Raw genomic sequence first — 55016 nt, 5'->3', positions numbered from 1 at the left:
TCGGTCCCCGACCTCACCGCGGTCCTCAGCGAGATGCCCGACGTCGCCGGCGTCACCGTGGGGTCGGACCACGGTGACGACAGCGAATGATCGGCTAGGGGGCCTGGGTCTGCGGGCGGTAGCCCTCGTCCTCGCCGCCGGGCGCCTCCGCCTCGGCGTTCGGGGGGTCGGTCTTGCTGGGGGCGTGCTCGTCGGCGAAGTCGTCGTCGGTCTCCTGCGGCGCTCCCGCCTCGGCGCGGCGGTCGGCGAGCGGCTTGTCCTCGTCCCGTTTCTCGGTCATGCGCTTCCCCTACTCCGGGGCGCCGCGAATAAACGCCTAGGGTGAAGGCATGTTGTACGGGCGGGACGAGGAACTGGCCGCGATCGACCGGCTTCTCGGCCAGGTCCGCGGAGGGCACGGCAGGACGCTGGTACTGCGCGGTGAAGCCGGCATAGGCAAGACCGCCCTGCTCGACCACGCCGTTGCGGAAGCATCCGACATGCGGGTGCTGCGCGGTACGGGCGTCGAGTACGAGAGCGGGATGCCGTACGCCGGTCTCCACATGCTCGTGGGCGGACATCTCGACCGCGTCGACGCGCTACCCGAGGCGCAGGCCGGTGCATTGCGCGCCGCGTTCAACATGGGCGCCCGCCAGGAAACCGGCGGCGGCGACCGGTTCCTCGTGGGCCTCGCCGTCCTCACCCTCTTGGCGGACCTCGCCGAAGAGAAGCCGCTGCTGTGCGCGGTGGACGACGCGCAGTGGCTGGACGGCCCGTCCGTCGAAGCGCTGCTGTTCGCCGCGCGCCGATTGGAGGCCGAACCCATCGGCGTGCTCTTCGCCGCCCGCGACATGGACGCGCCGGAGTTCCCCGCGCCGGGCCTGCCCGAGCTGCGGGTGCGCGGGCTCGGCAAGGCCGCGGCCACCGAACTGCTCGCCCGGCACGCCGCCGAGCTGCCCCGGCACGTCCACCACGAGGTCCTCGCCGCGGCGATGGGCAACCCGCTCGCGCTCCTCGAACTGCCCGGGCTCCGGACGCAGGCGCACGACGCGTCCTCGGCCTACGAGCGGATCCACCGGTCGTTCGCCGAGAAGATCGCCGCGCTGCCGGAGCCGTCGCGGACGCTGGTCCTGCTGGTCGCGGCGGACGATCTCGGCGCGACCGGCGTCGTCGTGGACGCGGCGGGCCGGCTCGGCGCGTCCGTCGGCGACCTGGAGCCCGCCGAACGCCGCGGCCTGCTGCGCTCCACCGCGGACGGACGGCTGGAGGTGCGGCACCCGCTGGTCCGCAGCGCCGCCTACGGCGAGGCGCCGTTGGGCCTGCGCCTCGCCGCGCACCGCGCGCTCGCCGACGCCTACCGGGAGCGCGGCGACGGCTGCCACCACGCCTGGCACCTGGCGCGGTCGGCGGTCGGCCCGGACGAGGACGTCGCCGCCGTCCTGGAGTCGACCGCCGACGCCGAGCGCGACACCGGCGGCGACGCGTCCGCCGCCGCGATGTACGAGACCGCCGCCGCGCTCAGCCCCGCCCCGGCCGCGCGCGGCCGCCGGCTGGAGGCCGCCGCCCGCGCCTACGCGTTCGCCGGGCTCGCCGACAAGGCCGTCGAGCTGGCCGCCCGCGCCGAACCGGACCTGCCGGACCCGGTCGCCCGCGCCGGCCTGACGCTGATCCGGGCGTCCCTCGCCGACGAGCAGGACCGGACGAAGGAGGCGTACCGGATGTTCGCCGAGACGGCCGCCTCCGTCGCCGACCTCGAGCCCCACACGTCCGGGTACCTGTTCTTCCAGGCGGCGGGCGCCGCCGCCAACGCCGGCGACTTCGCCTCCGTGGCGGCCATCGCCGCGCGCGGCGCCGAGCTGGACCTGCCGAACGCCTCCCATCTGCACGCCCTGACCCGGGTGTTCGCCGGGCAGAATCCGCTCGCCGCGTCCGGTGACGTGACCGCGGGAGTCGCCGCGCTGCGCGAGCTGACGGACGGCATGAACGCCTGCTACAGCCCGCGCGACCGGATCCGCCTCGGGATGTGGCACATCCTGCTCGGCGACCTGGAGGGCGCCGCGGAGACCGCCGCCGAGCTGGAGCGCCGGTACCGCGCGCAGGGCGCGATCGGGCTGCTGGCGCAGGTGCTGATGATCCGCTCGCGGGCGCTGCTGATGCTCGGCCACCACCGGGACGCGCGCACCGCCGCCGCCGAGGGCATGCGGATCGCGGCCGACACCGGGCAGCACCGCATCCGCGTCTACCTCGCCACCGTCCTCGCGCTGCTCGCCGCCATCGAGGGGGACGAGGAGCGCTGCGCCGAGCTGACCGAGGAGGCGCTGGCCCGCGGCGTCCCGCCGAGCAGCGTCCACGCGGCGGCGGCGCGCAGCCTGCTCGACCTCGGCCTCGGCCGCCACGAGGCCGCGCTGTCGCGGCTGTCGGACGTGGTCGCCGGGCCGTCCCGGCAGGGCGCGATCGCGAGCCTGCCCGACCTGGTCGAGGCCGCGGTCCGCGCGGGCCGCCCGGAGCTCGGCCGGGAGGCCGCCGACTGGTACGCGGGCTGGGCCCGGCAGATCGGGCGGCCGTGGGCGGAGGCGATCGCGCTGCGCTGCACCGCCCTCCTCGCCGCCGCCGCCGACGACGCCGCCGACGACGCGGCGGACGCGGCGTTCGCGCGGGCCGTCGAGCTGCACCGGGAGGGCGGCACCCCGTTCGAGCGGGCCCGCACCGAGCTGCTCTACGGGGAGTGGCTGCGCAGGTCGAGGCGGCGCAACGACGCCCGCGCCCAGTTCCACTCGGCGCTGGAGGCGTTCGAGCGGCTCGGCGCGGCGCCGTGGGCGGACCGCGTCCGCACCGAGCTGCGCGCCGCGGGCGAGAGCCTGGCCGGCGGCGCGGACGCGGGCCGCGACGACCTCGCCGCCCTGCTCACCCCGCAGGAACTCCAGGTCGTCCGGCTCGCCGCCGCCGGCCTCAGCAACCGGGAGATCGGCGCGCAGCTGTTCCTCAGCCCCCGCACCGTCGGCTACCACCTCTACAAGGCGTATCCGAAGCTCGGCGTGGCCGCGCGGGGCGAGCTGGCCCGGCTCGACCTCACCTGAGCATGCGGGCGGGCGTGACCTCCTGCGAGTGGAGGACGACGTCGAGCAGGGCGCCGGGGGAGGACCCGGGCATTCTGTGGTCGGCGTCGTCCTCCGGCCGGTAGCCGGGGCCGATCACCCGGATGGGCGCCGGGGCCGCCAGCCAGTCCGCTATCTCCGCCGGGTGCGGTCCGCGCAGGTCGAGCAGGTAGTGCGGCGGCCCGGCCTGGCCGAGGACGGCGTCGCCGAACGCGGCGGGCGGCGGCGGGACACGGACGCCGCCGTGCACCGCGCCGTGATCGAACGTCAGGCCGACCGCCAGGTAGCCGTCGCCGAGCTGCTTGCGCAGGTGGCCGCCGGTGTTCGTACGCACGGACGGCCCGCTGGTCACGCCCTCGCCGCTCGCGGCGTGCGCGATGCCGCCCCAGTAGACGACCTTGGACCGCGTCCGGTCGTGCCACCAGAGCAGGTTCGCGGACATCCGCCGCTCGCTGAACGGGATGATCTCCTCGGGCGGGAGGGCGTGGAACCGGTGGAAGTCCAGGATCGCCTGCGCCGCATGGAGCGCCTCGCCCGCGCCGTCAAGCTCGCCGTCGAGCTCGCGGACCAGCGCATGCGCCTGCCGGGCGCGGTCGATGGACGGCTGCTTGTCGGGCTCGCGCCGGACCCGTCCGACGTGCTCGTCGATGTCGCCGTCCGGCCGCAGCGGCGCGTAGAGCCGCTCGATCTCCGCGGCCTTTCCGGGCGCCGCCCGCCGGACGTGATCGATGACCGCGTCGTAGGCGGCCGCCCGCACCGTGGTGAAGTTCAGGCCGAACACCCGGACCGGATCGTCCGGATGGCGCTCGTTGAACGCCCGGATCCAGACCAGCGCGTCCAGGACCTCCTCGGTCCGCCAGGGCAGCCACGCGTCGGACAGCAGGGCGCGCGGGTCGCCCGCGCCCGTCCGGACGTAGGCGTCGAAGCGCAGGCCGTTCGTCCAGTCCTCCTCCAGGGCGAGCGTCCTGAACCCGAGCTCCTCGACCAGGAACCGCAGGACGCGGTGCTGCAGCACGAACATCTCGTGAGCGCCCCGCGTCGCGGCCCCCAGGCCCGCCACCCGCGCGCCGCCCGCCGCGTCCCGCAGCGGCTCCAGATCGCCGAGCGGCCCGTCCGCCGAAGCGGCGGCGACCGGCCGCGCGGCCTGCGCGATCCAGCTCGTGACCGCGTCTTCCCTGTTCATGGGGTCCCCTCTCGTCGCCTTCGACGCTAGGAGACCGGTCACCGGCCGGGCATCCGTCACCCGACCGGTCCCTGCGGCCGATGCCCGCGTCAGGCGCGCAGCGAGCCCGCGATCTGGCGGGTCGTGACGTTGATGCGGTTCCAGGAGTTGATCGCGCCGATGGCGATGACGAGGTACGCCAGGGCCTGCTCGTCGTAGTGGTCGGCGGCGTCGTCCCAGACCTCGTCGGGGACGCCCGCCGGGTTGTCGGCGATGCGGGTGGCGGCCTCGGTGAGGGCGAGCGCGGCGCGTTCCTCGTCGGTGAAGTACGGGGCCTCCCGCCAGGTGGCGACCGACCAGAGGCGCTCGTCGGTCTCGCCGGCCTTCTTGGCGTCGTAGGCGTGCATGTCGGCGCAGAAGCCGCAGCCGTTGATCTGGCTGGCGCGGAGTTTGACCAGTTCGAGCGTGGTCTGCGGGACGCCGCTGCGGTGCAGGACGGCCTCCAGGTTAAGCAGCGCCTTGTAGGCGTCGGCGGCGACCGTGCTGAGGTTCTCGATGCGTGCCTTCATGACTTCTCCCTTTTCGAGATGGGGGATATCCAGTTTTTGGACGGGCCGACACCGGGACCGGGGCCCGGGGCCGGATGATCAGTTGCGCGCGTACCAGGCGCGGATGGTCTCGCCCACGCGCGGCGCGCTGCGCTCGGCCGCCGCCCGCACGTCGGCGAGCGTCTGGGCCGCCAGCTCCCGGCGCCAGGCCAGTTCCGCCTTGCGCATGGCGGTGCTGACGGCGCACGGGCGCCGCAGCGCGGACTCGGGCGTGTCGGCGCCCGCGCCCCGGCGGCGGATCTCGGTGCACTGGAAGGCGTCCTCCGGGCCCTCGATCGCCGCCACGACCTCCATCATCGTGATCTTCTCCAGCGGGCGGGCGAGCCGGAAGCCGCCGCGCGCGCCGGGCGTCGAGGTCGCGAGGCCCGCCTTGACCAGCGCCTGGAGCTGCTTGTTCAGGTAGGGCGGGGGAAGTTCGAAGCCGGCCGCGAGCCGTGCCGTCGGCACGGGCCGGTCCTCGCCCATCCAGTCGAGCAGCAGCAGGCAGTGCGCCGCCCACTCGACCCCCTCGCTGATCCGCATAACCTGGATATTACACGTCTAGATTAGATCCGTCCAGCGCCTGCACCAGCCGCGCCGGGTCGTCGCCGTCCAGGACGATCCCGAACACCTCGGCCAGCGTGCCCGGCACCTGCTCGGGCGCGAGCGCCCGCTCGCTCGACTCGCCGGACGGACGCCTCGTGGTCAGCGTCGTCCCGTCCAGCACGTGCAGCGCCTCCGGGGAGAACCGCTGGACATAGGGACGGGCCGTGAACGGCGAGCGCGGGCTGGTGGAGACGTAGTGGTTCAGCACGTCGAAGTCGATGCGGAACGCCTCGTCCAGGGCGAAGGTGTGCCGCTGGATCCAGCCGTCCGGGCCGCGCTGGTGCATCTCCCACAGGTGCGTGTTCGGCTGCCACGCGGTGGTGACGCGCCCGGGGCGGAGCCGGAAACCCCAGCCGTCCTGGTCGGCCTCCTGATCGCCGGGGATCTCCAGCGGCTCCAGCGGCCCGGCGCCGAACCCGACGTCGCACAGCAGCGCGGGCTCCTCCGCAGGCTGCCCGGGCGTGCGGACGTGCAGCAGCGCGTGCGTGGCCGGGAGCAGCTTCGCCGCGCCCATGGACACCCGGCCGGTCAGCGCGACGACCTCGAAGCCGATCTTCTCCAGCACCGCCGCGAACAGCCGGTTGTGCTCGAAGCAGTACCCGCCGCGCGGCCGGTCGACGAGCTTGCCCTGCACGGTCGCCAGGTCCAGCGTGATCGGCCGGCCGAGGATGATCTCCAGGTTCTCGAACGGGATGGCCGTGACGTGCGCCCGGTGCAGCGCCCGCAAGGTCGCGGCGTCCGGCCGCGGTTCGCCGTCGTAGCCGATCCGCTTCAGGTAGGCGGGCAGGTCGAGCAACTCGCTCTGCCAGCCGAACCCGAGGTCCTCGCTCATGGTGTCCCCTCCGTACGCCCGGCCCGCCGGCCGTGCTCGAATTCGCTCTCGAACAGGGCAACGCCGATCGCCGCCGTGATCCTCCCGGCGGCGCGGTCCACGTCGCCGCGCTCGGCGGCCGGCAGCGGCGCCCCGGCCGCCGCGCGGAGCGCAGCCGCCTCGCCGAGCAGCCGGGCCGCCGCCGCGTGCTCGCCCGCGAGCGCCTGCGCCCCCGCCAGCCCTTCGAGCGCGAGCGCGACGGCGCGCCGGTCGCCGGTGGCGCGCGCGCCGGCGAGACCGTCGAGGTGCAGGGCGCGCGCGGCCTCGGCGTCCCCGCGCAGTTCCGCGATGTAGCCGAGCTGGACGTGCAGGAACGCGATCCCGGCCGTCCCGCCGATCCCGTGCAGCCAGCCGAGGGAGGCGCGCAGGTGCCGTTCGGCGGCGCCGAGGTCGCCGCGCGCCCGGGCCACCAGGCCGAGGCCGGCCTCGGCGAATTCCTCGGCGGACCGCGCGGCCTGCCGGGTGGCGGTCCGCAGCGCCCGCTCGTGCAGGTCCCGGGCCTCGTCGAGGGCGCCGGTCAGCAGCGCGAGGCGGCCGAGCCCGGCGGTGCGGAACGCCACCTCGGGCCACATCCCGAGGTCCTCGGCGAGCCGGAGGCCGGCGCGGTGGTGGCCGGCGGCCGTCGCGTAGTCGCCGGTGACCTCGGCGTGGCGGCTGAGCGCGTCGGTCGCCTCGAGCCGTCCCCACGCGTCGCCCAGCGCGGTGAAGAGGTCCATGCTCTCGGCGCCGTCGCGCCTCATGGATTCCAGGCCGCCGTGCACGACGGCGAACTTGGCGCGGGTCGCCAGCGCGGCTGCCGTGTACCAGGAATCGGCGCGCGCGCGGAACACGGTGAGGGCGTGCTCCACACGGGCCTGGTTCGCGGCGATGTCGCCATAGGCCCAGTGGACGTGGCTGAGGAACCACTCGGCTCGCGCATAGGCGAAGGTGTCCTGATCCTCGTAGCGTTCAAGGGCGCTAACGCGCAGGCGCTCGGAATCGGTGGTCTCGCCGGACAGCATGGTGAAACCCGCGAGCCACGTCTCGGCCTCTACGCGTCCGGGCGCCGCGGGATCGGAATCCGCCAGCGCTTCCTTGAAAGCGGACCGCGCCTCACCGAACCGCCCGCGCAGGTACCAGTACCAGCCCAGCGCGTTCACCAGCGGCAGGCCACCGCCCTCGCCGAGAGCGGCGGTCAAGTTGGCGCCCTCCTGGTCGAGCCGCTCCAGCCATTCGTGCTGCTCGGGCCCGCGCAACCGGCCGGCCGCCTCCCGCGCCAAGCCGGTGTAGTACCGGACGTGGAGCCGCCGCAGGCCGGCCTCCTCGCCGGCCTCGCGCAGCCGGTCCAGCCCGTACGCGGCGACCGACTCCAGCAGGCGGTAGCGGCCGTCCCGCGTCCGCACGACGAGGGAGCGGTCGACGAGCCGCGCCAGGACACCGGCATCGGCGCCGCACACCTCCTCGGCGGCTGCGAGCGTGCAGCCGCCCGCGTGGACGGCGAGGCGCCGCAGCACGGCCCGCTCGTCCTCGCCGAGCAGCTCCCAGCTCCAGTCGATCACCGCGCGCAGCGTCCGCTGCCGCGCCGGGCCGCCGCGCCGGCCGCCCGCCAGCACGCCGAACCGGTCGTCCAGCCGCGCCGCCAGCTCCCGCACCCCGAACGCCCGCACGCGCGTCGCCGCCAGCTCCAGCGCGAGCGGGACGCCGTCCAGCCGCCGGCAGATCGACGCGACCCACGGCGCGGACGCCTCGTCCAGCGCGAACCCCGGGTCCGCCGCCGCGGCGCGCGCCGCGAACAGCCGGACCGCGCCGGACTCCGCCGGCGCGTCCGAGGCCGTGGACGGTCCGGGCAGGTCCAGCGGCGGGACGACCATCAGCCGCTCGCCGGGCAGGCCCAGCGGCTCGCGCGAGGTCGCGAGGATCCGCAGGCCCGGGGCCGCGGCGAGCAGCCGCCCGGCCAGCTCGGCGACCTGCTCGACCACGTGCTCGCAGTTGTCGGCGACCAGCAGCGCCCGCCGGCCGCGCAGCGCCTCGCCGACCCGCTCCACCGGGTCCGCCGCCTGCCGCCCGGCCGCGGCGGCGGCGTCCGGCGCGGCCTCGTCGCGCAGGCCGAGGACGTGCCCGACCTGCCGGGCCGCCTCGGCCGCCGTCGCCGGCCGTCCCGCCGCCAGCTCGACGAACCAGACGCCGTCGGGATGGACGGCGGCCGAACGGGCTGCCGCCTCCAGCGCCAGCCGCGTCTTCCCGACGCCTCCGGTCCCGGTGAGGGTCACCAGGCGGTGCGCGGCCAGCAGCGCGCGGGCCCGCTCGACCTCCCGCTCGCGCCCGATCAGCTCGCCGAGCGCGGCGGGCAGCCGGGGAGCCGTGCGCGGACGCTCGGCCTCGGACGGGTCCTGTTCGAGCATCGACAGGTACAGCTCGGTCAGCTCCGGGCCGGGATCGACGCCGAGCTCGTCGGCCAGGCGTTCGCGCAGGTCGTGGTAGCCGGCCAGCGCCTCGCCCTGCCGCCCGGACCGGTACAGGGCGCGCAGGTGCACCGCGCGCAGCCGCTCCCTGAGCGGGTGCAGCGCGACCGGCGCGGCCAGATCCGCCGCGACCGCCGCGTGCTCGCCGAGGTCGAGGCGCGTCTCTGCGTGCTCCTCGAGCGCGTTCAACCGGCGCTCCTCCAGGCCCGCGGCCACTGCCTCGGCGAACGGGGCGTCGGTAAACCCGGCGAACGCCGGGCCCCGCCACAGCGCCAGCGCGGAGCCGAGGAGGTGCGCCTTGGCGACCGGGTCGGCGGCCTGCCCCGCCCGGACGAGCAGGGCCGCGAACTCGCCCGCGTCCACGGCGCCTCCGGGCACGTCGAGCGTGTAGCCGGGCGGACGGGAGACGACCAGGCCCCGGCCGCCGGGTTCGGCCCCCTCCAGCACCCTCCGCAATTGCGAGACACGGGCCTGGAGCGTTCCCACCGGGTTGCGGGGCGGCCGGTCGCCCCACAGCGCGTCGACCAGCCGGTCCACCGGAACGGCCCGCCCCGGCTCCGTGAGCAACGCCGCCAGCAGCGTCCTCACCTTGACCTCGGGCACCCGCACCGGCGTCCCGCCGGACGTCCATACCGCGAGAGGACCCAACACCCCGAAGCGCACGCCGCCAGCGTAACCACCGCTACGGACGGACCCGCAGCCGTTCCGTAGCGCGCGAAGCCACCGTGAAGGCCGTACAACACGCTTTCTAGGAGGAGCACATGAAATCCCCGGTCACCGTCATCGGCCTAGGCCCCATGGGTGCGACCATGGCGCGGACGTTCCTCGCCAATGGGCACCCGACCACGGTGTGGAACCGCACGCCGTCCAAGGCGGCCGCATTGGTCGAGCAGGGCGCGGTGCTCGCCGCCACGGTCTCCGACGCGCTCGCCGCAGCGGAACTGGTCGTCATCAGCCAGACCGACTACCCCGCCATGTACGACTCCATCGGCGACGCGGACGTCAAGGGCCGCGTCCTGGTGAACCTCAGCTCCGGCAGCCCGGACGAACTGCGCCGCGCCGCCGGATGGGCCGGCGAGCGAGGGGCCGACCTGTTGACGGGCGGTGTGATGGTGCCCCCGCCCGGCATCGGGCAGCCCGGCGCGTACGTCTTCTACAGCGGCCCGGAGGCCGTGCTGGACCGCCACCGCGCGACCCTCGCCGGACTGGGCGACGTCGCGTTCGTCGGTACGGACCCGGGCCTGGCGATGCTCTACTACCAGGCGCAGCTGTACCTGTTCTGGTCCACGCTCACCGCGTACATGCACTCGGTCGCGTTGCTCGGCAGCGCCGGTGTGTCCGCGCAGCAGTTCCGTCCGCTGGCGTCGTCGCTGCTGGAGAGCCTCACCGGCGACGGCCCGATGGGCTTCCTCCGCATCCTCACCGAGGAGATCGACGCCGGCACCTTCCCGGGCGGCGCCAACAGCCTCCGCATGCAGGCGGTGGGCGCGGACCATGTCGTCGAGGCGGGCCGCGAAGCGGGCATCGACACCGCCGGGCCGCTGGCCCTGCGGGACCTGTTCCGGCGCGCGGTGGACGCCGGCCACGGCGGCGACGGCCTGGCCGGCGTCATCAATGTGATCCGCCGTCCTCGGCGAGCGGGAGGCGCATGACGAAGCACGCGCCCTTGGCGCTGTCGGCGATGGTGAGGGAGCCGCCGTAGATCTCGGCGATCTCGCGGGCGATGGGCAGCCCGAGACCCGTCCCCTGCGGGTCGCGCTCGCGCGACTCGGTCAGCCGGGCGAACCGCTCGAAGACCCGTTCCCGCTGGTCCGGCGGGATGCCGTGGCCGTCGTCCAGGACCTGGAGCAGCGCCATGCCGCCGTCCCGGCGGACCGTGACCTCGATGCTCGACTCGGCGTGCCGCTTGGCGTTGTTCAGCAGGTTGCCCAGCACCCGCACCATCCGCACCCGGTTCGCGCGGACGACGACGCCCGGCTCCAGCCGGGTGGTGATCCGCGCGCCGTCGGTGCGCCGCTCGGCCTCCCGGCGGGCCAGGTCGGCGAGGTCGACGGGCTCCACCGGCTGCGGCGCCCGCGCGTCCAGCCGGGACAGCTCCAGCAGGTCGATGACGATGTCGTTGAGCCGCTCGGTGTCGCGCAGCGCCGAGCGGATCATCGGCCGCGCCTCCCCGTCCACCTCCTCGAGCGCCAGCTCCAGCTGCATCTGCAGCCCGGCGATCGGGTTGCGCAGGTCGTGCGAGGCGTCGGAGATGAACCGGCGCTCCCGGTCCGTCGCCTCCTCCAGCCGCTCCAGCGTCCGGTTGACCGTCTCGGCGAGCCCCTGGATCTCCCCGTGCGTCTGCGGCACGAACACCCGCTGGTCCAGGTCCCGCGCGTCGAGGTCCGCGAGCTCCCGGCGGATCCGTTCGATCGGGGTGAACGCCCGCCCGATCGTGTGCCACGTCCACCACGCGACGAGCGACAGCAGCGCCAGCAGGACGAGCGACAGCGTCAGCGGCAGCGCCCACACGCTGAGCAGCCCGGGGAGCGGGGTGGCCGCGACGATGATCACGTCCTGGCCGCCCGGCGCCGTCCGCGCCCGCATCCCGAACACCCAGGCGCAGCCGGGGATGAAGTCCGGGCAGCTCTTCTCGTCGATGACGAGCTTCCCCGACGTGCTGCGGATGTACCCGAGCGGCGGCATGCCCCGTGCGTCGGCGCTGGCCGCCAGGACCGTGCGGCTGTCGGTGCTCACGATCTGCGCCAGCGGCGCGTCGCCCGGCCGGGTCGGGATGGACCCGGTCGTGAGCATCGCTTGGCCCCCGCGCCGCAGGAAGTCGAAGGTGATGTGCTCGGCGGTGCTCTCGGTGCTGCGCGCGACCCGGTTCTCGAGCCAGTCGCGGAGGAGGAGCATGCCGAGCACGAGGGTGACCGTCAGGAACAGGGCCGTGACCCCGACGGAGATGACCGTCGCGCGCCCCCGGACGGACACCAGCAGCCGGTTGTGCCAGTAGCGGGCGCGCTCGCCCCACTCCTGCGTCACAGCCGTCCCCCGAGCCGGATCGTCACGAACGGTACATGTCCAGATACCAAGAGTAGGCGACGGCCGATACGGGCCGGCGACCCGAGCCGCGACCGCCCGTCCATGATCGGCGCGATCGGGATTCTAGCGGCGCTAGTTTCCAAATCATCGCTATGCTACTGTCGTTCTTGTTCCTAGCACTGCTAGCAAGGAGTCGACGATGCTCGCCCCCACCGCCTACGGCCTCGCCGTCCTGCTCGACCTGATGATCCTGTTCATCGGCTGCCGCTTCCTCGTCGTGCCCCGCCCGGCCGCGGCCGCCTACGGCGTCCCCGCCAAGGCCGACGGCGACCCCGCCTACCTGACGGTCAAGGGCCTGCGCGACGGCGCGTACGGCCTGATCGGCCTGGCCCTGCTCGCGTTCGCCGGCGCCCACGCCGAAGCGTGGTTCATGCTGCTCGTCGCCCTCGTCCCGCTCGGGGACACCGTCGTCGTGCTGCGCAACGGCGGCACGAAGGCGGCCGCGTTCGGCATCCACTTCGCCACCGCCGTCGTCGTGCTCATCAGCGCCGCCCTCCTGTTCGCCGTCTGACCACGGGACCCGGCATGCGGCCGCCGGCCTTGTGCATAGTCAGATCATCGATATATAAAGACGGCATGAGCAAGCCGATGCAGGAACCGACCTTCCTGATCCTCACCGCGCTCGCCGACGGCGCGCAGCACGGCTACGGGATCGTCGCCGACGTCGAGCGCATCTCCGCGGGCCGCACCCGGATGCGCGCCGGCACCCTCTACGCCGCGCTCGACCGGCTCCATGCCGAAGGGCTGATCGCCGCCGACCGCGAAGAGGTCGTGGACGGCCGGCTGCGCCGCTACTACCGGCTCACCGAAGACGGCGCCGCCGCCCTCGCCGCCGAGGTCGACGCGCTGCGCCGCCGCACCGAGGTCGCCGCCCGCCGCCTGTCCGCCCTTCGGCTGCCGGGCGGCGGCACCGCCCCGGCCTTCGCCGGCCTCGGCGCGAGGGGGCTGCGTTGAGCGCGCTGGAGGACCGCTACCGCCGGCTGCTGGCCTGCTACCCCGCCGACCACCGGGAGGTGCACGGGGAGGAGATGCTGGACGTCCTGCTGTCGGCCGCGCGTCCCGGCCAGACCCGTCCGGCGCCGGCGGACGCGGTCGACCTGCTGCTCGGCGCCGGCCGGATCCGCCTTCGCCGCGCGATCGCCGGCACCGGCGCGTCACCCTGGCCGGACGCCCTCGCCATCACCGGCTTCCTCGCCACGCTTCTGCTCGTCGGCGGCGCGGCGCGGCTCGCCGTCAACGCCCCGGATCTGGCTGCGCTCGCCACCGCGCACCACGGTTCCATGAGGGTGTACGGGCTGATGTACTTCTTCGGAACCGGACCGTACTGGCTCGCCTGGACGGTCATCGCGGCGCTCGCCTGGCGCGGCCTGCGCCGTCCCGCCGCCGTCGGCGCCTGCGCGGTCACCGCCGCCCAGCTCGCGTTCGCGGTCTACGGAACGGTCCTCCAGGACCAGGCGTGGGCCTACCTCGGCAGGGACTTCGCGGGCGCCTCGCTTCCGGTGGCGCTCCTCGCCACGGCCTCGCTCCTCGCCTCGCCCGGCCCGCGCCACGGTGCCCGCCTCCTCGGCCGCCGCCGGGTCGCCGGAGCGGCGGCCATGGTCGCGGCGCTCGTCGCGCTCCAGTCCTACCCGGTGTTCTCCCTGCTGTACGGCGACCTGGCCCGCCGCCGTTCCGGACACGTCCTGGAGGAATGGGTCGTGAACGACCGGACGTGGGTCGCGGTCAGGCCGGCCACCCTGCTCGCGGCCGTCGTGCTGACCACCGCCGCGCTGGCGGCGACCCGCGCCCGCCGCCGCGCCTGCGCGCTGCTGGCGATCGTCGCCGCGCCCGCCGTCGTCGGCGCGCTCGCCCAGGTCTTCCCGGGAGCCGAGCCCACCGGCCTGGTGTTGCTTCCCCGCCTGGCGGCCTTCGGCGTTCTCGGCTTCACCGTGGTCATGCTCTGCGTCCGGTTTCTGGAACCGCCGCTGCGGACCCCCGGCATCGAGCGGCCTCCCGTCTGATCGCGGCACTGTCCGAGCCCGATGAGAGGATTCCGAGCCGTGAAGTTCGACGACTTCGACACCATGCTCCGGGTGTGCATCGAGCGGCTCGGGGAGACGGCGGGCCGGCAGTTCGCGGGCATGGCCCGGCGCGGTTTCCGCCTGGAGCGTCCGGCCGATGGCGGCCGGGCCACCGGCCGGTGCCGGCTCGGCGGACCCGCCCTGCTCGACCCCGGCATGCCCTGGCCCGAATCCGGCGGCTATCCGTACTCCCTGTACGCGGTGCTCGACACCGACGCGTTGGCCCCCTGGCTCGGAGCCGAGCTGCCGGTTCGTCCGGGCCTGCTCAACTTCTTCTATTTCGATCCGGACGTGCCGTACGAGGAGTACTCGAAACTGGACTTCGCGCACGGAACGGGCCTCGTGATCGCCGCCGACCCGGCACGCGCGGTCGAGACGGCGGCGCCGGCACCGGCCCGGCACTTCCCTGCCACCCCCGTCCGCGCCGCCGAGGCGACGATGCTTCCGGACATCTGGGACGTCGAGAACGGCGACCTGGAGTACGACGAGGACGAGCACTGGGGGGCGACGTCCCTTCTCATGGCGCGAATGGAGGAGTTCGACTCGAACACCGCGGGCGCGCACTGCGCGTTCGGCTGGCCCGACACCTCGTACACGGTTCCGGTGACCGAGCGCGACGCCGACGGACGTCCCGACGTCCACCTGCTCCAGCTCGCGGAGGACGAGGAACTCGACTGGGGCTGGGGCGACGCCGGAACGCTGTACTTCACGATCCCGGCGAAGGCGTTCGCCGAGGGCGACTTCGGCCGGGCCACGGCCCAGGGGATCTGCTGCTGACCGGTCCGGAGGTCAGGGTGCTGACGGCGTTCGGGCTCGGGCCGCGAAGGCGCCGGGCGTGAGGCCGGTGCGGGCGCGGAAGAACTTGGAGAAGTTCGCCGGGTCGTCGAATCCCGTCCGCCGGGCGCATTCGGCGACCGTGACGGGGGTGTGGGCGAGCAGCCGCTTGGCCTCCAGCACCACCCGGTCGTCGATGAACTGCTTGGCGCTGCGGCCGGTCGCCTCCCGCGTCGCCCGGGTGAGGGTGCGCGGAGCGTAGCCCAGCCGGTGGGCGTACCAGGCGACCTCCCGTGAGACCGCGAAATGCGCCTCGACGGCGGCGGCGTAGGCGGTGAAGGCCTCCCGCCCGGCGGGCGGCGGAGGTGCGCAGTCGCTGGCGCGCAGCAAGAGGACTTCCAGCAGTGCGTGCAGTATCGCCGTGCCGCCGGGGATCCGGTGGACGAGGGCCGCGTCGTACTCGCGGCGCAGATGGTCGGCGGCGAGGCGGACCAGTGCCGGACGTCCGGGCTGCCGCCAGCTGACCGGGCCGAGGGGATCGGCCCCCGGCGAGCCGTGCGGCACGGATTCGGGGCGGAAGAGCACGAGCGTTCCGTCCACTTCGGCGATGTCGTCCCAGCGGTGCACGCGGCCGGGACGGATCCAGACGATCGTGCCGGGCTCGACGCTGTGGCGGACGAAATCCACCGTCACGCTGCCGTGCCCCGCGCTGACGATCGCGAGCACGTGGAAATCCGCCCGCTGTACCGGAGGAGACGTGCTGCCTGCGGGCATGGCCCGCAGCCGCGCGAACGTGGTCACCTCCACGCCGCCGTCCGGCGCACCCTCGTCCTGGTAGTGCAGCGTGCGGATGGCGGTCTGCTGTCCGTTTTTCACCATGAGCAGGCCGGAGCTTACCTGGTCGGCGCGGTGTCCGGCCCCTAGCGTCGAAGGAGATGAAAGGGGACTTCTGATGAACGAGATGGACATGCGCCAGGTCAGCGTGTCGGGCGGATCGCTGCCCGTGTGGGTGCGGGACGGCGAGCCGACCGCGCTGGTGTTCCTGCACTACTGGGGCGGCTCGCACCGCACCTTCGCGCCGGTGATCGACCGCCTCGCGTCCGGATGCGCCGTCGTGTCCTACGACCACCGGGGCTGGGGAGCGGCCCGCGGCCTCCCCGGGCCGTACGGGATCGGGCGGCTCGCCGACGACGTGCTGGAGGTGGTCCGCGGGCTCGGCCTCGGCCGGTACGTGCTCGTCGGGCACTCGATGGGCGGGAAGGTCGCCCAGCTGGTCGCGTCGCGGCGTCCGGACGGCCTGGCCGGGCTCGTCCTCGTCGCCCCCGCCCCGCCCCGGCCGGCCGTGGACGCGCGGGCGGCGGACGCGCTGTCGCACGCCTACGACAGCCGCGCGACGGTCGGCGACGCGCTCCAGCACGTGCTGACCCACCGGCCGCTGCCCGCCGACCTGCGCGAACAGGTGATCGCCGACAGCCTCGCCGCGGGCGACGACGCCCGGCTCGCCTGGCCGCGGCACGGCGTCACCGAGGACATCACGGCCGCCGCCGGGGCCATCGAGGTGCCGGTCCACGTCCTGGCCGGCCGGCACGACCGGGTCGACCCGCCCGCCTCGCTGGAGGCCGATCTCCTGCCCGTCATCCCCGGCGCCCGTATGACGGTCATCGAGGGCACCGGCCACCTGTCACCGCTGGAGGCCCCCGGCGACCTCGCGGACCACATCGACCGGTTCACCGCCGCCCTCGCCCCCGCGCGTCTCTGACGCGGCATCCCGATGGAGCCCGCGGTCACTCGCCGCGGGGGCGGGCCGCGCGGGTGTCGCGGGCCCGCTACTCCGGCTTCGGGTCCTGGTGCCGGTCGGCGCTCTGTTCCAAGGCGGCCTCGTAGGCGCGTAGCGCGGTGATGACGGTGGCGCGTTCGCCGGGGGCGAGGTCGCGCATGACGCGCTCCCAGGCGGAGGCGCTGCCGGAGAGCCATTCGCCGATCGGCCCGGTGTAGGCGGGGGCGATGGCGACGATGCGGCGGCGGCGGTCGGCGGGGTCGGCGGTGCGCTCCAGGACGCCGGGGCGCGCCAGCTCGCTCACCATGAGGCTGACGGTCGTCGGGGCGACCTCCAGCCGGGCGGCGAGTTCGTTGACGCCGGCCGGGCCGTCGTACTCCAGGTGGGCCAGCAGCGCGAGATGGCGCGGCGCCAGGTCCAGGCCCTGGAGCGCCGGGGGGACGGGCAGGCGCTTGGCCCGGCCGACGAGCCGCGGCATGAGCAGCAGCAGGGTGCGGACGGCCTCGTCGACGGCCGGACCGCCGGATTCCGTGGACATCGGCGCCTTCCCCAAGTACCTTTGAATTCAAAGCCTTTATAGTCAAAGCGAACGGGGACCACTGTGCCGCATCTGACCGCCCACCTTCCAGAGGACGAGCTGGCGGGCAAGGAATCCGGGCTCATCACCGCCCTGACCGAAGCGATCGTCGGCGTCTACGGCGAATGGGCCCGCGACCTGGTGGGCATCCGCCTGGCGGGCGTCCCCGCGGGCCGCTTCGCGCAGGGCGGCAAGGCCGTGGACACCGGTGCCTCGCTGGTCCTCGGCGTCCGCGCCGCCGCCTTCGACCGCCCCGACGCCGCCGAGATCACCTCCCGCCTCGGCGCCGCCCTCACCGACGCGGTCACCGGTGTCCTCGGCGAGGAATTCCGCGCCGGCACCATGGTGGAGCTCGTGGCCTCTCCGCAGGAACGGACCTTCGTCGGCGGCGCCCCCGCCGCGTAACCGTTCCGAGCGCCCGACTCCTGGGCGGGCGCACCCGGGCGGCGGGCCCGCGCGGTGCTCCTGGGATCATTGGGGGAGCGAAGTTCGCGGGTGAGTGGGAGTTGAGGGGGACGGCGTGGAGCTGCTGCACTCGGGGAAGGTCCGGGACGTCTACGCGGACGGGGACGACCTGATCCTCGTCGCGTCCGACCGGGTGAGCGTGTACGACGTCGTCCTGCCGACGCTGGTCCCGGACAAGGGGAAGATCCTGACCCAGCTGTCGCTGTGGTGGTTCGAGCAGCTCGCCGGCATCGTGCCGAACCACGTGGTCTCCGCGACGCAGGTGCCGGACGAATGGGCCGGCCGGGCGATCCGCTGCAGGCGGCTGACGATGCTGCCCGTGGAGTGGATCGCGCGCGGCTACCTCGCCGGGCTCGGCCTGAAGGAGTACGAGAAGGGCGGCACGGTCTCCGGGATCGCGCTGCCGGACGGCCTGGTCGAGGCGTCGAGGCTGCCCGAGCCGATCTTCACACCGACGACGAAGGCGACCGAGGGGCACGACGAGTTCATCACCTATGACGACGTCGTCGCCGAGATCGGCGCCGACACCGCCGCGCGGCTGAAGGACGTCACGCTGGAGGTCTACAAGCGCGGCGCCGCCATCGCGGCCGAGCGCGGCATCATCATCGCGGACACGAAGCTGGAGTTCGGCCGGGCCGCCGACGGCACGCTCGTCCTGGCCGACGAGGTGCTGACGTCCGACTCGTCCCGGTTCTGGCCCGCGGACGAGTGGGAGCCCGGCCGTCCGCAGCGGTCCTACGACAAGCAGTACGTCCGCGACTGGAGCAGCACCCTGGACTGGGACCGCACCCCGCCCGGCCCGGCGATCCCGCAGGACGTCGTCGACGCCACCCGCGCCCGCTACATCGAGGTCTACGAACGTCTCACCGGCCGGAAGTGGAGCGGCTGATTCCGGCCGGTCCGGCGGCGACGGTGAACGCCGGGCGTGGGCGCGTACGTACTGCGGTGATGACGGACTACTTTCCGGAGCGGAGGGAGCCGTCTGCGTGGGCGTCGAGGACGTGCTCGGTGGCGTGGACCGGGAGGGGCTCACCGTTCTCGGCGCGGTCACGCTGCCGGGGACGGGCAGGTCGGTAGGGCTGGCGCGGGGCTTCGTCCGGGACCTGCTGGCGGACCTGCCGGGCCTGGACGACGTGGTGATGGCGGTCAGCGAGACGGTCGCGAACGCGGTGACGCACACGGCGTCGGGCCTGGAGGGCGGGCGGGTGACGGTGGCCGTGGCGGCCGGGTCCGGGGCGGTGCGGGTGGAGGTGACCGACGACGGGGCGTCGGGCGCGCGGCCGTACGTGAAGGACGATCCCGGCGCGGAGACGGGCCGGGGCATGCGGATCGTGCAGGGCCTCGCCGCGCGGTGGGGATTCCGGCCGGACGGGACGCGGACCGTGGTGTGGGCGGAGTTCCCGGCCCCGGACGCGTGGGTCCGGGGCCGGGGCGCCGTCAGCGGCCGCGGTTGAGCTGGCGGGTGGGCATCTGACGGGCGTTGCGGCGGTTGTTCGCGAACGCCGCCGACTTGAAGTCGGCCTTCTTGTTCCTGCCCTTCTTCTTGGCCGGGAACGGGTTTTGGGCATGGTTGTCAGCGCGCAAGGAAAAGCACCTCCGGGCATGGTCGTACGGCAGCCGTGAAAGGGTGAGAAAAGGCCGGAGGCATGGCGAAAACGCTGGTCACGCGAGTGCGCGTGCGCCAGTGGGAGTGTTCTCGGGGTGACGCCTTCGGCGGAGAGAATGGGAGCGGGCCCGGCATTGGCAGGGCGGCTCGACCGTGAAGTATCAAAGCTTCATGATCGAAATATTAGCGGACGCGGCCCCGGTGTCAACCTTTTTTCCGGCCGGATTCGCCGTGGCGCGTTCTGTGGGGCACGTGTCGTTGACGCCATGACGTCGCCGGCGCCAGCCTGGAGGCATGCGCGTCGCGTTCGTGATCTACGACGGGTTCCAGGGGCTGGACCTGACCGGGCCTTACGAGGTCCTGCAGGCGACCGGGCGGTACGAATGCCTGGTCGTGGCGCCGGAGCCGGGTCCGGTGGTGGCCAGCAGCGGGCTGCCCGTGGTCGCCTCCCACGGGATCGGCGGCCTGCCGCCGGACGGGTTCGACACGGTGCTGGTCGTCGGGGGAACCGGCGTCGACCGGGCGCGGGACGATCCGGCGCTGGTCGGGTGGGTCACCGAGGCCGCGCGGGGCGCGCGGCGGGCGGCGGCGGTGTGCAGCGGGGTGATCCTGCTCGCCGAGGCGGGGCTGCTCGACGGGCGGCGCGTCACCAGCCACTGGGGGCGGGAGGCGCAGCTCAGGGCCGAGTATCCGGCGCTGCGCGTCGACTGCGACCCGATCTTCGTCCGGGACGGGTGCGTCTGGACGTCGGCGGGCGTCACCGCGGGCATGGACCTCGCGCTCGCGCTCGTCGAGGACGACCACGGCCGCGAGGTCGCGCACGCGGTGGCGCGGGAGCTGGTGATGTTCCTGCGGCGGCCGGGCAGCCAGTCGCAGTTCAGCGTGCCGCTGTGGTCGGCGCAGCCGGCGTCGGACCCGATCCGGGTGGCGGTGACGGCCGTCCAGACCGATCCGGGCGCCCGGCACAGCATCGCCGACCTGGCCGGATGCTCGGGGCTGAGCCCGCGGCACCTGCAGCGCCGGTTCACCGCGGAGATGGGGATGCCGCCGTCGGCGTACGTGGAGCGGGTGCGGATCGAGGCGGCGCGGCGGGCGCTGGCGGAGGGGGACGAGCCGGTCGAGACGCTGGCGCGGCGGCTCGGGTTCGGGACGGGGGAGACGCTGCGGCGGGCGTTCCACCGGCAGGTGGGCGTCGCGCCGTCGGACTACCGGGACAGATTCAGAGGAACGAGGGAGTACGCATGACGACCTATGGGCTGCTGGTGTTCGAGGAGGCCGAGGAGCTGGACTTCGCGGGGCCGTGGGAGGTGTTCACGGTGTCGGCCATGCTGCGCGAGCAGGACGACAAAGCCGTCCTGGTGGCGGAGCGCGCGGAACCCGTCCGCTGCGCTAAGGGCATGAGGGTCGTCCCGGACCACACCTTGGACGACCATCCCGACCTGGACGTCCTGCTGGTGCCGGGTGGGCGCGGCGCACGCGTGACGCAGATCCACAACGCGGCGGTGACGGGCTGGATAGCGAAGACCGCCGAACGGGCCGACTGGGTGGCGAGCGTGTGCACCGGCTCGATCCTGCTGCACGCGGCGGGCCCGGCCAAGGGGCGCAGGGTGGCGACGCACTGGGCGCACGAGGACGAACTGGAGGCGCGCGGTGACGTGACCGTCGTACGGGACGCCCGCTACGTCGTGGACGGCGATCTGGTCACGAGCCAAGGGGTGTCGGCCGGAATCGACATGGCGCTGTGGCTGGTCGGGCGCATCCACGGGCGCGACCACGCGCGCGCGGTGCGCCATCACATCCAGTACGAACCGGCCCCGCCGTACATGGCGGACGAGCCGCTCTAGGCACCGCATGGTCCCGTTTCGGGATCGAACATTCCGCCATACCGGTGATGATCTTCGCTTATCGGCATAATCACGCGAATGGCGATGGCGCTCCCGGTGCGGATCCGCGGCGACGGCGTGCGCGTGGCGGTCGAGACCGACCCCGCGCACGCCCCGCTGCGCGACTTCCTGCTCAACGACCTGGGCGAGGACGTCGCCGCGATCATCCGCGCCAAGGGCCGGCTCAGCGCCGGGCTGGCCGAACGCGACGAGCACCGGCCCTGGCAGGAGCTGTACCGCTTCCACCGGCTCGACTTCGACGGGGCGGTCGTGCACCTGCGGGACGTCGGCGGCTGGTCGTCCTGCGACCTCGACCCCGCCGTGCTGCTGCGCTGCCTGGAGGAGTACCTGGAGCAGGTCGGCGCGGTGCGGCACCGGCAGATGCTGGCGGGCGTGCTCCAGGCGGGCACGGCGCGCTTCACGCCCGACCGGGAGCTTCCGGTCGCGTTCCGGATCGAGGGCCCCGGCCGGATCGCGTGCGTCCCGGCGCCGGGCAACGAGCCGCTGGCCGGGCTGCTCGACGACGCCGAGTTCGTCCTCGGCCTCGACTGGATGCTCGCCGAACTGGGCCGTCCCGGTGCGGCCGTCGCGTGGCCGGGACGGGTGTTCCGGGTCGACGTCGCCGACGGCGTCGCGACCATCGAGGGCGAGGGCGGCGCCTACCTGTGCCTGGACGGCGAGACGTTCCGGCAGGTCGTCGCCGCTTTCCGGCAGGCGCGCACGGACAGCCTCCAGCCGGCCCGGGAGGAGCGCCGCGAGCCCGTCGCGGCCGCGCTCGCGCTCGGCGGCTCGTCCCGGCGGACCCGCGGCTGGGCGCTCATCCGGACGCCGCGCGCCACGCTGGAGGACGTCGCCGGCCTCACCCCGCATCCCGACGCCTGCCTCCCGCACGGCGTCCTCGGCACCGGGTCCGGCGCGTGCTGGGCCGACCTCGCCGTGCTGGACGAGGCGGGCGGCCGGCTGCGCGGCGGCACCAAGACGTTCATGCCGCGCGGCATCGACGCGGACCGGCTGGTGGCGGACCTGCGGGACGCGCTGGTCCGGGCCCGTTTCCTGGCGTCCGTCCCCGGCGCGTGGGCGTCGTTCGTCTCGGGCGTGCCCGTGCACGGCTACGTCGACCCGGAGGAGGTGCGGCGGCTGCCGTGCGAACCGGTGCAGGTCGAGAGGGTCCTGCAGCACGTCCGGGTGTTCTTCCCGGAGCTGTCCGAGTCCGGTGCCGACCTGGAGGCGGCGGCCTCGCGCGCGGCCGGGACCGCCCGTGCGGTGAGCGGCGCACCGCACGTCCTGACGGCGTTCCTCTTGCACGACGTGCAATGCCACCGGCACCACCTCGACGTCGTCCGCGCGGCGCGTCCCGGATGGGAGCACACCGGGAACGCCTGCCATCTCAAGCTCGATGTCCGAACTGTCCGGCTCGAACACCTCTGGTTGGACGGGCACGCCTGCGAGATGCCGACGGGGGAGTTCGCGCGCGTCCTTGAGGAGTACGAACGGCTCGCGGCGCTCTGATCCGTCCGGGCGTGGGACGGTGGAGTCCCACGTACGCGGAGGTTGCGCATGGCCATGGCGGAACGGCTGATCGACCGGTTCCTCGGGCTCCCCGATGCCGTGACCACGGACATCGGCATGGCCCGCGACCTGCGGATCCCCATGCCGGACGGCACGACGCTGGTCGCGGACCTGTACCGTCCGCGCGGCGCCGGCCCGCTGCCCGCCGTGCTCATCCGGACGCCGTACGGCAAGCGGCAGGGCATCGTGCGGCTGTTCGCCGGGGTGCTCGCCAGGCGCGGCTTCCAGGTCGTCGTACAGAACGTACGCGGCGTACACGGGTCGGGCGGCGAGTTCCATGCCTTCCACGACGAGCGCGAGGACGGGCTCGCGACGCTGAAGTGGGTGCGTACCCAGCCGTGGTGCGACGGACGGGTCGCGACGGTCGGCGCCAGCTATCTCGGCTACACGCAATGGGCGATGGCGCCGTACGCGGACCCTCCCCTGGAGGCGATGGGGCTCGGCATCACCGCGTCCGAATTCGTCAGCTCGTTCTATCCGGGCGGTGCGCTGGCTCTGCACAACACGCTGGTGTGGTCGTCGCTGATGGGGACGCGCGACGACAGGAAGCACCCGCTCCACAACCGCCGCGTAAGGGCCGCTATGCGGCACCTTCCTGTCGGGGAAGCCGACATGGCCGCGATAGGACGAGCCGAGCCGTTCCTACGCGAGGTCGCCGGGAACGTCGAGAACATCGAGTTCTGGCGGGAGACCGACCACAGCGACAGAGTCGCCGCAACGACGTCGCCCGCCAGCATGGTGACGGGCTGGTGGGACCTGTTCCTGCGCGGCCAGCTCCGCGACTTCACTGCCCTGCACGACGCCGGACGCCAGGTCCGCATCACCATCGGGCCGTGGGGACACGACGCCAAGGCGCTGCGGGCCGTCCTCGCCGACCAGGTGTCGTGGCTGAACGCTCACCTCAACGGCGACGCGGCGGAGCTGCGGCGCGCGCCCGTCCGGCTGTACCTGCAGAAGGCGGACCGCTGGCTCGACTTCCAACAGTGGCCGCCGCCGGAGACCGCGCCGGCACCGCTGTACCTCACCCAGGGCCTGACGTGGGACGAGCCGTCACAGCCCGTGGACCCCGCCGCGTTCACCTACGACCCGCTCGACCCGACGCCGTCCACGGGCGGGCCGCTGCTCGCGCCCGGCCGGGGCGGGCAGCGCGGCAACGGCCGGATCGAGGCGCGCGGCGACGTCGCCGTCCTGACCGGGGCCCGCCTCGACCGCGACCTCGACCTCATCGGCCCCGTGTCGGCGACGTTCCACGTCCGGACGGACACCGGGCACGCCGACCTGTTCGTCCGGCTCTGCGACGTCGGCCCGGACGGCGCCTCCCGCAACGTCACCGACGGCATGCTCCGCATCGCCGCCGCGCCGGGCGAGACCGTCCGGGCGGAGATCGAGATGCACCCCACCGGCTACCGGTTCCGGCGCGGGCACCGGCTGCGCGTCATGCTCGCGGGCGGCGCGTTCCCGCGCTTCGCCCGCAACCACGGGCGCGGCGAACCCGCCGGACGGGCCGTCGCGTCCCGCCGCGTCCGCATCGAGGTGCTGCGCGGCGCCGGCCATCCGTCGGCGCTGAACCTGCCCGTCTGGACGCCGTGACCTATTCGGCGTCGGCGGCGGCCCGCAGTTCTTCCATCTCCTTGAGGACCTTCTTGCGCGCGCGGGCCGAGAGGCGGTCGATGTAGACCTTGCCTTCGAGGTGGTCGGTCTCGTGCTGGAGGCAGCGCGCCAGCAGGCCCGTCCCCTCGACCGTGATCGGGGCGCCCTTGACGTCGAACCCGTGGACGGCCGCACGGTCGGGACGGGCGACGCGGGCGTGCGGGCCCGGCACCGACAGGCAGCCCTCCTCGCTGTCGTCGAGCCGCCGGTCCGCCAGGCCGGGCAGCTCCAGCACCGGGTTGACGACCGTCCCCTTATGCCGCTCGTCGTCCTCGTCCGGGCAGTCGTAGACGAAGATCCGCAGGTCGACGCCGATCTGGTTGGCGGCCAGGCCGACGCCTTCCGCCGCGTACATGCTGGCGAACATGTCGTCGGCGAGCTCCGCCAGCGCCGCGTCGAACTCCTCCACCGGCCGGCACGCCTGGTGCAGGACCGGCGTCCCGACCAGCGTGATCGGCCGTACTCGCCCCGCCATCCGATCTCCCTTCGACCTCGCCTCCATCCTGTCCCATCTCTCCCGGCGACGCGCCGCCGGGATAAGGGAGAGATGAAAACCGGCTTTTCCATCAGGCCGTTAATGGGGAGCCGGTGGACCGCGATGACGCCCGGTGCGTTTTCGCACGACCGTGCAAAAATGCACTCTCCGCACCGGCCCCCGCTTTGATCAAATGGTGGGGTCCACATTGCACGGGAGGCGACGTCGGAAGTGACGGGCATGCGCACCGAGCGCGGGCCGGAACAGGAGCGCGAGCACGTCCGGATCGTCGTGCTCGGGCGGGTCGGCGTGGAGCGCGCCGGCCGGCTCGCGCTGCCCGCCTCCGGCATCGCCCGCGCGCTGCTCGGCGCGCTCGCCCTCGCCGGCCTCGCCGGGCCGGCCGGCCTCGGCGACGACACGCTGAAGTCGCTGCTGTGGGGCACCCGCGAGTCCGTCATCTCCGACTCGACGCTCGCCGTCGCGGTGTACCGGCTGCGCCGCTGGCTGGCCGAGACCGCCGGGCCGGGCGCCGAGGTCGTCCGCACCACCAACGGGTACGCGCTGGAACTGCCCGGCGCCGAGATCGACGCGGCGGTGTTCCGCCGCGCGGTCGCCGACGCGGCGATGCCGCCCGCCGGCCGGCGCGCCGGCGCGCTGGAACGGGCGCTCGGGCTGTGGCGCGGCCGGGCGCTGGAGGACGTCTCGCCCGACTCCGTCGACCAGGCCGCCGTCGAGCGGCTGGAACGCGAGCGGGTCGAGGCCGCGATGGAGCACGCCCGGACGGTGCTCGCCGCCGGCGCGCCCGAGCGCGCCCTCCCGCACCTGAACCCGCTGGTGCGCGACCATCCGCTGGACGAGCAGCTGCTCGCCGTGCGGATCGAGGTGCTCGCCTCGTGCGGGCGGCAGGCCGAGGCGCTGGAGGCCTACGAGGAGGCGCGGGCCCGGCTGCTCGACCAGCTCGGCGTCGACCCCGGAGCCGAGCTGCGCGACGTCCACCTGCGCGTGCTGCGGCAGGAGACCGGCCCCGCCGCCTCCGGACCGCCCGCGGACGGGCCGGGCCGCGGCCGTCCCCCGGGCCGGCCGGCCGAGGGCGACCGCGTCCGCCCGCAGCGGCCGAGCCAGCTCCCGCCCGCCGTGCCCGATTTCACCGGGCGCGGCGACCAGATCGGCAGCATGCTCGCGCTGCTGTCGGACGGCGGCGACGGCGACGCGCCCGTCTCGGTGTCGGCCGTCGCCGGGATGGGCGGCATCGGCAAGACGACCCTCGCCGTGCACATCGCGCACCGCCTCCGCGGCGCCTTCCCCGACGGCCAGCTCTTCGTCGACCTGCGGGGGGCCGAGCGCGACCCCGCCGACCCCGCCGAGGTGCTCGGCCGGTTCCTGCGCGCCCTCGGCGTGAACGCCGCCGCCGTCCCGGAGAGCCCCGGCGAGCGCGCCGCGCTGTACCGCAGCATCCTCGCCGACCGGCGCATCCTCGTCGTGCTCGACAACGCCGCCGACGAGACGCAGGTCGAGCCGCTGCTGCCCGGCGGCCGGCTGTCCCGCGCCGTCGTCACCAGCCGGACCCGGCTCACCGCGCTGCCCGGCGCGCGGCTCATCGAGCTGGACGTGCTGACCCCCGCGCAGGCCGTCGGCCTGCTCGCGCACATCGCAGGCCCGGACCGGGTCGCCGCCGAGCCGGAGGCCGCCGCGACGCTCGCCCGCATGTGCGGGCACCTGCCGCTGGCGCTGCGGGTCGCCGGCGCCCGGCTCGCCGCCAAGGCGCACTGGAGCATCGCCGGCTTCGTCCGCCGGATGCGCGAGCAGGGCCGGCTGGACGAGCTGACGCAGCGCGGCCTCAGCGTCCGCACCACCCTGCACCTCAGCTACCAGGGCCTCGGCCCGGACGCGCGGCGGCTGTACCGGCTCCTCGGCCTCCTCGACGCCCCGGACGTCGCCTGCTGCACCGCGGCGGCGCTGCTGGACCGCCCGCCCGGCGAGGTCGGCGAGCTGCTGGAGACGCTGGTCGACGCGCAGCTGCTGGACGCGCGGCTCCTCGACACGAAGGCGCACCCCGCCGTGCCCGGCGCCGTCCGCTACCGGTTCCACGACCTCGTCCGCGACCACGCCCGCGAGCTGTGCCGCGACGAGGACGGCCCGGACGAGCGCGCCGCCGCGCTGCGCCGCGCCTTCGGCGGGCTGCTGGCGCTCACCGACCGGGTCGTCGAGCTGGTTACCGGCGGCGGCGACGCGCTCGCCCCGGGTCGGGCCGTCCGGTACCCGCTGGACGAGGCGGTCGTGGAGCGCACGCTGGCGCGCGCCCCCGACTGGTTCGAGGCCGAGCGGTTCGGGCTCACCTCCGCGGTCCGGCAGGCCGCCCGGCTCGGCGAGGACGGGCTGGCCTGGGAGCTCGCCGTCCGCTCGGCGATCCTGTTCCAGCCCGCGCACTACACCGATGACTGGCAGCAGGTCATCGGGGACGCGCTGCCGGGCGTGCGGGCGGCCGGCGACCTGCGCGGCGAGGCGGCGCTGCTGGAGCGCGCCACCGAGCTGGCGTGCGCACGCCGCGACTACGACCGGGCGCTGCGGTCCGTCCGCGCCGCGCTGCGGCTGTTCGAGGAGACCGGGAACCCGCACGGCACCGCGCTCGCGCTCCGCCAGCTCGCCACCGTGCACCGGATGACGGGCCGGTTCGGCGACGCCGAGGCCGACGGGCGGCGGGCCCGCGAGCTGTTCCGGCGGGTCGGCGACGTCGCGGGCGAGTCCCACGCCGTGCTCGTGATCGGCTGCTCCCAGTACGAGCGCGGCGCCGCCCACGACGCGGTCGGCGTCCTCACCACGGCCCGCGACCTGGCGCGCCGCGCCCGCTACACCAGCGTCGAGCTGCAGGCCGTGTACTGGATCGGGCAGGCCCTGCTCGCGCTCGGCCGGCCCGGCGAGGCCAGGCCGCTGTTCGAGCACATCGACGAGGCGGGCACCGCGGCGGGCAGCCGGCTCGTCGGCATGTACGCCGCGCACGGCCTCGGCTGCACGAGCTTCGCGCTCGGCCGCCCGGAGGAGGCCGAGCGGTCGCTGCGGCTGGCGCTGAGCCTCGCCGAGGAGCGCGCGGACCCGCTGATGCGGGCGCGCATCCTGTACGTCCTGGCGGACCTGTACTGGGACCGCGGCGACCTCCCGGCGGCGAGGCGGCTGCTGGAACGCGCCCTGAAGCTGGCCACCGAGGTGTCGGTGCCGCTGTGGCGCGCCAAGTGCCTGTTCCTGCTCGGCGCCCTCCTCGACGTGGCCGGCCCCGGCGGCGGCGAGGACGGCGCCGCCCCGGCCGACCCCCGCCGCGAGGCGCTGGAGATCTTCGAGGCGCTCGGCGTCCCCACCGAGGCCGGGTCGGTCGCGCACCTGCTGTGGTGACCACCGCCGCGTGCGACGGACCGACCCCTGTGCGGCCCGTCCCCCGACCCGGGCGGACGTACCGTCCCGGTGCGGTGGATCTCCACGGCGGCAACGCTAGGACCACCGGATTACACCTCGCTTACACCTGGACCCGCGTCGCGAACCGACCGCCCGCACCGGTCGTCCGCGCGCGCGGAAGGTAGGGTGTGCGGACGCGGAGAGTGTTCCGTTCGTCGCACACAGTGCACCGTTCATCGACGCGGCCGGTTGAAGCCTCGATCGGCCGGTGAACGGCTCGCTACCGTCTTCTCATCCGCCGGGCGCCCCGCGCCGAAGCCGCTTCGGGGGGAGCGGCCGTCCCCAGTGCGCGTTCGGGCCGGCCCGCGGAACGGGGGGAGAGGGGTCACTCTGGGGGGAGTGGCCCCTCTCCGTAGTCCTCGGCCCGGCTCCGCGGCTCCGCCGCTTTTGTAACTTCGCTATAAGCGCGCCGGGCATAAGGCGTCGCCGCACAAGCAGCGGCGGACGCCCGCGCGGCCCACAATTCTGGCACCCGCGATAACCCACCCGTCGCGGTTCCGCTAGTGAAGGGCACGCCCCCATGAACAGGCATGTCGCCAATTCGTTCCGGCTCCTCCCCGTCGCCGCCGTGCTCGCCGCCGGTGCGGCCCTGGCACCGGCCGCCGGCGCGGCCCCCGCGACGAAACCGGCGAGCACGATAAGGGTCGCCGACAATCCGTATCAGCGCGGCCCCGCGCCGACCGAGGCGAGCATCACCGCGGAGAAGGGCCCGTTCGCCATCGAGACGATCCCCGTTCCGGCGGGCAGCGGCACCGGCTTCAACAAGGGCACCATCTACGCGCCCACCGACCTCGGCCAGGGGACGTTCGGCGCGATCGTCGTCTCGCCCGGCTTCGTCTCCCCGGAGGCGTGGATCTCCTGGTACGGACCGCGCCTGGCCTCGCAGGGCTTCGTCGTCATGACCCTGGAGACCAACAGCCTCGTCGACGTCCCCGCCGCGCGCGGCGAACAGCTCCTCGCCGGCCTGGACTGGCTGACCGGCAAGAGCAGCGTCAAGAACCGCATCGACACGAGCCGCACCGCCGTGATGGGCCATTCCATGGGCGGCGGCGGGACGCTGGAGGCCGCCAACAAGCGGCCCTCGCTCAAGGCCGACATCCCGCTCGCGCCGTGGGACACCAACTACAACTTCCCGAACATCGCGACCCCGACGCTGATCATGGGCGCGGACAACGACTTCATCGCGCCCGCCTCGTCGATGGCCGAGTCGTACTACAACAACGTCAAGACGGCCCCGGAAAAGGCGTACCTGCTGCTGAAGAACGCCGGCCACATGACCTTCGTCTCGCCGAACACCACCATCGCGAAGTACTCCATCGCGTGGATGAAGCGGTTCGTCGACAATGACACCCGCTACGACCAGTTCCTCTGCCCGGCGCCGAAGGCGGACGCCAACATCGCGAAATACCTCGACACCTGCCCGAACGGCTGACCCGCCCTCGGCCCCGCCTTCGACGCGGCCCACGACCCCCGCCCCGGGACGGCGGCGGCGACCTGCTCACCGGTCGCCGCCGCCGTCCCGTCTCGCGCCGTCCAGTCAGGCGGGCGACAGGCGCCGGTCCCCGGAGTCGAGGCGGACCAGGTGGTGCAGCAGGAGCAGCAGCTCGATGCGGCGGTCCGGGTCCAGCATGATGCCGCCGAGGCTCTCCTCCAGCCGCCGTATCCGGTACCGGACGGTCTGCTCGTGCACGAGGAGCCGCTCCGACGCCGCCACCGCGTTGTCGCGGCACTCCATGTACGTCAGCAGCGTCCGCGACAGCGCGTCCCGGCGGTGCGGAGCGAGGTCCATCAGCGGCCCGAGCCGGGCGCCCAACGCCACGTCCAGCAGCTCCTCGCTCTGCGCCGCGACCAGGCTCGGCAGATGGTCCAGGCAGCGCAGCGGCTCCTTGCCGGGCAGCACGCCGCGCTCGATCAGCGCGAGCGCCCGCCGGGCCCAGCGCAGCGACAGCGCGGCCCGCGCCGGCGGGACGGTCGGCCCGATCGCCGCCGCGCGCGTCCCGGTGATCGCCGCCGGCAGCCGGTCCTGGCCGGGGCCGTCCGGGTCGGGGCAGATCACGTACGGGTCGGCGGCGTCCCAGTCGGCGAGGAACCCCGGCGGCAGCACCGGGGCGGCCTGCCCGGGATCGAGGCGGAACGCGACCACCGCGAGGGTCCGCGGCACCTGCCAGCCCGCCGCCCGCGCCAGCTCCCCGACCGCCTCGTCGCTGGCCGGCGGGTCCATCACCAGCAGGTCGCGCAGCCGCCGGCGGAACCGCTCCCGCTCGCCCGCCAGCTCGCCCTGCGCCCGCGCGTACCCCTGCCCGGCCGCGCCGGCGATCCGCTCCAGGAACACGAACAGCGACTCGGTGATCTTGCCGAGGGTCTCCAGCGACCAGCCGAGCCGCCGCGCGTCCTTGATGAACCGGCGGCAGGCGACCTGCCCGCTGACCCGGATCGCGGTCTGCAGCCCGTCCAGGCTGCGGCCGTTGCGCGCCTCGTGGGCGCCGATCCCCTCGAAGATCCCGGTGACCGTCCCCCAGTCGATGTCGGGCCGGCCGATGGCGTCCACGAACTGCCGGACGCTCTGCTCGACGGCCCACCGCATCCGGCGCCCGTAGCGGCTCTCCGGCGGCCGCGCGTACTCGGGGACGAGCCCCTGGATCTCGCCGACCATCTCGGCCGCCGCCGCCTCCAGGTGCGGCCGCAGCGGCTCGGCGAGGCCCGCGGGCACGCCGGCCAGCGGGAAGTCCGAGGCGGCGGACGCGGCGGCGGCACGGGCGGCCGCACGCGCGGCGGACGAGGCGGCGGAACGGGCGGACCGGCTCAAGGCACCCTCCTGGAACTCGCGACCCGGAAGCCACTGGGCCTTCCAGGTTGCGCCCGGCGGCGCCCCGGCGCTAGGTGGGACGGGATGGTTCCGGCCGCCCCGATTGTCAGCTCCCTGACAGCCTCCGCGGCCTTCCGGCGGCGCCGCCGGCGGCACTGTCGATGACGGTGAGCAGTTCGCGCAGGGTTTCGCGCTGCTCGTCCGACAGCGGGGAGAGCACCTCGCGCGCCGCCTCCCGCCGGGTCCCCGCGATCGCCGCGCGGACGTCGCGTCCCCTGCCGGTCGGCCGGACGAGCAGGGACCGGCGGTTGGCCGGGTCCGGCTCGCGGGTGACGAGGCCGTCGGCCTCCAGGGCGTCCACCAGCGTGGTGGCGGAGCGGGGGACGATGTCGAGGCGCCGGGCGAGGTCGGTCATCCGCAGCGGCCCTTCGGTGCCGACGATGACGCGCAGGGCCCGGGACTGGGCGGGGGTGAGGCCGAGCGGGGCGAGCCGTTCGACCTGGTGCCGGCGTATCCGCTTGGCCGCCCGGAGGAACAGGTCGGCCAGATCGTTCTCCATGCCGCCGAGCTTAACTCATAGTTGTGCCGGAATAATTATGAGCTAGGCTCAGTTAGGCTGAGGAACCCCGGAACGAAGGAGCCGCCCATGGCGAAGGACCCCACCGCGAACCCCGCCGCCAAGCCCACCACCAGCCCCCTCAAGGATTTCGACCGCCGGCGCATCCTGCGCCTGTTCGTCCCCTACCGCGCCCGGCTCGCCGCCGTCGCGCTGCTCGTCGGCCTGTCCGCGCTCGTCTCGCTGGCCTCGCCGTTCATGCTGCGCCACATCCTGGACGTCGCGCTCCCGCAGGGCCGCACCGGGCTGCTGTCCGCCCTCGCCCTCGGCATGATCGCCATCTCCGTCGCGACCAGCGTGTTCTCCGTCCTGCAGACCTACATCTCCACCGGCGTCGGCCAGCGCGTCATGCACGACCTGCGCACCGCCGTGTACGCGCACCTGCAGCGGATGCCGCTGGCGTTCTTCACCCGGACCCGCACCGGCGAGGTCCAGTCGCGGATCGCCAACGACATCGGCGGCATGCAGTCCACCGTCACCAGCACCGTCACCTCGCTGGTCTCCAACTTCACCGCCGTCACCGCGACCGCCATCGCGATGCTCGCCCTCGACTGGCGGCTCACCCTCGTCACGATGGTCACGCTGCCGTTCTTCGTGTGGATCAGCCGCCGCGTCGGCAACGAGCGCCGCAGGATCACCGCGCGGCGGCAGCGGCAGCTCGCCGCGATGTCGGCCATCGTCGAGGAGTCGCTGTCGGTCAGCGGCATCCTGCTCGGCCGCACCATGGGCCGCTCGCCCGCGCTCACCGACCGGTTCGCCGGCGAGTCCCGCGACCTCGCCGACCTGGAGATCAGCGCGAGCATGGCGGGACGGTGGCGGCAGTCGACCATCCAGATCGTCATGGCGGCGATGCCCGCCCTCACCTACTGGGCCGCCGGCCTCACCGTCTCGCAGGGCCACCCGCTGGTGTCGATCGGCACCCTCGTCGCGTTCACGACCCTGCAGACCGGCCTGTTCCGGCCGACCGTCCAGCTGCTCCAGACCTCGGTGGACGTGCAGAGCTCGATGTCGCTGTTCGGGCGGATCTTCGAGTACCTCGACCTCGAACCCGGCCTGGAGGAGCCCGCCGCGCCGCACCCGCTGCCCCGCGCCCGCGGCCACGTCCGCTTCGAGCACGTCGGCTTCTCCTACGAGCCCGGCGCGGAGGCGCTCACCGGCATCGACCTGGACGTTCCCGCCGGGTCGTCGCTCGCCGTCGTCGGCGAGACCGGATCCGGCAAGACCACCCTCAGCTACCTCGTGCCGCGGCTGTACGACGCCACGTCCGGACGCGTCACCGTCGACGGCGTGGACGTGCGCGACCTGTCGTTCGCCGACCTGTCCGCCGCGGTGGGCGTCGTCTCCCAGGAGACCTACCTGTTCCACGCGTCCGTCGCCGACAACCTGCGGTTCGCCAAGCCCGACGCGACCGACGCCGAACTGCACGCAGCGGCCCGCGCCGCGCAGATCCACGACCACATCGCCGGGCTGCCGGACGGCTACGACACCGTCGTCGGCGAGCGCGGCTACCGGTTCTCCGGCGGCGAGAAGCAGCGCCTCGCCATCGCCCGGACGATCCTGCGCAACCCGCCGATCCTCGTCCTGGACGAGGCGACCAGCGCCCTCGACACCCAGACCGAGCACGCCGTCCAGCAGGCCATCGACGCGCTCGCCGAGGGGCGCACCACCATCACCATCGCGCACCGGCTGTCGACCGTCCGCGACGCCGACCAGATCGTCGTCCTCGACCACGGCCGCGTCGCCGAGCGCGGCACGCACGCCGAGCTGCTCGCCGCCGGCGGCCCGTACACCGCGCTGGTCTCCCGCGACGAGGACCTGACCCCCGCCGCCTGAGCCCGCCGCCTGACCCCGGCCGCCTGACGGCTTGGAGCTGAAAGGGCGATCTCCCTGCGCCGGCCGAACCGGAACTCTTGGCAAAGTAATCCAAATCATCGGTCAAATGGAATCGGATTCCCCGGCAATGGCGAGAAGATTCGGTGCGGCCCCTGTGACGGTTCCGGCGGACTGTCGCGATGACCCTTTTCCCCGGCGCGGCGCGGAAAACTTGACGCGTCGGAGGTCGACTTCCGCGGCACGCTGCGGAATGGTCTCCGGCATGGATTCCCGAATTCGAACCTCCACGGCCGCCGGCCCCACCGGCTGGCTGCTCACCTTTCTCGGCGCGCGCGAGCAGGCGATGCGCTCGCACAGCGGCCTCGCGGCGGGTCCCGCGGAATGGCTGCTGGTCTTCCTCGAGGTCGAGCGGGCGGAACTGGCCGCCCGGCAGCGGCCCGCCCTGCTGTCCCGCCGGGGCCGGACCGAGGAGTACCCGTTCGGCCGCATGAACGCCCGCAGCGCATAGAGACGAAGGTCATGATCATCGAGATGTTCCTCGCCGCCCTGATCGGCGGCGCGATCGGAGTCGCCGAACTCATCGCCCGCTACCGCGACAAGCCCGTCGCGGCGCTGCTGTCCCCGGGCGGGCTGCTGTTCGCCCTGGTCAACACCGGCGCGTCCGTGGTCGCGCTGATCGCGGTCACCGCGGCCGGCTGGCGGTTCGGGCTGCCCTACACGATGCCGCCGAACGCGCTGCTGGTCGTGCGGGTCATCGCCGCGGGGCTCGGCTCGGCCGCCGTCCTGCGCATGTCGTTCGCCCCGGCGCAGACGACCGCGACCGGCACCGGGCCGGTCGCGCTGCTCAACGGGATCCTGCGGATCGCCGACGGCGAGCTGGAGCGCAAGCGCGCCCTCAGCCGGCTCTCCCACAACGACCTCGCGGAGCTGTCCTTCGAGCGCGACCACGCCGCGCTCGCCGAGCTGTGCTGCCACCTCATGCGCGAGTTCGACCTGGCCGAGGCGCAGCGGCTCGGCGGCCTCGCCGCCGAGCTGAGCGCCCGCGACGACCTCACCGACGCCGACAAGCTGGACTGCTGGGGGCTCGAGCTGACCCGGCTGGTCGGCGAGCGGGCGCTGCGGCAGGCCGCCCGCCGGCTGCGGGACCGCCCGCACGAGGAGACCCGGGCCGTCCCGGCCGACGACGAGCGGCTCGCCCCGGTCGCCGCCGAGCCGGACCATCCGGCCGAGCCCGCGACGGTCCCGCCGCCGCGCCCGCCGCTCGGCAAGACCTCGCGGCTCGCCTCGCACGCGAACGGCCGGACCGAACGCAAATCGTTCAGCGATGTCTGACCCGCGGTGAAGACCGGTGTGCCCCCGCCCGGGGCACACCGGTATTTCATTGCCCGGGCTATTTCGGCCGGACGGCGGACGGCGCCCTTTCGTCGCGCTCTTCCAGAACCGCGGCGATGCGGTGCAGCGCCTCCGCCATCGAGATCATCGCCTGCACCTGGGCGGCCGCCATGAGATTCGCCGGCGACGGGTCCGCGGCCTGCGCCTCGGCCGCCGCGTCGCACGCTTGCTGGCTCCACCAATGCACCCGCCGATCCTATTCGAACCGACCATTCCGCACCGGCCGCCGCGCGGTCGCAACCGAAAGGCCCCGATCCCGTGAGCACGCGCCCGCCCGCCCCGCGCCCCGGCCCGCCGAACGCCCCGCACCCGCACTGGACCGGCAAACCGCTCCGCCGCCTCACCACCGGGGAGCTGGCCGAGGCCCTGGAGTACCTGGAGCGGCACCGCCCCGACGACGACGTCCTCGGCCGCGCGCTGGCCGGCGAGTTCGCGCGCCGGACCGCCGCCGAGCACCACGCGTTCCATTTCGACTGACCCCCGGCCCGCCCCCCGCCCGGCTGGCCGGTGCCGGGCTTTTCCGCCGCTCTCGTTGCGCCGCGGCGGCCCCGTTCGCGACGATGGAGCCGATGGGCTCGGCTCCCGCGCGTTTCCGGGAGCGTCGTCGCGCGGCGGGAGGGGGCCGGATGGCCGTCGTTTCGGTGGACAACGGTGCGGGTGGAGCGCGCATCCTCATCGAGGTGGACGAGTCCGCCGACGAGGTGGCCGGCGCCGACCTGGCGGAGATCTACGGGGACGCCACCCGCGGCGGGCTCGCCGAAAAGGTGATCAAGCTGAGCCGGCCGCTGTTCGCCGAGGCGCTCGACCTGGTCGAGTCGTGCGCCGAGGCGATGCACGCGCGGCTGGAGGCGATGACCGACGCCCGGCCGGACGAGCTGGAGATGCAGCTCGCGGTGAAGCTGGACGCCAAGGCCGGCGCGAAGATCGTCGAACTCGCCGGCGGCGCGCAGCTCCAGGTCGTCATGCGCTGGACCGGCCTGCGCGGCGGCGGCGCGGACCCCGAATGACCATCGAGATCCTCCCGTACAGCCGCATCGTGGGGCAGCGTCCGCTGCTGCGGGCGCTGGAGCTGTGCTTCGTGGCGCCGTCGATCGGCGGGCTGCTCATCACCGGGGAGCGCGGCACCGCGAAGTCCACGACGGTCCGCGCGTTCTCCCGGATGGCGCACGGCGGCGCGCTGCCGGTGACGCTGCCGATCAACGCCACCGACGACCGGGTGCTCGGCGGCTGGGACGTCGACGCGCTGATGCGCGGCGCGCCGGAGCGGCAGCCGGGCCTGCTGGAACAGGCGAACGGCGGGCTGCTCTACGTCGACGAGGTGAACCTGCTGGACGACCACGTCGTCGACATCATCCTGGACGTGGCGTCGACCGGTGTCCTGGTCGTCCAGCGCGAGGGGCTGGACCTGCCGGACGTCCCGGTGTCGTTCACCCTCGTCGGCACCATGAACCCCGAGGAGGGCGGGCTGCGGCCGCAGCTCCTCGACCGGTTCGGGATGGTCGTGCCGGTGACGGCGGAGCACGGCGCGGCGGAGCGGCAGGAGATCCTGCTCACCGTGCTGAGGTTCGAGCGCGAGTGCGCGCGGGCCGCCGCGGACGGCGGCTCGCCGTGGCTGGAGGAGGGCCGCGCCCGCGACCGGCGGCTGATGGACCGGCTGGCGGCCGCGCGCGACGCCTGGCCCGGCGTCGAATTCCCGCCCGCGATGGCCGCGCTGTGCGCGCGGGTCGCCGAGGCGTTCGGCGCCGTCGGCCACCGCGCCGAGGCGGTGACGGCGCGCGCCGCGATGGCCCTCGCCGCCCTCGACGGCCGCCGGGAGGTCACCGCCGCCGACGTCGCGGAGGCCGCGCCGTACGCGCTGCCGCACCGCAGGCCCGACGCCGCCCACGGGGACGGCATCGGCTGGACCGGCGAGGACGCGCGGCGGCTGGCCGCGCTCGCCGCGCAGGCCTGACCGTGACCGGCGCGGCGTCGGAGCGGGTGGGGACGGCGCTGTCCTGCGCGGCCGCCGACGACCGGCTGTCCGGGGTGCTGTTCCTCGGCATGCCGCCCCGGACGCTCGTGGAGGTCGCCCGCCGGTTCGCCGACGGGTTCGGCCCGCTCGTCGTGCTCGGCGCGGCCACCACCGACGACGGGTTGTGGACCGCCGTGGACGCGACCCGCGACGGGCTCCGGATCGTCCCCGGCCGCCTCGCCGCCGACCGTCCCGCCGTCGCGGCCGTACCCGACCTGGCCCGCCTCAGCCTCGCCGGCCGGCGGGCGGCGGTGAGCGCGCTCGGCGCCGACGTCGCGCACGTGGAACGGCACGGGCTGAGCGTCGCGTGGCGCCCGCGGACCCGGTGGCTCGCCGCCTGCGCGCGGGCGGACGCGGCCCGGCTGCCGCCGCACCTGCTCGACCGGTTCCCGCTCCGGATCGACGCCGCCGGGCTGGCCGACGGGGCGCGCGGCGTGCCGATCCACCGGCCGCCCGCAGGTCTCCCCGTCCCGGCCCTGCCGGAGGACGCGGCCGCACGGGCCGTCGAGCTCGCCGGCCCGGACGCGGGCGCCCGCACCGACCTCGCCCTCGCCCGGACCGCCCGGGCGATCGCGGCGCTCCGCGGCGCGGGCGCAGCCACCCCGGCCGACGTCGACGAGGCGGCACGGCTTCTCGGGCTCCTCACCGGACCCGGACCCGGCTCCGGCGCCGCGGCCGGTCCGGCGGACCCGGTCGAACCGGCCGGGACGGCGGACGCCGCGGGCGACGGGCCGCCGCGGCTCGTCACCGAACCCGCCGGCGCCGTGATCCCGGCGACGGCCGAGGCCCTGGACCCGGCCGTCACCGAACCCGCGCCGCTCGCGGGCGCGTCCCCCGGCGCGACCGGCGGGACGGCCCGCGCCCGGCCGGACGACGGGCCCGGCGACGCCGAACGGCTGCCGCTGCGCGCCCCGCTCGCGCCGGGCCGGGGCCGCCGCGACACCCGCGGCCCGTCCATCGGCACCGTCCGCGCCACGGACCTGCACGACCTCGCCATCGTGCCGACGCTGCTCGCCGCCGCCCGCTTCCAGGCCGTCCGCTGCCCGGGCCACCACGCCGCGCGCCCGCCGCATCCGCTGCACCTCGCGGCGGCCGACCTGCGCGCGCACCGCCGTGCCGCCCGGCCGCCCCTCATGGCCGTGCTGCTGCTCGACCACACCGCCGGCGCGGACTGGCCCGACGCGCTCGCCCCCTACCTGCACTGGATGTACACCGCGCGGGCGGCGGTCGGCCTGATCGAGGTCGGGACGGGCGGCGACGAGCTGCGCGCCCGCCTGCTCACCACCCGCAACCTCCTGGACCCGCGGGTCGCGGACGCGCTGGACCGCCCGCCGGGACGCGCGACCCCGCTGGCGCACGGCCTCCTGCTCGCCGAGCGGCTATTGCGCCGCGAACTGCCCGCCGCCGACGCGGTGCTCCTCGTCGCGACGGACGGCCGCGGCAACGTCCCGCTGTCCGCGAGCCGGACCGGGCGGCTCGTCCCGCCCGTCTCCACACAGGGCGTGGACGACGCGCTCGCCGTGGCCGCCCGCATCCGGAGGCTGCCGGGGGTGCGCAGCGTCGTCCTCGACCCCGGTCCCCGGCCGCAGCGGTTCCTGACCGCCCGGCTCGCCGAGGCGCTCGGCGCCGAACTGCGGTCCGCCGGCGACCCGCGGGACACCGGGCCGGCGGGGGAGCCGGAATGGTGAACCCCTCGCGGTGGCGACTGCCCGGGCTCCTGCCAGCGCGGGTGCCGCCTCCGAGCCCCCCGCCCGCCTCGCCCGGCTCCGGGGAGCCCGAACCGGAGCAGCCGGGCGAGGAACCGCGCGGCCTCGGCGCGGGGCCGGTGGACGTGCACGCGTCCCTGCCGGAGGCGACCGCCGAGCTGACCGTCCAGCGCGCCCGGCTGGACGGCGCCGGCGACCCGGTCTTCGAGCTGGTGGGCTTCTGCTGCTGCGGCGAGGACCTGCCGCCGACGCGCAACGAGCGGCACGGCCGCCCGCCGCGCATCGCGCTCGGCACGCTGATCTCGGGGGAGTCCGGCGGGGAGTCGCCGGCCCGCAGCCTGAACCGGATGCGCAGCTGGTCCAGGAGCAAGTACGAGCTGCTCGGCTGGATCCACCGCCTCCGGGACCGGCACGGCGACGCCCTGCGGCTGATCATCTGGGACGACAGCGGGTTCGAGATCCCGTGGGAGCTGCTCTGGGTCGACCGGGCCGGAGCCGGCGGGCGCGGCGCGTGGCTGGGGGCGCTGGCCGTCGTCACCCGCTGGACGACCGTCCACGCGCCCGGCGGCCCGCTCCCGTACGCGTCCGCCGACCGCCGGGGGAGCGTCGCGGGCTACGTCGCCGACGAGATGAGCCGCGACCGCGACCTGCTGGCCGCGCATCCGCTGTCGCCGACCCTCTGGGAGCTGATCTCCCATCTGGAGACGCCCGGCCCCGGACCGGCCCTGGTCTACATCGCCTGCCACGGCGAGTACGGGAGCACGGGGTTCGACTTCACGCTCGGCGACCTGGCCGTCGGCGAGGTCGACTGGCGGACCTTCCCGCGCGTCGCGGACGGCGGCGGGCTGGTGTTCGTCAACGCCTGCCATTCGGGCCGGCTCATCGACGACCCGGAGTACAACGACGCCACCACGCGCGGGTTCGCCGAGGTGTTCCTGCGGTCCGGCGCGGCCGGGTTCCTGGGCACGGCGGGGGCCGTCCTGGAGGACGAGGCGCACCGGGTCGCCGCGCACCTGCTCGCCGGCATGGGCGGGCCGTCGGGCCTCGGCGTCGCGACCGCGCTGCGCGACTACCGCCGGACGATCGCCGTGACGGACCTGCCGCCGGTCGCCGACCGCCCGCGGAGCAAGGAACTGCTGCCGTTCGTGAGCGCCTTCATGTACTTGTACTTCGGCGGCCCGGACACGACCATCGCCTTGTACGGCGGAGGCGGGTGACATGGCGGCGACGACCCTGGGACTGGAGGTCGAGCCGGTCGTCCGCTGGCCCCGGCGGATGACGCCCGGCACCACCTACCTGGTCGAGGCCGACCTGCGGCTCGCCGGCGACGGCGGCTGGCCGTACGAGGAGGAGGAGTTCTCCTTCACGTTCCTGCTCGACGGCGGGCCGGGCATCGCCGTGGAGACGATCGGCGAGTCCACCCTGGTCCTGCACCGGTTCGGCGGGACGTACGGCCCGGTCCGCTTCGCCGCCGTCGCCGACGAGCACGCCGGCCCCGGCGCCCTGTGGCTCAGCCTGCTCACCCCGCGCGGGATCATCGCCCGCACCGACGAGCTGAAGGTCACCGTGGCGCCGCCCGCGCCGCAGGACGAACCCGAGAAGGAATCCGTCCTGCCCGACCTCACGCGCCAGGTCCCGGACCGGACGTCGGCGCGGCCGGGCGTGGCGCACTTCCTGACCGTGCAACTCCAGCCCAGCGGGGTCGACGACGACGGCTACCTCGTCACGGTCTGGGCGCAGGAGCAGGGCGACCATCCGGTGCCCCTGCGCATGGACGACCAGGCCATGCCGCTCCGCGACATCCCGGAATCGCTCGCGGAGCCGTTGGACGAGTTCCGCGGCCGGGTGGACGGGTCCGAGATGATGATCGAGTTCATCCTGCCCAACCGGATGCTCGACCTCCCGGTAGAGGAGTGGACGATCGGCCCGGAACCACTCGGCAGCGTGGCGCCGGTCGTCGTCCGCAGCTACGAGCGGATCCACTCCTCCGACGCGGCGCTGCACGACCGGTGGCGGCGCCACTGGGAAGGGCTGCAATCCGGCCCGTCGGTGTCGAACGTGGTCACGCCGCGGGGATGGGAGCAGCTGATGGCCGACCCTCCCGACCTGCTGATGCTCGATTTCCCGCCGCGGCCGTTCGACGCCCTGGTGAACGCGGGGATCGCCGCCGTGCTCTGGCGGCGGGAAAGGCGGGATCCCGGCGGACCGGGGAACGCGGATCCGCCTCTTCTTCGGATCACCGATCCGTCCCTGCTGCCCCGGATCCTCCATCGGTGGCGGACGTCCGCCGGCGACGCGGCCGGATACGGGCTGCTGTGGGACGATCCCGGCCGGTTCCCTGGCGGGTTCCCCGCCCTTCGGGCACCGTTGTGAGGAACAGGCTGGGATCGACACCGCGCACCCGGAGCGATGAGGTGGCCATGACGGGACCCGACGACGGCTGGCTGATCTACCAGGGGACGGGCGAGCCGCACGCCGGCATCAGGCGCCTCCCGCCGCCGCCTCCCTGGCGCACGTTCGGCGGGCGCGGCCCCGACTACTCGCAGCCGCCGCGCGGGTCCGAGGTGCACGAGGGCTCGCGGCGGTTCGGGAACCCGCGGTCGTACCGGACGCCCGCCGAGACCGTGGAGATCGTCAACGCGGCGCTGCTGCTGCGCCGGCCGCTGCTGGTCACGGGCGCGCCCGGTACCGGCAAGTCCACGCTCGCGTACGCGATCGCCCACGAGCTGCGGCTCGGCCGCGTCCTGTACTGGCCGGTCAACAGCCGCTCGACGCTCGCGCGGGCGCTGTACGAGTACGACGCGCTGGGCCGCGCGCAGGACGCCAACCTGCCGCCGCCCGCGGGCCCCCAAGAGGTCGGCGCACCGGAGGCCGGCCCGCCGGGGAACCCGGCGAGCGACATCGGCGGCTACATCCGGCTCGGCCCGGTCGGCACGGCGCTGCTGCCCGGCCCGATGCCGCGGGTGCTGCTGGTCGACGGGCTCGACAAGGGCGACCTCGACCTGCCGGGCGACCTGCTGCCGCTGATGGAGGACGGCGCCTTCATGGTCCCGGAGCTGGCGCGGGTGGCGGCGCGGCTGCCGTCGGTCGAGGTCATGACCGACGACCCGGGCGGCCGCGCGGTGCTGCGCGGCGGCCTCGTCCGCTGCCGGGAGTTCCCCATCGTGGTGATCACGAGCAACGGGGACCACGACTTCCCGCCCGACTTCGTCCGCCGCTGCGTGCGGCTGGAGATCGCCAGGCCGGACCGGGCGCGGCTCTCCTCGATCGTCGCGGCGCATCTCGGGACGGACGCGGCGGCCGGCGCCGAGGACGTCGTCCAGCGGTTCCTCGAGCGCGGCGAGCACGGCGACGTCGCCGTCGACCAGCTGCTCAACGCCATCTACCTGACCTCCCACGGGGTCCGCGAGACGCAGCAGCGCGCGCGGCTGGTCGACCTGCTCCTGCGGGACGCGCGGGACGGCCGCCCGTGACGCTCGACCGGCTGCTCGCCCTGCTGGAGGAGACCGGCGGCCCCCTCGACGCGCGGGCGGTCGCGGAGGTCGTCTGGCTCGCCGGGCACCTGCCGGCGCGTCCGCTGGAGGCCGCCAAGGGACCGTCCGAAGGGCCGCCGCCGCGCGCGCAGGGGCCGGGTCTCAGCGCCCCCGCCCTGGTCAACGCCCTGCCGCCGCCCCGCGCCTCCAGCGTGGACCTCAGCGCCTCCACCCTGGTCAACGCCCTGCGGCCGCTCGCCCGCAGGGGCACGTCCCGCAGGGATGCCGTCCTGGACGAGGAGGCGACGGCGCTCGCCTCGGCGGAGGAGCAGCTGTTCTTGCCCGTGCTGCGCCCGACCGCGGGACGCGGCCTCGACGCCGCCCTCGTCGTCGACGACGGTGCCTCGATGGTCGTCTGGCATACGTGGATCAGGGACGTGACCGAGCTGCTGCGACGCTCGGCGAGCTTCCGCGACGTGCGCGTCCGGCACCTCGACACCGACGGCGACCTCGTGCTGCGCAGCGCCGGGTCCGGGGCGCGCCTCGGCATCGCGGACCCGCTGGGCGCCTCCCGCCGGGGGATCGTGCTCGTGCTGAGCGACTGCGTCGGACGGGCCTGGCACGACGGGTCGATGGCGGGGCTGCTGGAGCGCTGGGGGAGCGGCGGGCCCGTCGCCGTCGTGCAGCCGCTGTCCGAACGCCTGTGGCACCGCTGCGGACCCGAGCTGGTCCGGGTCCGGTTCTCGACGCGGGCACCGAGCATCGCCGCCGCCAACGACCGGCTCAGCGTCGCGACGGCGTCCGGCGAGCCGGTGCCGCCGGGCGTCCCCGTCCCCGTCATCCGGCTCCAGACCTCCTGGATCACCTGGTGGGTCCGGCTGGTCACCGGCCGCACCGGCGCCGGACGGGAGGGCATCGCGCTGTTCACCGGGGCGGCCCCGCGCCGCGTCCCGCCCACCGGGCCGGCCGCCGAGCCGGGCTCGGCGCGCGACCGGGTCGGCCGGTTCCGGGCGGCGGCGTCCCCGCCGGCGTTCCGGCTCGCCGTCCGGCTGTCCGCGGTGCCGCTGACGCTGGACGTCATGCGGATGGTCGGGGCGGACACCGCCGGCGTGGGCGATCAGCAGCTCGCGGAGGTGCTGCTGGGCGGGCTCCTGCACCGCGTCGCCGGCCCGGACGCGACGTACGACTTCACCGCCGGGGTCCGCGCCGAGCTGCGCTCCCATCTGGACGAGGCGGAGGCGCGGCGGCTCGAACGCCGGGCGGCCGAGCGCCGGCGCGCCCGGACCGACCGCGGATGACCGGCCCTGCGGGGGTAGGAAGGGCCGCATGGGACGTGATGTGAGAGTGCGCCGCGTCTACGACGACGCCTCGGACGGCGACGGCGAGCGGATCCTCGTGGACCGGGTGTGGCCGCGCGGCCTGTCCAAGGACAAGGCCCGTCTCGACCGGTGGGAGAAGGACGTCGCCCCGTCCACCGAGCTGCGCAAATGGTACGGGCACGACGTGGACAGGTTCGAGGAGTTCCGGCGCCGCTACGACGCCGAGTTGAAGGACCCCGACCGCGCGGCGGCCCTGGCCCGCCTGCGCGACGACGCCGATCCCGGCCCGCTCACGCTCCTCACCGCCACCAAGGACGTCGAGCACAGCCAGGCTGCCGTGCTCGTCGCCATCCTGGGCTCCTGACGCGGGTTGCTACTCGGCGGTAACTGAGTATCCGCGCCCATGCGCCGGGACGTCGGTGTGCGGCACCGTGTCCGGCATGAGCGAACGAACCACCGCCCTCGGCCGCCGCCTGGTCCCCGCGGCGCGCGCCGTCCTGTGGGCGCAGGCGGCGCTGCTCGTCTCCGCCGGGCTGGCGATGGTCGCCTTCGGGGAGGCGGCGACCGGCGCCGAGGCCCGCGTGGGCATCGCGATGATGTTCCTTGCCGTCTACCCGTTCGCGCTGGCCGCCACGGCCGTCGCGCTCGCCGCCGAGTTCCGCGCCCGCCGCCCGGGCACCCGCGGCTGGGCCACCGCCTACGAGGCGTTCCTCCTCCTGGTGACCGGCCCGTTCGTCAACCACCCGCACCCCGCCATCGCCGCCCTCGGCCTCTGCTCCATCCTGACCACCGCCTTCGTCATCACCGTCATGGCGTCCCCCCTGTCCGCCCCTGAAGGCGGCCGGGTAGGCGGCAGGAGAGCAACGACCACCGGCAATTGAGGGCGGAACGCTCGCCTGCGTGCTCGTCCGCCTCGGGTTCCGGCGCGGGCGCGAGCCGCGTGAGCACTGAGTTCCGGGCACCGGCCGCGCGGTACGGCCCATCTCGTCATGATCGTCACCACCTTCCGCACCCCGTTCGGGCCGACGTGCGCACCGCTCATCCGGGCCGGGGCGCGGGTCAGTTGGTGGCGAGGCCCAGGGCGCGGAAGGTGACGCGCTGGTCGAACCAGAGGAGCGTCACGGTCGCCGCGGCCATTCCGGTGGCGAGGGCCAGGTGCGCGGCGGTTCCGGTCACGTCCGCGCCGATCGCGCCCAGCACCACGTGCAGGCCGACGCGCAGCGCGATCAGCCCGACCGCGATCTTGCGGGTGCGGCCGTTCTTCAGCATCGCCTTGACCAGCCTGACCCGGCGGCGCAGCACGGTCAGGCCGATCACCGCGTTCACCGCCGCGATCCCCACGAGGACGACCCACGCGAAATGCCAGACGTGGCAGATGTCGTACGCCGCGCCCAGCACGCCCTCGAAGGCGAAGAACCAGAGGGGGAGCGGCTTGATCGCGTCCAGCCCGTTCGACCGGGCCGGCTCGGCGGTGGCCCGCTGACGGGTGAGGGTGGCGTGCATGTCCGCTCCTTGGGGTGCCATGTCCTGCTGACACCTTGATCGTGCCGTTCGGAGCGGGGGTGCCGGCAGAGCCGTTCTTCGCATGTTCGGCCGGGACAAATGTCCTGCCGCGCGGCGGGTGCGGCTAGCCGGCGGTGGCCAGTGCGGTGGCGTGCGCCGTCACCAGCGCGCGCAACGCGCGCTCGCTCGCCTCGTCGGCCGGGGTGAGGACGAAGAGCCGCTGGTCGGAGCCGTCCAGCGCGGCCAGCATGTCGTAGGCGACGGTCAGCGTCCCGGCCGTCTCGTGCCTGATCCGCTTGACGCCCCGCGACCGCTCGTGGACGTGCTGGTCGTCCCACCACACCGCGAACTCGCGGCTGGCCGCCCGCAGCTCGGCGATCAGCTCGGCCAGCCGCGGGTCGTCCGGGTGGCGGGCCTGGTTGACGCGCAGGTTGCCGACCATCTCGCCGGCGAACTGCGTCCAGTCGAGGTTGGTCTCGCGCGTCTCCGGCTCCAGGAACAGCATGCGGGCGGTGTTGCCCAGCCGCCCGCGGCCGAACTCCCGGCCGAACAGGGCGGACGCCGCCGCGTTGCAGGCCAGGACGTCGAACCGGAAGTCCACCACGTAGGCCGGCAGCAACGGCATCCCGTGCAGGACGGCGCGCAGGCTCCCGCCGAGCGGCGCCGGGACGTACTGCGGCGGCGGCGCCTCACCGCGCGCGATCAGATGCAGATGGACGCGCTCGGCCGGTGACAGCAGCAGCGCGGCGGCGATGCCGTCCAGGACCGCCGATCCGGGCGTGCCGACCCGTCCCTGCTCCAGCCGGACGTACCAGTCGACGCTGACCGCCGCGAGCTCGGCCACCTCCTGCCGGCGCAGCCCGGGCGTGCGGCGGCGGCCCAGGCCGGCGAGCCCCACGTCCTCCGGGCGGACCCGTTCCCGCGCGGCCCGCAGGAAGGCCGCCAGCTCGTCGCGTCGTGGCGTCATGGTCCTAGCATCGCCGATCCGGGGCGCGGCGAGGGTGGCACTCCGCGTACCAGGATGCGGACGGCCTGTACCAGCCCGCGAGACGGCGCGATCGTCGGAGCCATGAGGAAACGAACCGTCACCGCACTGACCATCGCCATCACCGCCGCGTCCGTCGCCGCCGCGTCCGCGCAGGCGGGCCCTGACTTCGGCTACCACAAGGTCCGCTCGGGCGTCCCCAAGCACACCGCCCACTTCCGCGTGACCAGCCCCGACCTGGCCCACGGCACGTTCCCCGCCGCGTCCTACTCCGACTCCTTCGGATGCACGGGCGGCAACGTCCCGCCCCGGCTGCACTGGTCCGGCGCCCCCGCCGCCACCAAGAGCTTCGCGGTCACCATGTTCGACCGCGACGCCCCCACCGGCAGCGGCTTCTGGCACTGGTCGGTGCGGAACCTGCCGGCCACGGCCGCCGCCGTCCCGGCGGATGCCGCCGCAGGCGTCAACGACGCCGGAACGGCCTCCTACCTGGGCCCCTGCCCGCCCGCCGGCGACGGGCCGCACCAGTACGAGATCACGGTGCTGGCCCTGGACGTCCCGGACGCGGGCGTTCCCGCCACCGCGGGCCCGGCCATGGCGTCCTTCGCCATGGGCTCCCACGTGATCGCCACCGCCCGCATCACCGCCACCGCCGCCTCGTGACCCCTCCTGGTCCGGGTCCGCCGGTCTCAGCTACTTGACGCTTGCTGACAAGCAGCTGAGACTGGGCGGACTCGTACGGGAGGCCCCCTTGGACGGGACACGCGGCGTCACCACCGAAACCCACACGGCGCTCTACCGGCAGCTCGTCGCCGAGATCGAGGCGCGGTTCCTCGCACCGCTCGACGCGCTGCTGGACGGGGCCGAGCCGCTGGCCGCCCTCCGCCGCCGGCTGGACGCCGACGCGCAGGTCTGGGCCACCCGGCTGCTCGGCCCCGACGAGGCCCTCGCCAGGTCCGCCGCCGCGCGGTTCCTGGCCGCGGCCGGCCCGTTCGACCCGCCGCCGGACTGGTGGGGGACGCCGTTCGGACGCGTCGTCCTGCGGCTGATCGGCCACCCCGGCCGCGAATCGGTCAGCCGCTCGGTCGCCGGCGCCATGCTCGGCATCACCCGGCAGGGCGTCCAGGACCTGGTCAACCGCGGCAAACTGGCCCGCCACCCGGACGGCGGCGTCAGCGTCGCCTCGATCCGCGACCGCGCCAACCGGTGAACTCTCCGGAGATCCTCGACGCCGGCTGCCATCCGAGTGAGGCGTGACGCTGCACCCGCTGAATGACACCTGACCGGAAGCCGGAAGCACCGGACGTTCCGCCACGGTCCGCGCACCCGCCCGCCGTCTGCGGAAGAATGCGGCGGCCACTACACGAACAACCTTGCCGCCGACGCACTGCCCGCCGCACCTCCATCGGACAATGTCGACCGCGTTCCCCTCGATCGCATCACCGCAGAATGGGTGGGCAGCGACGCGACGCTCACCGCGATCGGCCGCCGGCGCCTGCCGAGCCGCCTCGCCATCGCCGCCCCGAAGAACTCCGCTCGGGATGGACGTCGGGCGCCGACAACTACGCGACCAGAATGCCTTCCCGCATCGAAGGCATAGGCCACCCCCGAACGGAGCCTGTCTTCACACCGCCCCTAGGCCGTGTCTGGCAATCGTTCGTGGAGCGGGTTGGCGGAGCCAAAGGATGAGCGAGGCGATGTGGGGTCCGGCCCGATAGCGGGTTGTGAGCTTGTCGAAGCGCGTTGCGATGGCTCGGAATTGCTTGAGGCGGCTGAAGCAGCGCTCGACCACGTTGCGGGCTCTGTAGCGCTCGGAGTCGAAGGCCGGTGGTCTGCCACCGGCTCTGCCGTGGCGGTGGCGATTGGCCCCTTTGGTCGGTCCGCTCCGGAATTACTGCGCGGATGCCCCGGCGCCGCAGGCCCTGTCGGACCTCCCCTGATGAGTACGCCTCGTCCGCGATGACCGTGCCGGGTCTTTGCCGCGGCCGCCCGGCGCCTACCCGAGGCACCCGCACAGATTCCGGCACCGCTTTGAATACGGTGCAGTCGTTGACGTTGCCGGGGGTGAGGACGACGGCCAGGGGCAGGCCCCGGCCGTCGCAGGCGAGATGGACTTTGGTGGTCAGCCCGCCGCGGGAGCGGCCCAGCGCCTGGTCGGCCGCCGAGCGTACCGAACCTTCCAGCCCGCCGTTCGCACCCGCCCCCTTTTCCGGGCGCCGACCGCGTGCTGGTGAGAGCGGTTGATGGTGGAGTCCACCGACACCGTCCATTCCACCGCTCCGACGGAGTCGTCCCGCGCCTGAATCTGCTCCAGGAAGTGGGCCCAGGTCCCGTTCCGCTCCCAGCGGGCGAACCGCTCATAAACCGTCTGCCACGGCCCGTGGCGCTCCGGCAGGTCACGCCAGGGAGCACCTGTTCGCAACCATCGTTGATTACCTGCCGGTGGTCGCGCCACGGACGGCTTGGTCCCGCGGTAGTCGGCAGCAGGGGCTTCAGCACCTCCCATGCTGCATCCGTCAGCTCGCCGCGTCCTGTCACGTGATCGGTCGCGAACTGGGCCTCATGCGGCCGTGGGCGTCTGCGTCTTGGCCTGGCGCACCCCGCGCAGGGCGCCGGACCAAGCGATCACCTGGTCGAGCATGTCACCTACGGCGGTGTCGAGGCCCTCCTGGGGAACGAAGGTGCCGGTGTGGAACGAGGGGTGTGTCGAGATGGTGGGCTGGGTGCGGACCGTGGCCACCTGGAGTTCGGCAAGGACGAGCCGCAGCGCCTCGGCGGCCCGGGCCCCGGCGACCCAGCCGCCGTAGCTGATGATCCCGGCGGCCTTGTCGTTCCACTCCCGGTAGAGGTAGTCCAGGGCGTTCTTCAGGGCTCCGGGGAAGGAGTGGTTGTACTCGGGGACGAGGAAGACGTAGCCATCGAAGCCGTCGATGAGTGCGCCCCAGGCTCGGGTGTGGTCGTGCTGATACTGCTGGAAGTTCGGGTTGCCGGGCTCGTCGAGGTTACCGAGGTCGTGGTCGGCGAGGTCGATGAGTTCGTAGTCGGCTCCACCGTGGGCATGGGCGGCCTCCAGTGCCCAGGCGGCGATCTGTTCGCCGCGGCGCCCGGGCCGGGTGCTTCCGAGGATGACTGCGATGCGAAGTGCCATGGTCTTCCTTCCAGGAGAGTTGTCACGTCAACTCTAGCGTCGGCCGAGTTGATGCGACAACTCCGCTGGTAGCGCTATTCTCGGCGACATGACGGAGACTCGATCGCTGGAACCCGAGGAGTGGGAGTTCTGGGATACCTGGATGCGCGCGCAGCGCCTGCTCACCAGAGAGCTGGAGCGTGGTCTACAGCATGACTGCGACATCTCGAAGGCCGAGTTCAGCGTGCTGGTGACGCTGTGGCAGGCCGCCGGCCGCGAGATGCGTGTCGGCGAGCTCTCCGAGTCGCTCGACTGGGACAAGAGCCGCGTCTCACATCAGCTGACGCGCATGGAAAAGCGCGGCTTCGTCAAGCGCACCCAGTACGGGGCCGATGGTCGCCGCGCGGGGATCGGGCTGACCGCCGGGGGGCGCCGCGCCGCCCAGAGTGCGATCCTCGTGCACGGCGGCAACATCCGCCGCCACTTCCTCGACTCACTCACCCCCGAGCAGGCATCAGTCATCCGGGCATGGAGCGAGGAAGCAGTCGATCGCCTGGAGCCGCACCGCAGCCAGCCTGCCGGCGACGGCGCGTCCTAGACCGCGTCCCACACCGCCCTCATAGACGCCGCCGATGCGGCTAGGCATTGTCAGACAGGCCCTAGCCGACTTCCCGTTCGCGGCGCTGCAAGCATCGCCGCCATGCGAATCCCGCGGGGAGGCGCTGGGCCTCCGAGCAGAACCATCCACCGAAACCACCCTATGGGCCCCTTCCACCTCGCCGCCGAAATGCGGCCGTGACCGCTGAGCGTGCGCACCCGCTCGAGGTCGATGACATTCGCCTCGGGGCGAGCCGATCGACAGCAGGACTTCTCGCGTTCGGGCTCATGGCCACGCTCGGGATCGCCAACCGAGGCGACTCCCGACGCGTGCGACGAGTGGTTCGGCCATCTGGACGCCGAACCGAGTGCCGAGCCGGGTACCCGTGCGAACGGCTGCCGGCGCCTGGAGCCCGACGATCTGCTGGCAGCGAGCCTGCCCGAATCCGGGTACCACGGCTGCATCCTGGAAAATGGATGTGGGGATTTTGATCGGGTGTTCGTGCGTTAGTGGGAAGGGTGTTCGTCTGTTAGTCAGAAGGGTGTTCGGGTGGTGGGGTGGCGCTGCGTACGGGGCCGCCTCTCAAAAGTCAAGGGCGCCTTCGGCGTCGCTTCGCGATGGACTTCGTCCACCCTTGACTTTCGAGCCTCTGCGGCCCCTAAGGCAGCGCAAACGGGCAGGCTCCGCCTGCCCCGCCCGGACGCGCCACCCCACCACCCACCCACGTACGCGTGCTCGCAAATCCCCACAAAATGGCGTTCCCCGGGCCCCGTAAAGGGTGATCAGTATCCCGCAGGTATACCTAGCCATACTTTTTCTCGAAGCATCGAAATAAAGGTCCGTCGAGCCGACATTTGTCGGCCACGTAGGGTATGCTTTACCTATGCAATCAGTGACGGTCGACTTGGAGGGCGCCTCCACCATGCAATTGGTGGACGCGGTTTCGGCGATCGCTGCTGAACTCGCCCAGCGCCAAGCCCCGGAGTCGGCGGCGGCGTGTCTGGAACTCACCGAGACTCTGGCCGCTGCCTGCGATATTCAGGAAAGCGCACTGGCCGGTTTCATTCGCCGGGTCGATGCCACCGGTGAACAGAAACGCTGGGGATACCCCTCCACCCGGGCATGGCTACGGTCCCGGCTTGGCATGCGGGAGAACCGCACCACCGAACGCCTGGTCCTGGCCCGCCAACGGCACCGCCTCCCGAAAGTCGCCGAACGCCTCGCCGCCGGGGAGTTGTCGTACGGGTATGCGGCCACGGTCGCGCAGAGTGTGGCCCGCTTGGAGGACACCGACTGCGCCGAAGCCGAAACGACCCTGCTGAGCTTCGTCGACCAAGGCTTCTCAGCCGCGAAGGTGGGGGTGTTCGGCCGCCGCATCTGCGACGTCATCGCCGAACGCGACGGCACCGAGGCCGCACCTGGCGAGGACGTCAAGCGCGGCTATGCCAAATCCTGGATCACCAGTACCGGATCGCTGGACGGCGGCCGCTACATCAAAGGCTGGTTGAACGCCGAAGACGCCGCCATCTGGGACGGCACCCTCGCACCCTTGGCCAAGCCGGCCGGGCCCGAGGACACCCGCGACGTTGGCGAACGCACCGCCGCCGCCCTGTCCAGCGTCCTGTCCGGTGGGCACAAGGCCACCAAGGTCACCGTCATCTGCGACCTGGAGACCTTGACCGGCGGCAACGCCCCCGCCCGCCTGACCGACGGGACACCGATCCCTGCCGCCCAAGCCCGCCGCATCGCCCTCACCGCAGGCGTCTCGCCGCTGATCCTCGGGCGAGGGCACACGCCGCTGTACCTGGGGTACCGGGAGCGGTTTGCCAGCGCTGCCCAGCGGCAGGTCTTGGAGACGCTATATCCGACGTGCGCGGTGCGGGAGTGTGAGATCCCCGGGACGTTGTGCGAGGTCGACCACGTCAACGGCTGGGCCCTGGGAAACAGCCCCACCGACATCGACCAGCTCGCCCTGACCTGCGGATGGCACAACCGCTTCAAACACACCAGCCCGAACCAGATCGGCATCAGCAAAGACCCCGACGGGCGATACGTGTACCGGCTGCTACCACCACCGGGCGCCCGATCAAGATCCAGACCCCGGACGGGTAGCGGGCCACCGGGGACGATCGGCCCGCCCGACACCACCGCCACCTGGGCCGCGTAACCCACCCCACCCTCACGCCACCGGTTCGCCCGAATCCCACCCGGATCTCGGGCGAACCGGCATGCCCACCCGCATGGCTCCCCCTCCGTTGTGACCTGACTTGGCTCAAGATCGCTGATCTTGGGTAGGGTGCTGGCTGTTGAGCTGCGGTTTCGTCGTGTGAACGGCGAAAATCTGCGCACTAAGCGGCCGGTTCTAGGGGTCTGCCCATCGCTTCCCGGTTACGGCTTCAGCGACAAGCCGGCCGCGCCGGGGTGGGGGATCGAGCGGATATCCGACGCGTGGTGCGAGCTGATGGCCCGGCTCGGCTACCGGCGGTTCGGCGCCCAGGGCAGCGACTGGGGCACCAGCATCGCCACGAGCATCGGTCAACGGCAACCCGATCGGGTCGTCGGCATCCATCTCATGCCGCCGCTCGCACCGCCCGATCCGGCCACGTTGGACGACCTCACCGGTGCCGAGCGGGCGGCGCTCGCGACACTGCGGGAGGCGGACGAATGGGGCTCCGGATACTCGGCGCAGCAGTCGACCCGGCCGCAGACGGTCGGCTACGGGCTGGTCGACTCGCCGGCCGCCCTCTGCGCCTGGATCGTCGAGAAGTTCTGGTCGTGGACCGACTCCGGTGGCGACCTGCATCGGGTTATTACCCGGGATGAGCTGCTCGACAACCTGATGCTCTACTGGCTGCCCGGCATCGGTGCCTCATCCGCCCGGCTGTACTGGGAAAGCCTCCGGCAGGTCAACGGATAGATCTCCGGGTCGGCCGGCGCGCCGGTGACCGTACCCACCGGCTGTTCGGTCTTCCCCAAGGAGCTGCAGCGCCCGTCTCGGCGGTGGGCGGAGCGCCGGTTCCCGAACATCCGGTACTGGAACGAGCCCGGCAAGGGCGGCCACTTCGCGGCGTTCGAGCAGCCGGCGTTGTTCGTCGACGAGGTCCGGTCATTCTTCCGGCTGGTCCGCTGATGGTCACCCGTACTCGGTAAGCGGCTGGCTAAAGATCAACAAGTGCCCATCGGGTGTCCGTACGTTGAAGTCGCGCATCCCGTAGGGCCGGTCAGCCAGTGGCTCGACGATGTCGGCGCCGCGGGCGCGCAGCTCGTCGTGGCAGGAATCGACGTCGTCGACGACAACCGTCACCCTGGCCGGGGCGACGCTGCTTTCGGCGTACAGGTGGAACTCAGCGGTGTCGCGGATCACGGCCGCGTAGCTAGGTGGGGTCTCCCAGGTGAATATGGTGTCGAATCCGAGCACGTCCGTGAAGTACGACCGCGCTGCCTGCACATCTCGGCACGGCAGCACGGGAACCGCCACCCGCATGACCATTCCGTCACCTTACCTGACTTTGGCTCAAGATCGCTGATCTTGGGTAGGGTGCTGGCTGTTGAGCTGCGGTTTCGTCGTGTGAACGGCGAAAATCTGCGCACTAAGCGGCCGGTTCTAGGCTGTCTCTCGTGGCGTATGTGCGCACGGTGAAGACGGCGTCGGGGGCCAGGGCGGTGCAGATCGTGCACTCTTCGCGTCGCGGGTCGCGGGACATCGAGCACATCGGCTCGGCGCATGACGATGCGGCGTTGGAGGCGCTCAAGGCGGTGGCGAGGCAGCGTCTGGCTGTGGGGCAGCCCGAGCTCGACTTTGGCCCGGACTTCGCGGCGTTGCAGGCCGGCAGTGGTGCTGGTGGTGGGCCGCTTGCGATCACGTCGTCGCGGACGGGGTACCTGTGGGACGCGCTCGGCCACGCCTACCAGCTGTTGGGGTTCGAGGAGGCCGCTGGTGGTGACGAGGTGTTCCGATTACTGGTGCTGGCACGGATCGTCGAGCCGACCAGCAAGCTGGACAGTCTGCGGGTGGTCGAGGAGGCAGGTTTCGACCCGCCGGCGTACGCGACCCTCAAGCGGCGTCTGCCCGCGTTCGCGAAAGAGTCCTGGCGGCAGAAGTTGGCCGCGGCGTGCGCCCGCACCGCTGATCTGGGGCCGGCGTCACTGGTTCTCTACGATGTGTCCACCTTGTACTTCGAGACCGATGCCGGGGACGGGTTCCGTGAGCCCGGGTTCTCCAAAGAACGCCGCCTGGAGCCGCAGATCACGATCGGGCTGCTCACCGACGCAAGCGGGTTTCCGTTGATGGCTAACGCGTTCGAGGGCAACCGGGGCGAGACCACTACGATGCTGCCGACCATCCGTGCGTTCATGGATGCCCACCAGCTGGCTGATGTCACGGTCCTGGCCGACGCTGGCATGATCTCTGCGGCCAACCAGCAGGCCATCGAGGCCGCGGGGTTGTCGTTCATCCTCGGCGCGCGGATACCCGACGTGCCGTACGTGGTCCAGGCGTGGCGCCACGAGCACCCGGATGAGCAGATCCCCGACGGGCACATCTTCACCCAGCCCTGGCCTGCCGGCCCCAAGGACCAGCGCCGCGACCAGATCATCTACTACCAGTACCGGGCGGACCGGGCTCGGCGCACCCTGCACGGCATCGACGAACAGGTCGCCAAGGCCGAGCAGGCCGTCGCCGGCAAGACCGCGGTCAAACGCAACCGGTTCATCCAGCTCACCGGCGCCACCAAGAGTGTCAACCGGACCCTGGAAGCCAAGGCACGCGCCCTTGCCGGCCTCAAAGGCTACGTCACCAACCTCCCGGACGTCACCGCCGAGTTCGTGATCGACGCCTACCACCGACTGTTCCACATCGAGAAGTCGTTCCGAACGTCTAAACACGACCTACGTGCGCGGCCGATCTACCACCACAAGCGCGAGTCGATCGACGCACACCTGACGGTCGTGTTCGCCGCCCTGGCCGTCAGCAGGTGGATCGAGCAGACCACCGGCTGGTCGATCAAGAAGTTCGTGCGCACCACCCGCCGCTACCGCACCATCAACATCCAGGCCGGCGAGCACACCCTCACCGCCGTCGACCCGCTACCCGACGACCTCCGCGATGCCCTCACCCGCATCCACGACCGCGGTGCGCACTAATTTGAGCCAAGTCAGGAACCGGCATGCTCACCCGCATGGCTCCCCCTCCGTTGTGACGGTTCCCACCCCGGTGGAGGGGGAGCCAACCACGTCCCACGCGTGCGACACCGTCCCGAAATCCACCAGCCCAGCAATGGCCCAGGGCACGCTACTTGGTCACCCTGCCTCCGGCACCTTCGGCTTCAGCCACGCAGGCCCGGAGAAACGGACCCCTGTCAGCCCCTCCATCCCACCCGCCCGTCTCTTGGTCCGCTGGTTCGGGGGCGGTGGGGTGGCGCGACCAGGCGGGGCAGGCGGAGCCTGCCCCTAAAGCGCTGCCTCAGGGGCCGCAGAGGCTCCAAAGTCAAGGGTGGACGAAGTCCATCGCGAAGCGACGCCGAAGGCGCCCTTGACTTTGGAG

Annotated in this window: 55 protein-coding genes and 1 pseudogene (1 of these 56 running past the window's edge); 37 read left to right on the top strand and 19 right to left on the bottom strand. The window is 73.7% G+C overall.

The window, feature by feature from the left end:
• Window positions 1-90, top strand: partial view of an MgtC/SapB family protein gene (locus tag ACA514_RS26150; RefSeq protein WP_375043871.1) — the final stretch only. It extends 687 nt beyond the left edge of the window; the window shows 90 of its 777 coding nt (coding positions 688-777); its start codon lies off the left edge, out of view; the stop codon is at window positions 88-90.
• A gap of 4 nt (window positions 91-94) precedes the next feature.
• On the opposite strand, the gene ACA514_RS26145 is transcribed toward ACA514_RS26150, so the two are convergent.
• Complete coding sequence (locus tag ACA514_RS26145; RefSeq protein ID WP_375043870.1) at window positions 95-280, bottom strand: hypothetical protein; 186 nt, start codon at window positions 278-280, stop codon at window positions 95-97.
• A gap of 49 nt (window positions 281-329) precedes the next feature.
• Here ACA514_RS26145 and ACA514_RS26140 point away from each other — a divergent pair, with 49 nt between their 5' ends.
• A complete protein-coding gene (locus ACA514_RS26140; protein ID WP_375043869.1) occupies window positions 330-3056 on the top strand; it encodes an AAA family ATPase in 2727 nt (908 codons plus the stop codon).
• Here ACA514_RS26140 and ACA514_RS26135 read toward each other — a convergent pair.
• From ACA514_RS26135 to ACA514_RS26115, 5 genes are all read right to left on the bottom strand, one after another.
• The gene (locus tag ACA514_RS26135) at window positions 3049-4257 is read right to left on the bottom strand and encodes an erythromycin esterase family protein (RefSeq protein ID WP_375043868.1); all 1209 of its coding nucleotides are present in this window, start codon (window positions 4255-4257) and stop codon (window positions 3049-3051) included. The two genes, ACA514_RS26140 and ACA514_RS26135, sit on opposite strands and share 8 nt — an antisense overlap.
• A gap of 89 nt (window positions 4258-4346) precedes the next feature.
• The gene (locus ACA514_RS26130) at window positions 4347-4805 is read right to left on the bottom strand and encodes a carboxymuconolactone decarboxylase family protein (RefSeq protein ID WP_375043867.1); all 459 of its coding nucleotides are present in this window, start codon (window positions 4803-4805) and stop codon (window positions 4347-4349) included.
• Window positions 4806-4883: 78 nt separating this feature from the next.
• Window positions 4884-5366, bottom strand: coding sequence for an RrF2 family transcriptional regulator (locus ACA514_RS26125; protein ID WP_375043866.1), 483 nt, complete (start codon window positions 5364-5366; stop codon window positions 4884-4886).
• A gap of 10 nt (window positions 5367-5376) precedes the next feature.
• Entirely contained in the window at window positions 5377-6261 is an 885-nt protein-coding gene (locus ACA514_RS26120; RefSeq protein WP_375043865.1) for an arylamine N-acetyltransferase, read from the bottom strand.
• Window positions 6258-9404: a BTAD domain-containing putative transcriptional regulator gene (locus ACA514_RS26115; protein WP_375043864.1), complete on the bottom strand. Its 3147-nt coding sequence runs from the start codon at window positions 9402-9404 to the stop codon at window positions 6258-6260. The genes ACA514_RS26120 and ACA514_RS26115 overlap by 4 nt, the downstream gene beginning before the upstream one ends.
• A 98-nt stretch (window positions 9405-9502) precedes the next feature.
• On the opposite strand from ACA514_RS26115, the gene ACA514_RS26110 reads away from it, so the two are divergent.
• The gene (locus tag ACA514_RS26110; RefSeq protein ID WP_375043863.1) at window positions 9503-10393 is read left to right on the top strand and encodes an NAD(P)-dependent oxidoreductase; all 891 of its coding nucleotides are present in this window, start codon (window positions 9503-9505) and stop codon (window positions 10391-10393) included.
• On the opposite strand, the gene ACA514_RS26105 is transcribed toward ACA514_RS26110, so the two are convergent.
• Entirely contained in the window at window positions 10353-11765 is a 1413-nt protein-coding gene (locus tag ACA514_RS26105; protein WP_375043862.1) for a sensor histidine kinase, read from the bottom strand. The genes ACA514_RS26110 and ACA514_RS26105 overlap by 41 nt on opposite strands.
• Window positions 11766-11964: 199 nt before the next feature.
• On the opposite strand from ACA514_RS26105, the gene ACA514_RS26100 reads away from it, so the two are divergent.
• From ACA514_RS26100 to ACA514_RS26085, 4 genes are all read left to right on the top strand, one after another.
• Window positions 11965-12336 carry a DUF4267 domain-containing protein gene (locus ACA514_RS26100; protein WP_375043861.1) on the top strand — a complete coding sequence of 124 codons (372 nt, stop codon included), beginning with the start codon at window positions 11965-11967 and terminating at the stop codon, window positions 12334-12336.
• 65 nt (window positions 12337-12401) lie between these two features.
• Window positions 12402-12779, top strand: a complete 378-nt coding sequence (locus tag ACA514_RS26095) for a PadR family transcriptional regulator (RefSeq protein WP_375043860.1) — start codon at window positions 12402-12404, stop codon at window positions 12777-12779.
• Complete coding sequence (locus ACA514_RS26090) at window positions 12776-13825, top strand: hypothetical protein (RefSeq protein ID WP_375043859.1); 1050 nt, start codon at window positions 12776-12778, stop codon at window positions 13823-13825. The genes ACA514_RS26095 and ACA514_RS26090 overlap by 4 nt, the downstream gene beginning before the upstream one ends.
• 39 nt (window positions 13826-13864) lie before the next feature.
• Complete coding sequence (locus tag ACA514_RS26085) at window positions 13865-14662, top strand: DUF1963 domain-containing protein (RefSeq protein ID WP_375043858.1); 798 nt, start codon at window positions 13865-13867, stop codon at window positions 14660-14662.
• Window positions 14663-14674: 12 nt separating this feature from the next.
• On the opposite strand, the gene ACA514_RS26080 is transcribed toward ACA514_RS26085, so the two are convergent.
• Window positions 14675-15538, bottom strand: a complete 864-nt coding sequence (locus tag ACA514_RS26080; RefSeq protein ID WP_375043857.1) for a helix-turn-helix domain-containing protein — start codon at window positions 15536-15538, stop codon at window positions 14675-14677.
• Window positions 15539-15611: 73 nt separating this feature from the next.
• On the opposite strand from ACA514_RS26080, the gene ACA514_RS26075 reads away from it, so the two are divergent.
• Window positions 15612-16418, top strand: a complete 807-nt coding sequence (locus ACA514_RS26075) for an alpha/beta fold hydrolase (RefSeq protein WP_375043856.1) — start codon at window positions 15612-15614, stop codon at window positions 16416-16418.
• Window positions 16419-16485: 67 nt separating this feature from the next.
• Here ACA514_RS26075 and ACA514_RS26070 read toward each other — a convergent pair whose 3' ends face one another.
• The gene (locus ACA514_RS26070) at window positions 16486-16974 is read right to left on the bottom strand and encodes a MarR family winged helix-turn-helix transcriptional regulator (RefSeq protein WP_375043855.1); all 489 of its coding nucleotides are present in this window, start codon (window positions 16972-16974) and stop codon (window positions 16486-16488) included.
• 63 nt (window positions 16975-17037) lie between these two features.
• On the opposite strand from ACA514_RS26070, the gene ACA514_RS26065 reads away from it, so the two are divergent.
• The 3 genes from ACA514_RS26065 (at window position 17038) to ACA514_RS26055 (ending at window position 18932) form a co-directional block, all read left to right on the top strand.
• Entirely contained in the window at window positions 17038-17418 is a 381-nt protein-coding gene (locus ACA514_RS26065) for a hypothetical protein (RefSeq protein ID WP_375043854.1), read from the top strand.
• 115 nt (window positions 17419-17533) lie between these two features.
• Window positions 17534-18367, top strand: coding sequence for a phosphoribosylaminoimidazolesuccinocarboxamide synthase (locus ACA514_RS26060; RefSeq protein ID WP_375043853.1), 834 nt, complete (start codon window positions 17534-17536; stop codon window positions 18365-18367).
• Window positions 18368-18464: 97 nt separating this feature from the next.
• Window positions 18465-18932 carry an ATP-binding protein gene (locus ACA514_RS26055; protein WP_375043852.1) on the top strand — a complete coding sequence of 156 codons (468 nt, stop codon included), beginning with the start codon at window positions 18465-18467 and terminating at the stop codon, window positions 18930-18932.
• Here ACA514_RS26055 and ACA514_RS26050 read toward each other — a convergent pair.
• Window positions 18916-19062, bottom strand: a complete 147-nt coding sequence (locus ACA514_RS26050) for a hypothetical protein (protein WP_375043851.1) — start codon at window positions 19060-19062, stop codon at window positions 18916-18918. The genes ACA514_RS26055 and ACA514_RS26050 overlap by 17 nt on opposite strands.
• A gap of 316 nt (window positions 19063-19378) precedes the next feature.
• Here ACA514_RS26050 and ACA514_RS26045 point away from each other — a divergent pair, with 316 nt between their 5' ends.
• From ACA514_RS26045 to ACA514_RS26030, 4 genes are all read left to right on the top strand, one after another.
• A complete protein-coding gene (locus ACA514_RS26045; protein ID WP_375043850.1) occupies window positions 19379-20329 on the top strand; it encodes a GlxA family transcriptional regulator in 951 nt (316 codons plus the stop codon).
• The gene (locus ACA514_RS26040; protein ID WP_375043849.1) at window positions 20326-20928 is read left to right on the top strand and encodes a DJ-1/PfpI family protein; all 603 of its coding nucleotides are present in this window, start codon (window positions 20326-20328) and stop codon (window positions 20926-20928) included. Before ACA514_RS26045 ends, ACA514_RS26040 begins: the two co-directional genes overlap by 4 nt.
• Before the next feature lie 78 nt (window positions 20929-21006).
• A complete protein-coding gene (locus ACA514_RS26035; RefSeq protein ID WP_375043848.1) occupies window positions 21007-22476 on the top strand; it encodes a hypothetical protein in 1470 nt (489 codons plus the stop codon).
• A 48-nt stretch (window positions 22477-22524) separates the two neighbouring features.
• Window positions 22525-24126, top strand: a complete 1602-nt coding sequence (locus tag ACA514_RS26030) for a CocE/NonD family hydrolase (protein ID WP_375043847.1) — start codon at window positions 22525-22527, stop codon at window positions 24124-24126.
• Window position 24127: 1 nt separating this feature from the next.
• Here the strand turns inward: ACA514_RS26030 and def are convergent, their stop codons facing one another.
• Window positions 24128-24661 carry a peptide deformylase gene (gene def, locus ACA514_RS26025; RefSeq protein ID WP_375043846.1) on the bottom strand — a complete coding sequence of 178 codons (534 nt, stop codon included), beginning with the start codon at window positions 24659-24661 and terminating at the stop codon, window positions 24128-24130.
• Between the two features lie 240 nt (window positions 24662-24901).
• Here def and ACA514_RS26020 point away from each other — a divergent pair, with 240 nt between their 5' ends.
• Window positions 24902-28045 carry a BTAD domain-containing putative transcriptional regulator gene (locus ACA514_RS26020; protein WP_375043845.1) on the top strand — a complete coding sequence of 1048 codons (3144 nt, stop codon included), beginning with the start codon at window positions 24902-24904 and terminating at the stop codon, window positions 28043-28045.
• A 580-nt stretch (window positions 28046-28625) separates the two neighbouring features.
• Window positions 28626-29537: a dienelactone hydrolase family protein gene (locus ACA514_RS26015; protein WP_375043844.1), complete on the top strand. Its 912-nt coding sequence runs from the start codon at window positions 28626-28628 to the stop codon at window positions 29535-29537.
• A gap of 105 nt (window positions 29538-29642) precedes the next feature.
• On the opposite strand, the gene ACA514_RS26010 is transcribed toward ACA514_RS26015, so the two are convergent.
• Together ACA514_RS26010 and ACA514_RS26005 are read right to left on the bottom strand one after the other, a co-directional pair.
• The gene (locus ACA514_RS26010) at window positions 29643-30911 is read right to left on the bottom strand and encodes a PucR family transcriptional regulator (protein ID WP_375043843.1); all 1269 of its coding nucleotides are present in this window, start codon (window positions 30909-30911) and stop codon (window positions 29643-29645) included.
• A gap of 106 nt (window positions 30912-31017) precedes the next feature.
• Complete coding sequence (locus ACA514_RS26005) at window positions 31018-31470, bottom strand: MarR family winged helix-turn-helix transcriptional regulator (RefSeq protein ID WP_375043842.1); 453 nt, start codon at window positions 31468-31470, stop codon at window positions 31018-31020.
• A gap of 87 nt (window positions 31471-31557) precedes the next feature.
• Between ACA514_RS26005 and ACA514_RS26000 the strand changes: the two genes are divergently transcribed.
• The 3 genes from ACA514_RS26000 (at window position 31558) to ACA514_RS25990 (ending at window position 34692) form a co-directional block, all read left to right on the top strand.
• Window positions 31558-33360 (top strand): ABC transporter ATP-binding protein, encoded by a 1803-nt coding sequence (locus tag ACA514_RS26000; RefSeq protein WP_375043841.1) that lies wholly within the window; start codon window positions 31558-31560, stop codon window positions 33358-33360.
• A 262-nt stretch (window positions 33361-33622) separates the two neighbouring features.
• The gene (locus tag ACA514_RS25995) at window positions 33623-33868 is read left to right on the top strand and encodes a hypothetical protein (protein ID WP_375043840.1); all 246 of its coding nucleotides are present in this window, start codon (window positions 33623-33625) and stop codon (window positions 33866-33868) included.
• Window positions 33869-33879: 11 nt separating this feature from the next.
• Window positions 33880-34692 (top strand): hypothetical protein, encoded by an 813-nt coding sequence (locus tag ACA514_RS25990; RefSeq protein WP_375043839.1) that lies wholly within the window; start codon window positions 33880-33882, stop codon window positions 34690-34692.
• Between the two features lie 58 nt (window positions 34693-34750).
• Here the strand turns inward: ACA514_RS25990 and ACA514_RS25985 are convergent, their stop codons facing one another.
• Window positions 34751-34939, bottom strand: coding sequence for a hypothetical protein (locus ACA514_RS25985; RefSeq protein ID WP_375043838.1), 189 nt, complete (start codon window positions 34937-34939; stop codon window positions 34751-34753).
• Between the two features lie 71 nt (window positions 34940-35010).
• On the opposite strand from ACA514_RS25985, the gene ACA514_RS25980 reads away from it, so the two are divergent.
• The 10 genes from ACA514_RS25980 to ACA514_RS25935 all read left to right on the top strand — a co-directional run bounded on the left by ACA514_RS25980 (window position 35011) and on the right by ACA514_RS25935 (window position 44142).
• Window positions 35011-35229, top strand: a complete 219-nt coding sequence (locus ACA514_RS25980) for a hypothetical protein (protein ID WP_375043837.1) — start codon at window positions 35011-35013, stop codon at window positions 35227-35229.
• A gap of 149 nt (window positions 35230-35378) precedes the next feature.
• A complete protein-coding gene (locus tag ACA514_RS25975; protein WP_375043836.1) occupies window positions 35379-35759 on the top strand; it encodes a CU044_2847 family protein in 381 nt (126 codons plus the stop codon).
• A complete protein-coding gene (locus tag ACA514_RS25970) occupies window positions 35756-36703 on the top strand; it encodes an ATP-binding protein (protein WP_375043835.1) in 948 nt (315 codons plus the stop codon). Before ACA514_RS25975 ends, ACA514_RS25970 begins: the two co-directional genes overlap by 4 nt.
• A 2-nt stretch (window positions 36704-36705) precedes the next feature.
• The gene (locus ACA514_RS25965) at window positions 36706-38451 is read left to right on the top strand and encodes a hypothetical protein (RefSeq protein WP_375043834.1); all 1746 of its coding nucleotides are present in this window, start codon (window positions 36706-36708) and stop codon (window positions 38449-38451) included.
• On the top strand, window positions 38445-39686 hold the full coding sequence (locus ACA514_RS25960; RefSeq protein ID WP_375043833.1) for a hypothetical protein: 1242 nt from the start codon (window positions 38445-38447) through the stop codon (window positions 39684-39686). The genes ACA514_RS25965 and ACA514_RS25960 overlap by 7 nt, the downstream gene beginning before the upstream one ends.
• Window position 39687: 1 nt before the next feature.
• Window positions 39688-40842 carry a hypothetical protein gene (locus ACA514_RS25955; protein WP_375043832.1) on the top strand — a complete coding sequence of 385 codons (1155 nt, stop codon included), beginning with the start codon at window positions 39688-39690 and terminating at the stop codon, window positions 40840-40842.
• A 47-nt stretch (window positions 40843-40889) separates the two neighbouring features.
• Complete coding sequence (locus tag ACA514_RS25950; protein ID WP_375043831.1) at window positions 40890-41942, top strand: MoxR family ATPase; 1053 nt, start codon at window positions 40890-40892, stop codon at window positions 41940-41942.
• Window positions 41939-43240: an SAV_2336 N-terminal domain-related protein gene (locus ACA514_RS25945; protein WP_375043830.1), complete on the top strand. Its 1302-nt coding sequence runs from the start codon at window positions 41939-41941 to the stop codon at window positions 43238-43240. The genes ACA514_RS25950 and ACA514_RS25945 overlap by 4 nt, the downstream gene beginning before the upstream one ends.
• A gap of 28 nt (window positions 43241-43268) precedes the next feature.
• The gene (locus ACA514_RS25940; RefSeq protein WP_375043829.1) at window positions 43269-43625 is read left to right on the top strand and encodes a DUF488 domain-containing protein; all 357 of its coding nucleotides are present in this window, start codon (window positions 43269-43271) and stop codon (window positions 43623-43625) included.
• Window positions 43626-43701: 76 nt separating this feature from the next.
• Window positions 43702-44142, top strand: coding sequence for a hypothetical protein (locus tag ACA514_RS25935; RefSeq protein WP_375043828.1), 441 nt, complete (start codon window positions 43702-43704; stop codon window positions 44140-44142).
• 178 nt (window positions 44143-44320) lie between these two features.
• On the opposite strand, the gene ACA514_RS25930 is transcribed toward ACA514_RS25935, so the two are convergent.
• Together ACA514_RS25930 and ACA514_RS25925 are read right to left on the bottom strand one after the other, a co-directional pair.
• Window positions 44321-44764 carry a hypothetical protein gene (locus ACA514_RS25930; protein WP_375043827.1) on the bottom strand — a complete coding sequence of 148 codons (444 nt, stop codon included), beginning with the start codon at window positions 44762-44764 and terminating at the stop codon, window positions 44321-44323.
• A gap of 124 nt (window positions 44765-44888) precedes the next feature.
• On the bottom strand, window positions 44889-45731 hold the full coding sequence (locus ACA514_RS25925) for a helix-turn-helix transcriptional regulator (protein WP_375043826.1): 843 nt from the start codon (window positions 45729-45731) through the stop codon (window positions 44889-44891).
• A gap of 102 nt (window positions 45732-45833) precedes the next feature.
• Here ACA514_RS25925 and ACA514_RS25920 point away from each other — a divergent pair, with 102 nt between their 5' ends.
• Window positions 45834-46412, top strand: coding sequence for a YbhB/YbcL family Raf kinase inhibitor-like protein (locus ACA514_RS25920; RefSeq protein WP_375043825.1), 579 nt, complete (start codon window positions 45834-45836; stop codon window positions 46410-46412).
• A gap of 88 nt (window positions 46413-46500) precedes the next feature.
• Window positions 46501-46959, top strand: a complete 459-nt coding sequence (locus ACA514_RS25915) for a hypothetical protein (protein ID WP_375043824.1) — start codon at window positions 46501-46503, stop codon at window positions 46957-46959.
• A gap of 414 nt (window positions 46960-47373) precedes the next feature.
• On the opposite strand, the pseudogene ACA514_RS25910 reads toward ACA514_RS25915, so the two are convergent.
• Both ACA514_RS25910 and ACA514_RS25905 read right to left on the bottom strand, forming a co-directional pair.
• Window positions 47374-48287: pseudogene (locus tag ACA514_RS25910) on the bottom strand (IS5 family transposase).
• A 22-nt stretch (window positions 48288-48309) separates the two neighbouring features.
• A complete protein-coding gene (locus ACA514_RS25905; protein ID WP_375043823.1) occupies window positions 48310-48897 on the bottom strand; it encodes an NADPH-dependent FMN reductase in 588 nt (195 codons plus the stop codon).
• An 88-nt stretch (window positions 48898-48985) separates the two neighbouring features.
• Between ACA514_RS25905 and ACA514_RS25900 the strand changes: the two genes are divergently transcribed.
• The 4 genes from ACA514_RS25900 (at window position 48986) to ACA514_RS25885 (ending at window position 52604) form a co-directional block, all read left to right on the top strand.
• Complete coding sequence (locus ACA514_RS25900) at window positions 48986-49474, top strand: MarR family winged helix-turn-helix transcriptional regulator (RefSeq protein WP_375043822.1); 489 nt, start codon at window positions 48986-48988, stop codon at window positions 49472-49474.
• Window positions 49475-50378: 904 nt separating this feature from the next.
• A complete protein-coding gene (locus tag ACA514_RS25895) occupies window positions 50379-51641 on the top strand; it encodes a DUF222 domain-containing protein (RefSeq protein WP_375043821.1) in 1263 nt (420 codons plus the stop codon).
• Window positions 51642-51770: 129 nt separating this feature from the next.
• Window positions 51771-52391, top strand: a complete 621-nt coding sequence (locus ACA514_RS25890) for an alpha/beta fold hydrolase (RefSeq protein WP_375043820.1) — start codon at window positions 51771-51773, stop codon at window positions 52389-52391.
• A 24-nt stretch (window positions 52392-52415) separates the two neighbouring features.
• The gene (locus ACA514_RS25885) at window positions 52416-52604 is read left to right on the top strand and encodes an alpha/beta fold hydrolase (protein WP_207709950.1); all 189 of its coding nucleotides are present in this window, start codon (window positions 52416-52418) and stop codon (window positions 52602-52604) included.
• A 3-nt stretch (window positions 52605-52607) separates the two neighbouring features.
• Here the strand turns inward: ACA514_RS25885 and ACA514_RS25880 are convergent, their stop codons facing one another.
• Entirely contained in the window at window positions 52608-52964 is a 357-nt protein-coding gene (locus tag ACA514_RS25880) for a VOC family protein (RefSeq protein WP_375043819.1), read from the bottom strand.
• A gap of 173 nt (window positions 52965-53137) precedes the next feature.
• On the opposite strand from ACA514_RS25880, the gene ACA514_RS25875 reads away from it, so the two are divergent.
• A complete protein-coding gene (locus ACA514_RS25875; protein ID WP_375044025.1) occupies window positions 53138-54616 on the top strand; it encodes an IS1634 family transposase in 1479 nt (492 codons plus the stop codon).
• Window positions 54617-55016: the final 400 nt, after the last annotated feature.

The sequence above is a fragment of the Actinomadura sp. NTSP31 genome, assembly GCF_041951385.1.
Lineage (GTDB): Bacteria > Actinomycetota > Actinomycetes > Streptosporangiales > Streptosporangiaceae > Spirillospora > Spirillospora napierensis.
The sequence above is the reverse complement of the archived record's forward strand: the minus strand, read 5'-3'. Positions and strand labels throughout refer to the sequence as shown.

What these genes read in the sequence shown, in the direction of transcription:
- ACA514_RS26145 (WP_375043870.1), bottom strand. Translation starts at nt 280, where the DNA reads ATGACCGAGAAACGGGACGAGGACAAGCCGCTCGCCGACCGCCGCGCC.
- ACA514_RS26140 (WP_375043869.1), top strand. Translation starts at nt 330, where the DNA reads ATGTTGTACGGGCGGGACGAGGAACTGGCCGCGATCGACCGGCTTCTC.
- ACA514_RS26135 (WP_375043868.1), bottom strand. Translation starts at nt 4,257, where the DNA reads ATGAACAGGGAAGACGCGGTCACGAGCTGGATCGCGCAGGCCGCGCGG.
- ACA514_RS26130 (WP_375043867.1), bottom strand. Translation starts at nt 4,805, where the DNA reads ATGAAGGCACGCATCGAGAACCTCAGCACGGTCGCCGCCGACGCCTAC.
- ACA514_RS26125 (WP_375043866.1), bottom strand. Translation starts at nt 5,366, where the DNA reads ATGCGGATCAGCGAGGGGGTCGAGTGGGCGGCGCACTGCCTGCTGCTG.
- ACA514_RS26120 (WP_375043865.1), bottom strand. Translation starts at nt 6,261, where the DNA reads ATGAGCGAGGACCTCGGGTTCGGCTGGCAGAGCGAGTTGCTCGACCTG.
- ACA514_RS26110 (WP_375043863.1), top strand. Translation starts at nt 9,503, where the DNA reads ATGAAATCCCCGGTCACCGTCATCGGCCTAGGCCCCATGGGTGCGACC.
- ACA514_RS26100 (WP_375043861.1), top strand. Translation starts at nt 11,965, where the DNA reads ATGCTCGCCCCCACCGCCTACGGCCTCGCCGTCCTGCTCGACCTGATG.
- ACA514_RS26095 (WP_375043860.1), top strand. Translation starts at nt 12,402, where the DNA reads ATGAGCAAGCCGATGCAGGAACCGACCTTCCTGATCCTCACCGCGCTC.
- ACA514_RS26080 (WP_375043857.1), bottom strand. Translation starts at nt 15,538, where the DNA reads ATGGTGAAAAACGGACAGCAGACCGCCATCCGCACGCTGCACTACCAG.
- ACA514_RS26075 (WP_375043856.1), top strand. Translation starts at nt 15,612, where the DNA reads ATGAACGAGATGGACATGCGCCAGGTCAGCGTGTCGGGCGGATCGCTG.
- ACA514_RS26070 (WP_375043855.1), bottom strand. Translation starts at nt 16,974, where the DNA reads ATGTCCACGGAATCCGGCGGTCCGGCCGTCGACGAGGCCGTCCGCACC.
- ACA514_RS26045 (WP_375043850.1), top strand. Translation starts at nt 19,379, where the DNA reads ATGCGCGTCGCGTTCGTGATCTACGACGGGTTCCAGGGGCTGGACCTG.
- ACA514_RS26040 (WP_375043849.1), top strand. Translation starts at nt 20,326, where the DNA reads ATGACGACCTATGGGCTGCTGGTGTTCGAGGAGGCCGAGGAGCTGGAC.
- ACA514_RS26035 (WP_375043848.1), top strand. Translation starts at nt 21,007, where the DNA reads ATGGCGATGGCGCTCCCGGTGCGGATCCGCGGCGACGGCGTGCGCGTG.
- ACA514_RS26030 (WP_375043847.1), top strand. Translation starts at nt 22,525, where the DNA reads ATGGCCATGGCGGAACGGCTGATCGACCGGTTCCTCGGGCTCCCCGAT.
- def (WP_375043846.1), bottom strand. Translation starts at nt 24,661, where the DNA reads ATGGCGGGGCGAGTACGGCCGATCACGCTGGTCGGGACGCCGGTCCTG.
- ACA514_RS26020 (WP_375043845.1), top strand. Translation starts at nt 24,902, where the DNA reads ATGCGCACCGAGCGCGGGCCGGAACAGGAGCGCGAGCACGTCCGGATC.
- ACA514_RS26015 (WP_375043844.1), top strand. Translation starts at nt 28,626, where the DNA reads ATGAACAGGCATGTCGCCAATTCGTTCCGGCTCCTCCCCGTCGCCGCC.
- ACA514_RS26005 (WP_375043842.1), bottom strand. Translation starts at nt 31,470, where the DNA reads ATGGAGAACGATCTGGCCGACCTGTTCCTCCGGGCGGCCAAGCGGATA.
- ACA514_RS26000 (WP_375043841.1), top strand. Translation starts at nt 31,558, where the DNA reads ATGGCGAAGGACCCCACCGCGAACCCCGCCGCCAAGCCCACCACCAGC.
- ACA514_RS25995 (WP_375043840.1), top strand. Translation starts at nt 33,623, where the DNA reads ATGGATTCCCGAATTCGAACCTCCACGGCCGCCGGCCCCACCGGCTGG.
- ACA514_RS25990 (WP_375043839.1), top strand. Translation starts at nt 33,880, where the DNA reads ATGATCATCGAGATGTTCCTCGCCGCCCTGATCGGCGGCGCGATCGGA.
- ACA514_RS25975 (WP_375043836.1), top strand. Translation starts at nt 35,379, where the DNA reads ATGGCCGTCGTTTCGGTGGACAACGGTGCGGGTGGAGCGCGCATCCTC.
- ACA514_RS25970 (WP_375043835.1), top strand. Translation starts at nt 35,756, where the DNA reads ATGACCATCGAGATCCTCCCGTACAGCCGCATCGTGGGGCAGCGTCCG.
- ACA514_RS25960 (WP_375043833.1), top strand. Translation starts at nt 38,445, where the DNA reads ATGGTGAACCCCTCGCGGTGGCGACTGCCCGGGCTCCTGCCAGCGCGG.
- ACA514_RS25955 (WP_375043832.1), top strand. Translation starts at nt 39,688, where the DNA reads ATGGCGGCGACGACCCTGGGACTGGAGGTCGAGCCGGTCGTCCGCTGG.
- ACA514_RS25950 (WP_375043831.1), top strand. Translation starts at nt 40,890, where the DNA reads ATGACGGGACCCGACGACGGCTGGCTGATCTACCAGGGGACGGGCGAG.
- ACA514_RS25940 (WP_375043829.1), top strand. Translation starts at nt 43,269, where the DNA reads ATGGGACGTGATGTGAGAGTGCGCCGCGTCTACGACGACGCCTCGGAC.
- ACA514_RS25935 (WP_375043828.1), top strand. Translation starts at nt 43,702, where the DNA reads ATGAGCGAACGAACCACCGCCCTCGGCCGCCGCCTGGTCCCCGCGGCG.
- ACA514_RS25930 (WP_375043827.1), bottom strand. Translation starts at nt 44,764, where the DNA reads ATGCACGCCACCCTCACCCGTCAGCGGGCCACCGCCGAGCCGGCCCGG.
- ACA514_RS25925 (WP_375043826.1), bottom strand. Translation starts at nt 45,731, where the DNA reads ATGACGCCACGACGCGACGAGCTGGCGGCCTTCCTGCGGGCCGCGCGG.
- ACA514_RS25920 (WP_375043825.1), top strand. Translation starts at nt 45,834, where the DNA reads ATGAGGAAACGAACCGTCACCGCACTGACCATCGCCATCACCGCCGCG.
- ACA514_RS25905 (WP_375043823.1), bottom strand. Translation starts at nt 48,897, where the DNA reads ATGGCACTTCGCATCGCAGTCATCCTCGGAAGCACCCGGCCCGGGCGC.
- ACA514_RS25900 (WP_375043822.1), top strand. Translation starts at nt 48,986, where the DNA reads ATGACGGAGACTCGATCGCTGGAACCCGAGGAGTGGGAGTTCTGGGAT.
- ACA514_RS25880 (WP_375043819.1), bottom strand. Translation starts at nt 52,964, where the DNA reads ATGGTCATGCGGGTGGCGGTTCCCGTGCTGCCGTGCCGAGATGTGCAG.